This is a genomic window from Tessaracoccus terricola (assembly GCF_054776555.1).
On the sequence record NZ_BAAHBS010000004.1, the window covers coordinates 511,135 to 567,791 of the forward strand.

General features: G+C 68.5%; 52 protein-coding genes (2 of these 52 only partly in view). 18 read left to right on the plus strand and 34 right to left on the minus strand.

Translation table 11 applies throughout. From position 1 onward, the window contains the following. From pstB to ACYU7G_RS08165, 8 genes are all read right to left on the minus strand, one after another. Positions 1-109: the beginning of a phosphate ABC transporter ATP-binding protein PstB gene (pstB, locus tag ACYU7G_RS08130; RefSeq protein ID WP_461106600.1), read on the minus strand. It extends 671 nt beyond the left edge of the window; 109 of the gene's 780 nt are visible here — the first part of the coding sequence; the start codon lies at positions 107-109; its stop codon lies off the left edge, out of view. Positions 110-138: 29 nt separating this feature from the next. Next, complete coding sequence (pstA, locus tag ACYU7G_RS08135) at positions 139-1,206, minus strand: phosphate ABC transporter permease PstA (RefSeq protein WP_461106602.1); 1,068 nt, start codon at positions 1,204-1,206, stop codon at positions 139-141. Continuing rightward, on the minus strand, positions 1,206-2,183 hold the full coding sequence (pstC, locus tag ACYU7G_RS08140) for a phosphate ABC transporter permease subunit PstC (RefSeq protein WP_461106604.1): 978 nt from the start codon (positions 2,181-2,183) through the stop codon (positions 1,206-1,208). The genes pstA and pstC overlap by 1 nt, the downstream gene beginning before the upstream one ends. Positions 2,184-2,287: 104 nt before the next feature. Beyond that, positions 2,288-3,439 carry a phosphate ABC transporter substrate-binding protein PstS gene (gene pstS, locus ACYU7G_RS08145; RefSeq protein ID WP_461106606.1) on the minus strand — a complete coding sequence of 384 codons (1,152 nt, stop codon included), beginning with the start codon at positions 3,437-3,439 and terminating at the stop codon, positions 2,288-2,290. Positions 3,440-3,633: 194 nt separating this feature from the next. Next, on the minus strand, positions 3,634-4,506 hold the full coding sequence (locus ACYU7G_RS08150; protein WP_461106608.1) for an NUDIX hydrolase: 873 nt from the start codon (positions 4,504-4,506) through the stop codon (positions 3,634-3,636). Positions 4,507-4,510: 4 nt separating this feature from the next. Next, entirely contained in the window at positions 4,511-6,589 is a 2,079-nt protein-coding gene (locus ACYU7G_RS08155; RefSeq protein ID WP_461106610.1) for an RNA degradosome polyphosphate kinase, read from the minus strand. A gap of 1 nt (position 6,590) precedes the next feature. After that, entirely contained in the window at positions 6,591-7,460 is an 870-nt protein-coding gene (gene mshD, locus ACYU7G_RS08160; RefSeq protein WP_461106612.1) for a mycothiol synthase, read from the minus strand. Next, the gene (locus ACYU7G_RS08165) at positions 7,423-8,109 is read right to left on the minus strand and encodes a response regulator transcription factor (RefSeq protein WP_461106614.1); all 687 of its coding nucleotides are present in this window, start codon (positions 8,107-8,109) and stop codon (positions 7,423-7,425) included. Before ACYU7G_RS08165 ends, mshD begins: the two co-directional genes overlap by 38 nt. An 85-nt stretch (positions 8,110-8,194) precedes the next feature. Here ACYU7G_RS08165 and ACYU7G_RS08170 point away from each other — a divergent pair, with 85 nt between their 5' ends. Then, complete coding sequence (locus ACYU7G_RS08170) at positions 8,195-8,965, plus strand: discoidin domain-containing protein (protein ID WP_461106616.1); 771 nt, start codon at positions 8,195-8,197, stop codon at positions 8,963-8,965. A 133-nt stretch (positions 8,966-9,098) separates the two neighbouring features. Here the strand turns inward: ACYU7G_RS08170 and dtd are convergent, their stop codons facing one another. Continuing rightward, the gene (gene dtd / locus ACYU7G_RS08175; protein ID WP_461106618.1) at positions 9,099-9,536 is read right to left on the minus strand and encodes a D-aminoacyl-tRNA deacylase; all 438 of its coding nucleotides are present in this window, start codon (positions 9,534-9,536) and stop codon (positions 9,099-9,101) included. Positions 9,537-9,750: 214 nt separating this feature from the next. On the opposite strand from dtd, the gene ACYU7G_RS08180 reads away from it, so the two are divergent. Then, entirely contained in the window at positions 9,751-10,254 is a 504-nt protein-coding gene (locus ACYU7G_RS08180) for a heme-binding beta-barrel domain-containing protein (RefSeq protein WP_461106620.1), read from the plus strand. A 1-nt stretch (position 10,255) separates the two neighbouring features. Next, positions 10,256-11,194 carry a CAF17-like 4Fe-4S cluster assembly/insertion protein YgfZ gene (gene ygfZ, locus ACYU7G_RS08185; RefSeq protein WP_461106622.1) on the plus strand — a complete coding sequence of 313 codons (939 nt, stop codon included), beginning with the start codon at positions 10,256-10,258 and terminating at the stop codon, positions 11,192-11,194. A 2-nt stretch (positions 11,195-11,196) separates the two neighbouring features. On the opposite strand, the gene ACYU7G_RS08190 is transcribed toward ygfZ, so the two are convergent. Together ACYU7G_RS08190 and tpx are read right to left on the minus strand one after the other, a co-directional pair. Then, a complete protein-coding gene (locus ACYU7G_RS08190) occupies positions 11,197-12,165 on the minus strand; it encodes an N-acetylglucosamine kinase (protein ID WP_461106624.1) in 969 nt (322 codons plus the stop codon). A gap of 75 nt (positions 12,166-12,240) precedes the next feature. Then, positions 12,241-12,738 (minus strand): thiol peroxidase, encoded by a 498-nt coding sequence (tpx, locus tag ACYU7G_RS08195; protein WP_461106626.1) that lies wholly within the window; start codon positions 12,736-12,738, stop codon positions 12,241-12,243. Between the two features lie 91 nt (positions 12,739-12,829). Between tpx and ppk2 the strand changes: the two genes are divergently transcribed. Further along, positions 12,830-13,762, plus strand: a complete 933-nt coding sequence (gene ppk2, locus ACYU7G_RS08200) for a polyphosphate kinase 2 (RefSeq protein WP_461106628.1) — start codon at positions 12,830-12,832, stop codon at positions 13,760-13,762. Positions 13,763-13,768: 6 nt separating this feature from the next. Here the strand turns inward: ppk2 and ACYU7G_RS08205 are convergent, their stop codons facing one another. Beyond that, entirely contained in the window at positions 13,769-14,410 is a 642-nt protein-coding gene (locus tag ACYU7G_RS08205) for a SatD family protein (RefSeq protein WP_461106630.1), read from the minus strand. A gap of 116 nt (positions 14,411-14,526) precedes the next feature. Here ACYU7G_RS08205 and ACYU7G_RS08210 point away from each other — a divergent pair, with 116 nt between their 5' ends. Beyond that, positions 14,527-14,922, plus strand: coding sequence for a hypothetical protein (locus ACYU7G_RS08210; RefSeq protein WP_461106632.1), 396 nt, complete (start codon positions 14,527-14,529; stop codon positions 14,920-14,922). Next, positions 14,919-15,488 carry an HD domain-containing protein gene (locus tag ACYU7G_RS08215; RefSeq protein WP_461106634.1) on the plus strand — a complete coding sequence of 190 codons (570 nt, stop codon included), beginning with the start codon at positions 14,919-14,921 and terminating at the stop codon, positions 15,486-15,488. The genes ACYU7G_RS08210 and ACYU7G_RS08215 overlap by 4 nt, the downstream gene beginning before the upstream one ends. Positions 15,489-15,518: 30 nt before the next feature. Here the strand turns inward: ACYU7G_RS08215 and ACYU7G_RS08220 are convergent, their stop codons facing one another. Further along, the gene (locus ACYU7G_RS08220) at positions 15,519-16,688 is read right to left on the minus strand and encodes a Gfo/Idh/MocA family protein (protein WP_461106636.1); all 1,170 of its coding nucleotides are present in this window, start codon (positions 16,686-16,688) and stop codon (positions 15,519-15,521) included. Positions 16,689-16,871: 183 nt separating this feature from the next. On the opposite strand from ACYU7G_RS08220, the gene ACYU7G_RS08225 reads away from it, so the two are divergent. The 6 genes from ACYU7G_RS08225 to ACYU7G_RS08250 all read left to right on the plus strand — a co-directional run bounded on the left by ACYU7G_RS08225 (position 16,872) and on the right by ACYU7G_RS08250 (position 23,347). Continuing rightward, a complete protein-coding gene (locus tag ACYU7G_RS08225; RefSeq protein ID WP_461106638.1) occupies positions 16,872-17,807 on the plus strand; it encodes a carbohydrate ABC transporter permease in 936 nt (311 codons plus the stop codon). Then, positions 17,800-18,729 (plus strand): carbohydrate ABC transporter permease, encoded by a 930-nt coding sequence (locus ACYU7G_RS08230; RefSeq protein WP_461106640.1) that lies wholly within the window; start codon positions 17,800-17,802, stop codon positions 18,727-18,729. Before ACYU7G_RS08225 ends, ACYU7G_RS08230 begins: the two co-directional genes overlap by 8 nt. A gap of 104 nt (positions 18,730-18,833) precedes the next feature. Continuing rightward, the gene (locus ACYU7G_RS08235; RefSeq protein WP_461106642.1) at positions 18,834-20,213 is read left to right on the plus strand and encodes an ABC transporter substrate-binding protein; all 1,380 of its coding nucleotides are present in this window, start codon (positions 18,834-18,836) and stop codon (positions 20,211-20,213) included. 94 nt (positions 20,214-20,307) lie between these two features. Next, the gene (gene uxaC, locus ACYU7G_RS08240; protein WP_461106644.1) at positions 20,308-21,726 is read left to right on the plus strand and encodes a glucuronate isomerase; all 1,419 of its coding nucleotides are present in this window, start codon (positions 20,308-20,310) and stop codon (positions 21,724-21,726) included. An 89-nt stretch (positions 21,727-21,815) separates the two neighbouring features. Further along, positions 21,816-22,814 carry a LacI family DNA-binding transcriptional regulator gene (locus ACYU7G_RS08245; protein ID WP_461106645.1) on the plus strand — a complete coding sequence of 333 codons (999 nt, stop codon included), beginning with the start codon at positions 21,816-21,818 and terminating at the stop codon, positions 22,812-22,814. Between the two features lie 17 nt (positions 22,815-22,831). Next, complete coding sequence (locus ACYU7G_RS08250; protein ID WP_461106647.1) at positions 22,832-23,347, plus strand: mycothiol transferase; 516 nt, start codon at positions 22,832-22,834, stop codon at positions 23,345-23,347. On the opposite strand, the gene ACYU7G_RS08255 is transcribed toward ACYU7G_RS08250, so the two are convergent. The 7 genes from ACYU7G_RS08255 to ACYU7G_RS08285 form a co-directional block, all read right to left on the minus strand. Further along, positions 23,341-23,769 carry a hypothetical protein gene (locus tag ACYU7G_RS08255; protein ID WP_461106649.1) on the minus strand — a complete coding sequence of 143 codons (429 nt, stop codon included), beginning with the start codon at positions 23,767-23,769 and terminating at the stop codon, positions 23,341-23,343. The genes ACYU7G_RS08250 and ACYU7G_RS08255 overlap by 7 nt on opposite strands. A 37-nt stretch (positions 23,770-23,806) precedes the next feature. Continuing rightward, positions 23,807-24,373 (minus strand): cysteine hydrolase family protein, encoded by a 567-nt coding sequence (locus ACYU7G_RS08260; protein ID WP_461106651.1) that lies wholly within the window; start codon positions 24,371-24,373, stop codon positions 23,807-23,809. Next, positions 24,370-25,824 (minus strand): purine-cytosine permease family protein, encoded by a 1,455-nt coding sequence (locus ACYU7G_RS08265; protein ID WP_461106653.1) that lies wholly within the window; start codon positions 25,822-25,824, stop codon positions 24,370-24,372. Before ACYU7G_RS08265 ends, ACYU7G_RS08260 begins: the two co-directional genes overlap by 4 nt. Positions 25,825-25,855: 31 nt before the next feature. Beyond that, positions 25,856-27,715 carry a translational GTPase TypA gene (typA, locus tag ACYU7G_RS08270; RefSeq protein WP_461106655.1) on the minus strand — a complete coding sequence of 620 codons (1,860 nt, stop codon included), beginning with the start codon at positions 27,713-27,715 and terminating at the stop codon, positions 25,856-25,858. 77 nt (positions 27,716-27,792) lie between these two features. Then, on the minus strand, positions 27,793-29,115 hold the full coding sequence (locus ACYU7G_RS08275; protein ID WP_461106657.1) for an endonuclease/exonuclease/phosphatase family protein: 1,323 nt from the start codon (positions 29,113-29,115) through the stop codon (positions 27,793-27,795). 108 nt (positions 29,116-29,223) lie between these two features. Further along, positions 29,224-29,673, minus strand: coding sequence for a DUF3151 domain-containing protein (locus ACYU7G_RS08280; RefSeq protein ID WP_461106659.1), 450 nt, complete (start codon positions 29,671-29,673; stop codon positions 29,224-29,226). Between the two features lie 211 nt (positions 29,674-29,884). Beyond that, positions 29,885-31,354, minus strand: coding sequence for a sugar transferase (locus ACYU7G_RS08285; protein ID WP_461106661.1), 1,470 nt, complete (start codon positions 31,352-31,354; stop codon positions 29,885-29,887). Between the two features lie 145 nt (positions 31,355-31,499). Between ACYU7G_RS08285 and ACYU7G_RS08290 the strand changes: the two genes are divergently transcribed. The 3 genes from ACYU7G_RS08290 to ACYU7G_RS08300 all read left to right on the plus strand — a co-directional run bounded on the left by ACYU7G_RS08290 (position 31,500) and on the right by ACYU7G_RS08300 (position 35,865). Further along, positions 31,500-32,837, plus strand: coding sequence for a glycosyltransferase family 4 protein (locus tag ACYU7G_RS08290; RefSeq protein ID WP_461106663.1), 1,338 nt, complete (start codon positions 31,500-31,502; stop codon positions 32,835-32,837). Next, complete coding sequence (locus tag ACYU7G_RS08295; RefSeq protein WP_461106665.1) at positions 32,834-33,517, plus strand: polysaccharide deacetylase family protein; 684 nt, start codon at positions 32,834-32,836, stop codon at positions 33,515-33,517. Before ACYU7G_RS08290 ends, ACYU7G_RS08295 begins: the two co-directional genes overlap by 4 nt. 245 nt (positions 33,518-33,762) lie before the next feature. Beyond that, the gene (locus tag ACYU7G_RS08300; protein ID WP_461106667.1) at positions 33,763-35,865 is read left to right on the plus strand and encodes an HAD-IIIC family phosphatase; all 2,103 of its coding nucleotides are present in this window, start codon (positions 33,763-33,765) and stop codon (positions 35,863-35,865) included. On the opposite strand, the gene ACYU7G_RS08305 is transcribed toward ACYU7G_RS08300, so the two are convergent. From ACYU7G_RS08305 to ACYU7G_RS08340, 8 genes are all read right to left on the minus strand, one after another. Continuing rightward, positions 35,840-37,267, minus strand: coding sequence for an O-antigen ligase family protein (locus ACYU7G_RS08305; protein WP_461106669.1), 1,428 nt, complete (start codon positions 37,265-37,267; stop codon positions 35,840-35,842). The genes ACYU7G_RS08300 and ACYU7G_RS08305 overlap by 26 nt on opposite strands. After that, a complete protein-coding gene (locus ACYU7G_RS08310; protein ID WP_461106671.1) occupies positions 37,264-38,022 on the minus strand; it encodes a YveK family protein in 759 nt (252 codons plus the stop codon). Before ACYU7G_RS08310 ends, ACYU7G_RS08305 begins: the two co-directional genes overlap by 4 nt. A 51-nt stretch (positions 38,023-38,073) precedes the next feature. Beyond that, a complete protein-coding gene (locus ACYU7G_RS08315; RefSeq protein ID WP_461106673.1) occupies positions 38,074-40,200 on the minus strand; it encodes a polysaccharide pyruvyl transferase family protein in 2,127 nt (708 codons plus the stop codon). 30 nt (positions 40,201-40,230) lie between these two features. Beyond that, on the minus strand, positions 40,231-41,547 hold the full coding sequence (locus tag ACYU7G_RS08320; protein WP_461106675.1) for a hypothetical protein: 1,317 nt from the start codon (positions 41,545-41,547) through the stop codon (positions 40,231-40,233). Positions 41,548-41,669: 122 nt separating this feature from the next. Further along, the gene (locus ACYU7G_RS08325; RefSeq protein ID WP_461106677.1) at positions 41,670-43,256 is read right to left on the minus strand and encodes a DUF4082 domain-containing protein; all 1,587 of its coding nucleotides are present in this window, start codon (positions 43,254-43,256) and stop codon (positions 41,670-41,672) included. A 209-nt stretch (positions 43,257-43,465) separates the two neighbouring features. After that, positions 43,466-44,101, minus strand: a complete 636-nt coding sequence (locus ACYU7G_RS08330) for a CatB-related O-acetyltransferase (RefSeq protein ID WP_461106679.1) — start codon at positions 44,099-44,101, stop codon at positions 43,466-43,468. Between the two features lie 31 nt (positions 44,102-44,132). Then, positions 44,133-45,362 (minus strand): Coenzyme F420 hydrogenase/dehydrogenase, beta subunit C-terminal domain, encoded by a 1,230-nt coding sequence (locus ACYU7G_RS08335; protein ID WP_461106681.1) that lies wholly within the window; start codon positions 45,360-45,362, stop codon positions 44,133-44,135. A 3-nt stretch (positions 45,363-45,365) separates the two neighbouring features. Then, the gene (locus tag ACYU7G_RS08340; RefSeq protein WP_461106683.1) at positions 45,366-47,114 is read right to left on the minus strand and encodes a hypothetical protein; all 1,749 of its coding nucleotides are present in this window, start codon (positions 47,112-47,114) and stop codon (positions 45,366-45,368) included. A gap of 159 nt (positions 47,115-47,273) precedes the next feature. On the opposite strand from ACYU7G_RS08340, the gene ACYU7G_RS08345 reads away from it, so the two are divergent. Continuing rightward, entirely contained in the window at positions 47,274-48,260 is a 987-nt protein-coding gene (locus ACYU7G_RS08345) for a GNAT family N-acetyltransferase (RefSeq protein ID WP_461106685.1), read from the plus strand. Between the two features lie 4 nt (positions 48,261-48,264). Here ACYU7G_RS08345 and ACYU7G_RS08350 read toward each other — a convergent pair whose 3' ends face one another. Continuing rightward, entirely contained in the window at positions 48,265-49,227 is a 963-nt protein-coding gene (locus ACYU7G_RS08350; RefSeq protein ID WP_461106687.1) for a glycosyltransferase family 2 protein, read from the minus strand. A 199-nt stretch (positions 49,228-49,426) separates the two neighbouring features. On the opposite strand from ACYU7G_RS08350, the gene ACYU7G_RS08355 reads away from it, so the two are divergent. Continuing rightward, the gene (locus ACYU7G_RS08355) at positions 49,427-50,311 is read left to right on the plus strand and encodes a hypothetical protein (protein ID WP_461106689.1); all 885 of its coding nucleotides are present in this window, start codon (positions 49,427-49,429) and stop codon (positions 50,309-50,311) included. On the opposite strand, the gene ACYU7G_RS08360 is transcribed toward ACYU7G_RS08355, so the two are convergent. Genes ACYU7G_RS08360 through ACYU7G_RS08380 form a run of 5 tightly spaced genes read right to left on the minus strand, consistent with a single transcriptional unit; the run spans position 50,308 to position 55,252 of the window. Then, a complete protein-coding gene (locus tag ACYU7G_RS08360) occupies positions 50,308-51,795 on the minus strand; it encodes an oligosaccharide flippase family protein (protein WP_461106690.1) in 1,488 nt (495 codons plus the stop codon). The two genes, ACYU7G_RS08355 and ACYU7G_RS08360, sit on opposite strands and share 4 nt — an antisense overlap. Before the next feature lie 7 nt (positions 51,796-51,802). Then, on the minus strand, positions 51,803-52,792 hold the full coding sequence (gene nadE, locus ACYU7G_RS08365; protein ID WP_461106691.1) for an NAD(+) synthase: 990 nt from the start codon (positions 52,790-52,792) through the stop codon (positions 51,803-51,805). Continuing rightward, a complete protein-coding gene (gene asnB, locus ACYU7G_RS08370) occupies positions 52,789-54,786 on the minus strand; it encodes an asparagine synthase (glutamine-hydrolyzing) (RefSeq protein WP_461106693.1) in 1,998 nt (665 codons plus the stop codon). Before asnB ends, nadE begins: the two co-directional genes overlap by 4 nt. Next, positions 54,786-54,992, minus strand: a complete 207-nt coding sequence (locus ACYU7G_RS08375) for a hypothetical protein (protein WP_461106695.1) — start codon at positions 54,990-54,992, stop codon at positions 54,786-54,788. The genes asnB and ACYU7G_RS08375 overlap by 1 nt, the downstream gene beginning before the upstream one ends. After that, positions 54,989-55,252 (minus strand): acyl carrier protein, encoded by a 264-nt coding sequence (locus ACYU7G_RS08380; protein ID WP_461106697.1) that lies wholly within the window; start codon positions 55,250-55,252, stop codon positions 54,989-54,991. Before ACYU7G_RS08380 ends, ACYU7G_RS08375 begins: the two co-directional genes overlap by 4 nt. 88 nt (positions 55,253-55,340) lie before the next feature. On the opposite strand from ACYU7G_RS08380, the gene ACYU7G_RS08385 reads away from it, so the two are divergent. Continuing rightward, positions 55,341-56,657, plus strand: the 5' portion of a protein-coding gene (locus ACYU7G_RS08385) for a class I adenylate-forming enzyme family protein (protein ID WP_461106698.1). It continues 174 nt past the right edge of the window; only the first 1,317 of its 1,491 coding nucleotides appear in the window; its start codon is at positions 55,341-55,343; its stop codon lies off the right edge, out of view.

The following is a 56,657-nucleotide window of genomic DNA, read 5'->3' on the forward strand; positions in this document are numbered from 1 at the left end:
CGATGAAGGCCGTCACGGCGCGCGGCTGGATGGTCATGTTGACGCTGCGTACGGCGTGGAACTTGCCGTAGTAGATGTCCAGGTCCTGCAGTTCAATGCGCTTCGACATGGTCTGAGTGTTTCCTTCTGGCGGGTTGGTCAGCGGCCGGGCTTGGGGGCGAAACGCCACGCGAGGAGGCGTCCGATGAGGTTGAGGCCCATGACGATCAGGATGAGGGTCAGGGCGCCGGCCCAGGCACGGGCGTAGAACGGTTCCTGCGGGATGCCGGGGGTGACGTACTGGTAGTAGACGAACACCGGCAGCGTCGACATCTGCGTGTCGAACGGGTTGGTGTTCAGCGACGGGTTCAGGCCGGCGGTGACCAGCAGGGGTGCGGTCTCGCCGATGATGCGGGCGACGGCGAGCACGGCGCCGGTGATGATGCCGGCGATGGAGGTGGGCAGCACCACCCGCAGGATGGTGCGGAACTTCGGCACACCGAGGGCGTAGGAGGCCTCGCGCAGTTCGTTGGGCACGAGTCGCAGCATCTCCTCGGTGGAGCGGACCACCGTGGGGATCATCAGGATGCAAAGTGCGATCGCACCGGAGAAGCCGTTGCGGGTGCCGGGGCCGAACAGCGCCGAGAAGATGGTGTAGGCGAACAGGCCGGCGACGATGGAGGGGATGCCCGTCATGACGTCGACGAAGAACCGAATGCTGGCGGCCAGGCGGCCCTGGCCGCCGTACTCCTGCAGGAAGATCGCCGTCAGCATCCCGATCGGGACGGAGATCAGGGTGGCGATGCCGGTGACGATCAGGGTGCCGGCGACGGCGTGCGAGGCGCCGCCTCCCTCCCCGATGACGTTGCGCATCGAGTAGGTGAAGTACTGGATGTCGAAGCGTTCGAGGCCCTTGGAGACCACCTGCCACACCAGGGAGACCAGCGGCGCAAGGGCCAGCAGGAAGAAGCCGACGAAGACGTAGCGGAAGAACCGGTCCACCGCCTTGCGGCGGCCCTCCACAGCGGTGGACAGCGCGAAGATCGCCACGAGGAACAGCAGCGAGCCGATGATGACGATCGCGCCGACGGAGACGACGTCGAGGATGGCGAGCACACCGGCGGTGACGGCGTAGGCCAGCACCAGAAGGGCCAGCCACGTGAACCGGGGCAGCTGCCCGGCGGTCAGCGAGAGCTTGGACTCGCGGGAGAGCGTGGTGGTGGACATCAGTTGGCTCCCGAGAACTCGCGGCGGCGGGAGATGACCCAGCGGGCCGCCATGTTGACGACGAGGGTGATCACGAACAGCACCAGACCGGTGGCGATGAGCTGGTTGACCCCGAGCCCGTAGGCCTCGGGGAACGCCAGGGCGATGTTGGCGGCGATCGTGTTCGGGTTGTCCGAGGTGAGCAGCTTGAAGTGGATGTTGTCCCCGGGGGACAGCACCATCGCGACGGCCATCGTCTCGCCCAGCGCGCGGCCGAGGCCGAGCATGCAGGCGGAGATGATGCCGGGGGTGCCGAAGGGCAGGACGGCCTGGCGGATCATCTCCCAGCGGGTGGCGCCGAGGGCCAGGGAAGCCTCCTCGTGCAGGCGCGGGGTCTGCAGGAACACCTCGCGGCACAGGGCCGTGATGATGGGCAGCACCATGACGGCCAGCACGAGGGCGGCGGTCAGGATGGTGCGCCCGGTGCCGGAGACCGGGCCGGAGAACAGCGGGATCCAGCCGAGGTTGGCCTCCAGCCAGATGAACAGGGGACGCACCAGCGGCGCGAGGGTGTTGATGCCCCACAGGCCGAACACCACCGACGGCACGGCGGCCAGCAGGTCGATGACGTAGCCGAAGATGGTGGCCACGCGCTTGTGGGCGTAGTGCGTCAGGAACAGGGCGATGCCGATGGAGACCGGCACGGCGAACAGCATGGCCAGGGCAGCCGCCCAGACGGTGCCGAAGGCGAAGGGGAGCACGTAGGCCCAGAACTCGCCGTAGGGCAGTTCCTCCGGGTCGGCCATCAGGGCGGGGAGTGAGAGCCCCACCAGGAACACCGCGACGGCGGCGAGGATCACGAGGATCGTGATGCCGGACCCCGTGGACAGGGCCTTGAACAGGGTGTCCCCGAACCGCTTGGAGCTGTGCTTCAGCTCGTGGTTGGTGGGTTGCGGGGGAGTGCTGGTTGCCTCGGCCTGCGAGGTCGATGTCGACATGTTGCTCCTGGGAGGATCGCTGTCAGGTGCCCGGAGGGCTTTGAACGCGGCAAACCGCGCCCGCCCCTTGGGGAGCGGGCGCGGCTTTCAGCCTAGGCCAACTATCACTGGATGGCGTCGATGGCGGCCAGGACCTGGCCCCCGAGCTTCTCGGACAGCGGGGCAGAGCCCGCGCCGTCGGCAGCAACCTGCTGGCCCTCGGGGCCGGCGATGTAGCTGAGGTAGGACTTCACCAGGGCGGCCTTCTCGTCGTCCTGGTAGTCGGCGCAGGCCATGGCGTAGGCGACGAGCACGATCGGGTAGCCCGGCGCGGTGCGGTCGATGGCGATGGCGAGGTCGTGCTCTGCGCGACCCTCCTCGATCGGGGAGGCCTCGACGGCGGCGGCCGCGTCAGCAGCGGTGGGGCCGAAGAACTCGCCCTCGTTGCCCACCATGATCACGGACAGGTCGCCGGCCTGGGAGGCATCGGCGTAGCCGATGGTGCCCACGCCGTTGGTGACGGCTGCCACGACTCCGGAGGTGCCCTTGGCGGCCTCGCCACCCTCGAGCGGCCACTCGCCGTCGGCCTCGTTGGTCCACACGTCGCCGGCGGCCTTGTTGAGGTAGTCGGTGAAGTTCTCGGTGGTGCCCGAGTCGTCGGAGCGGTGGACCGCGGTGATGGCGAGGTCGGGCAGTTCGACGCCCTCGTTCAGCTCGGCGATGGCCGGGTCGTTCCAGTTGGTGACGTCACCGGCGAAGATGCCGGCCAGGACGGCCGGGGTCAGGTTCAGGTCCGTGACGCCCTCGACATTGAAGATGATCGCGATCGGGGAGATGTAGACCGGGAGGTCGAAGGCGATCGACTCGGGCGTGCACAGGGCGAAGTTGCCTGCGACGTTCTCCTCGGCCTTGAACGCGCGGTCGGAGCCGGCGAAGTCGGCGCCGCCACCCATGAAGGCCTCGCGGCCGGCGCCGGAGCCGTCGGGGGAGTACAGGACGGTCGCGCCCGGGTTCGCGGTCTGGAAGCCGGCGATCCAGTTGGTCTGGGCGACGTTCATCGACGAGGCGCCGATGCCGGTGAGGTTGCCCTCGACCTGGGCGGGGGCCTCGTCGGCCGAGCCCTCGTCGGTGGCGGTGTCTTCGGAGGTGGTCTCGTCCGCGGTGGTGGTCTCCTCAGCGGCGGTGGTCTCCGGCTCGGCGGGCTGCTCGTTGGCGGCGCAGGCGGAGAGCAGCAGGGCGGCGCTCAGGCCGAGGGCTGCGGTCAGACGCAACTTCATTTGATTCCCTTCCGGGGTTCGACGTGCTTGGTGGGCCGGTGGCCCTGGAACAGTGCGTTTCCAAGACGTGAAGTTAGGCGGGCAAAGTGACCGATCGACCCGCTTTGGGTTAACAGCAGATGAACGAACGGCGAGTTCTCGGACGGAGAACGCGGGGAGGCGGTAAATCGTTACCGATCTGTGACCGGTTCCAGTCAGGCGGTGGGCTTCAGGATGTCGGAGCGCACCACCTTGCCGTCGGGCAGCAGGTGCACCGCCAGCACCTCGCCCACCACCATCGGGCGCGGCTCCAGGCCCAACCCGGCGTACATGAACGGCAACACCGGCCGGTGCCCGCACAGGGCTGTCGGCTCCGCCAACGACGACGCCAGCTCCGCGATGTGGCGTGCCACCCGTTTCGGGTGCTTGGTGCCCTCCTCCTCGCTGAGCAGGTCCACGCCGTTGACCGGCAGGCCCATCTCCTCGCCGTAGGGGCGCAGCGTCTCCATGCAGCGCACCGACGACGAACTCTCCAGGCGGGTGACGCCGAAGATGCTGAACAGCCCCACGAGGTCCTTCGCCTGGCGCCGGCCGCGTCCGGTCAGGCGGCGCTTCTGGTCCGGGCCGGACCAGTCCTTGCGCTGCATCGCCTTGCCGTGGCGCACCAGCAGCAGCACGTTGGTGTGCGGGTGCTCGATGGCCTCGCGGATGACGCCGCGCTCGTCGTCGTAGCTGACCTTCTCGATGGCCTCCGCGGCGGGGAACCACCGGGCCTCCTCCACCTCCTGGTCCGGCGGCCGGTGGGACTCGCTCAGCACCGTCGCGCGCCAGTAGTGCGTGACCTTGGTGCCCTTGGAAACCTTGTACCGGATGCTGGGCAGCCGCAGGCCCAGCTTCACCAGCACCCCGGTCTCCTCCAGCACCTCCCGGACCGCGGTCTCGGGGAGGTACTCGTCCACCTCGCCCTTGCCCTTGGGCAGGGACCAGTCGTCGTAGCCCTTGCGGTAGATCAGCAGCACCTGCTGGCCGCCGTCGACCTCCCTGGTGACCACGGCGCCCGCGGCGACGACCTTCGGCTTCCTGCTCATCGCGTCATCGGGCCCGGCGGGACGCGGCCTGTTCGATCAGGGTCTGCTGCAGGTCCACCAGCGGGTTGCCGTCGGCGTCGCGGGTGTGGGCGGTCCAAGTGGTGTCCACCAGTTCCCAGTGCACGGTGTCCGGCGCGAAGGCCAGGTCGAAGAGTTCCTCGATGCGCTGCACGTGGTTGGGGTTGGTGAGCCCCACCACCGCCTCCACGCGGCGGTCCAGGTTGCGGTGCATCAGGTCCGCGGAGCCGATGCCGACGGTGGGGTTGCCGGCGCCGGCGAACCAGAACACCCGTGAATGCTCCAGGAACCGGCCGAGGATGGAGCGCACCCGGATGTTGTCGCTCAGCCCCGGCACGCCCGGACGGATGGTGCAGATGCCGCGCACCCACAGGTCCACCGGCACGCCCGCCTGCGACGCCCGGTAGAAGGCGTCGATGAGCTGCTCGTCGACGGCGGAGTTCACCTTGATCCGGATGCCCGCGGGGCGACCCGCGCGCTTGTTGGCGATCTCGCGCTCGATGTAGCCGAGCAGACCGGCGCGGATGCCGTGGGGTGCCACCAGCAGGCGCCGGTAGTTGGTCTCGGCGGTCATGCCGGAGAGGTGGTTGAACAGGCGCGCGACGTCGTCGGTGATGATGGGGTTGCTGGTGAGCAGGCCCATGTCCTCGTAGCCGCGGGCGGTCTTGGGGTTGTAGTTGCCGGTGCCGACGTGGGCGTAGCGGCGCAGCCCGTCGGACTCCTTGCGTACCACCAGGCACAGCTTGCAGTGCGTCTTGAGACCCACCATGCCGTAGACCACGTGCACGCCGGCCTGCTCCAGTTTGCGCGCCCAGCCGATGTTGGCCTGTTCGTCGAAGCGGGCCTTGATCTCGACGACGGCCAGCACCTGCTTGCCGGCCTCGGCCGCCTCGATCAGGGCGTCGACGATGGGGGAGTCACCCGAGGTGCGGTACAGCGTCTGCTTGATGGCCAGCACGTCCGGGTCCGCCGCGGCCTGTTCCACGAACCGTTGCACCGAGGTGGCGAACGAGTCGTAGGGGTGCTGGACCAGGACATCGCGCTTCTTCAGCGCCAGGAACATGTCAGCCGGGCTGGCGCTCTCCACCTCGGCCAGGTCCGGGTGGGTGATGGGCAGGAAGTTCGGGTAGAGGAGGTCCTCGCGGGAGCTGTCGGCCAGCGCGAACAGGCCGGTGAGGTCCAGGGGGCGGGGGAGGTGGAAGACCTCCTCGGGCTTGACGTCGAGCTCCTCCATCAGCAGGTCGAGGATCTTCTCGTCGATGTCCTCCTCCACCTCCAGGCGCACCGGCGGGCGGCCGACCTTGCGGCGCAGGAGTTCCTTCTCCAGCGCGAACAGGAGGTTCTCGGCGTCGTCCTCCTCCACCTCGATGTCCTCGTTGCGGGTGACGCGGAAGGTGGTGTAGTTCAGCACCACACGGCCGGTGAACAGCTGCCCCAGGTGCCTGCCGATGACCTCCTCGAGGGGCACGAACCGGCCCTCGGCGAGCTTGATGAAGCGCTCCAGGATGGCGGGCACCTTCACACGGGCGAACTGCTGTGCGCCGGTGGTGGGGTGCTTGAGCAGCACGGCCATGTTGATGCTCAGGCCGGAGATGTAGGGGAACGGGTGCGACGGGTCCACCGCCAGCGGGGTCAGCACCGGGAAGATGCGCTCCGCGAACAGCGTCCGCATGCGGTCCTTCTCGGCGGCGGTGAGCTCGGCCCAGGTCAGGATCTCGATGCCCTCGGCCCGCAGCTCGGGCCGGATCTCGTCCTGGAACACCCGGGACTGCTCGGCCACCAGCTCGCCGGTGCGGCGCAGGATGGAGGAGTGCAGCTCGCCAGGCATCTGCCCGGTGACGGTGCGCACGGCCACGCCGGCGTCGATGCGGCGCTTCAACCCCGCCACCCGAACCATGAAGAACTCGTCCAGGTTGCTGGAGAAGATGGCGCAGAACTTGGCCCGCTCGATGAGCGGCACCCGGGGGCTGTCCTTGGCGAGGTCGAGCACCCGGTTGTTGAACTCGAGCCAGTCGAGCTCCCTGTCTGCGTAGCGATCGGCGGGGAGGTTGGGGGAAGACTCCATGTCAGGCGTCCTTGCGTGCGTAGCTGGTGTCCAGGTTGATCTGGTTGAAGTTAGCCGAATTGTAGAGGCGCACCACGCGCTCCTGGTCCGCCTCCACGTAGAGGACCACCTGCGTGCAGCCGATCTCCTCGAGGTGCGCGAGACCCTGCTCCAGCAGTACCCGGCCGAGGCCGCGGCCGCCATGGTCCGGGTGCACGGCCAGCACGTAGACCTCGCCCACCTCGGCGTCGTGGCGCTTGGTCCAGTGGAATCCGGCCACCCCTGTGCTGCTGCGCGCGACGAACAGGCCGTCGGCGGAGAACCAGTCCTGACGGGTCAGTCCGCGGAACTCCTCGAGGGTGAGCTTGCCCTGTTCGGGGTGGTGCGCGAAGGCGGCGGCGTTCACGGCCACCACGGCCGCGGCGTCGTCGTCGGTGAAGGTGTCGATGGTGTAGCCGTCCGGCGCTTCGGAGACCGGTTCGTCACCGAGGGTGCGGCCAAGCTTGAGCAGGCCCCGCACGGCGGTCAGGCCCAGGTGGTCGGCGATGGCGACGGCGCCCGGGAGCGTCCCGAAGGCCCAGGCGGTGTGGCCGGGGTGGGCGTCGAGCGCGGCGGTGAGCAGCCCGGTGCCGATGCCGCGGCGACGGTGCGAGGGGTGCACGCCGGCGACGATGGTGTCCTCCCGGGGGTCGGCCACCGCGAACCCGGCCAGTGCGCCGTCCACGTGGGCCAGGTGGAAGTCCCCGGGCCGCTCGCCGGAGACCACCAGGGAGGCGGACTCGTTGAGCGGTGAGGTGCCGTCCGCGGCGGCGAGTTCGTCCGCGAGCGCGAGGAGCGCCCGACGGTCCGCAGCCTCAGGCTGTTGGGTCCTGTGAAGCGCGGTCCTGGTCATTGCGTCCCTCTCTGACACTGGTGAATCTGTAGCCGACGTTCCTGACAGTACCGATGTAGGCGTCGTACTGGCCCAGCTTTGCCCGCAGGCGACGCACGTGCACGTCCACGGTGCGGGTGCCGCCGAAGTAGTCGTAGCCCCAGACCTGGCTCAGCAGGACCTCGCGGGTGAGGACGCGGCCCGGGTGCTGCATCAGGTAGCGCAGGAGTTCGAACTCGGTGTAGGTCAGGTCCAGCGGCTCGCCGGAGAGGGTGGCGTGGTAGGCGGCCTCGTCGATGCGGATGGGGCCGGCCACCAGCACCTTGGAGGCGGCCGCGGACTTCAGCAGCAGCCGGATGCGGGCATCGAGCTCGGAGGGCTCGGAGTCCACGAGCAGGAAGTCGCTGAAGCCCCAGTCGCGGCCGATCAGGGCCAGGCCGTTCATCGGGACCAGCAGCAGGATCGGTTCCTCCTCGCGGGCCGAGTGGAGGGTGCTCGTGATGGCGCGCGCCCAGGCCAGGTCTTCACTCCCGTCCACCAGGACGACGTCGGAGCTGTCGATGTGGGCCAGGGCGGCCTCGGAATCGGCGGCGAGGATGGTGGTGTGGCTCAGCAGGGCCAGCATGTCCGCTGCTGCGGGGCGCTGGGAGACGATTAGGACTGTGCTCAACTGTGTCTCCCTCCGTGTCGACCGAGCACATCCTAGTGGAAAGTGGCGCTCCGGTTCGGGAGGTGTCTGCCGTAGCATGGCCCCCATGTCCAAACGCCTTCCCGATGAGTTCTTCCGGGAACAGGCGTCCCCCGAGTCCCCGGACGTCGGAACCGTGGAGCCCGAGGCCCATGCGCCCGAGGCGGATGGGCGCGAAGTCAAACAAAAGCCCTTCGGGTGGGGAGTGCCGCCGCGGATGGTGGTCGCGGGCGTCCTCGGCGCGCTGCTCCTCGGGTTCGGGATCGGTCGGCTCCTGGTGCTGGGCAGCACCCCCCGCCCCGAACTGACCCCGTCGGAGTCGCCCAGTGTGTCCCAGAGCTCCACGCCGTCGCCCACTACGTCGGTGGGTGCCACCCTCGTCCCCTACGACGGCCCGGTCAGCAACGTCACGGTGCTCGACGCCGAGGGGACCTGCCTGCAGGGCCCGACGCGCGACGAGCCCGCCAACCTGATCGACTCCAACCCCTCCACCTTCTGGCGCTGCCTCGGTTCCGGAGTGGGGGAGGAGATCACCTTCACCCTCAACCCCGAGGACCCCATCGTCGGTGTCAGGGTGGTCAACGGCAACACCATCTGGACCGACAGGTACCTGGCCGAGCGTCGCATCCTCGCCATCCGCTGGACCTTCTCCGACGGCTCCTGGGTGGAGCAGGGCCTCGCGGGCAACGATCGCCTGCCGCAGGAGGTGCGATTCCCGCCCGTGGCCGGCGCCCAGTGGGTGCGGATGACCATCCTCGACGCCACCGTCGTCGGCGCCACCGACGAGCAGAGCGACGCCGTGTCCATCAGCTCGCTGAACTTCCTGACCACCGCCTGAGTGGCGGCCCTCCGAGGGGCGGGAGAGCTACCGCTGGCGCTCGACGCTACCGCTGGCCGTCGACGCTACCGCTGTGGCGTTAGCGTTGAGCGGTACGGGTAGCACCGAGCAGCAGCGGTAGCGTCGAGCAGCCTCAGCCGCGCTCGGCCGTGTCCATCCAGATGGTGACCGGCCCGTCGTTGACCGAGGCCACCTCCATGTGCGCGCCGAAGCGGCCGCGGTGCACCACGGTTCCGAGCGACTCGAGCTCAGTGCACAGGAATTCGACGAGCGGCTCGGCCTCGTCGGCGGGCGCGGCCCGGCTCCACGACGGCACGCCACCCTTCTTCGTCGACGCGTACAGCGTGAACTGGCTTACCACCAGCACCGGTGCCCCGGTCTGCGCGACGGAGCGGGCGTCGTCGAGGATGCGCAGCTTGCTGATCCGGGAGGCGAGCCACCGCACCCGCTCGGGGTCCTCGTCGCGGGCCACGCCGGCCAGCACCAGCAGGCCCGGCCGGGGCAGTTCGGAGACCACCTGCCCATCCACCGTGACGGAGGCACTGGAAACCCGGGTGATGAGAGCGCGCATGGCCAACATCTACCAGCACCCGCCCCGACGGCGCCTCCCTGGCATGCGCGTGGCCGGGACCGCGCCGCTGGTTTCCGGCGGCTTGTAGACTCGTGCCCCGTGGGCATCGTGAGCGTCTGGATCCTGATCGCGTGCTGCGGCGTGCTCGCTCTCGCCGCGCTCGTCAGGGTGGGATTCACGGTGGCTGCCGCGGTATCTACATGGAGGCACAAGGATGCAGATTGAGATCGAGGTCCCGGAGGGCCTGAACCCGAAGCTGACCGCCCTCGGCTGGCTGGTCGGACGCTGGGAGGGCACCGGGAACGGCACCGACCACAACGGGGAGTCATTCACCTTCGAGCAGCGCATCGACTTCAGCCACAACGGCGGCGACTACCTCCTGGGGTCCTCCCAGACCTTCCTGCTGGGCGAGGACGGCAAGCCGACCGCGCCCCTGGACATGGAGACCTCCTTCTGGCGCCCGGCGGCCGACGCCACCGTCGAGGTGGTCACGGCCAACTCCAACGGCTGGACGCAGGTCCTCGTCGGCAAGATCCAGGTCACCCGAATCGACCTGCAGACCGACGCCGTCGTGCGCGCCTCGGGTGCGGAGGTCAGCCACTCCGCCGAACAGCGCCTCTACGGAAAGGTGGAGGGGGACCTGATGTACGCCATCGACCGCGCCACCAACGAGCACGAACTGCGCCCCCACATGTGGGCCAGGTTGTCGAGGCGCTGACATGGGCGTCCTGATCGACTCCGGCGTGGACGCCGGACTGGTCCAGCACTACGGCAACCCCGTCGCCGAGGCCCGCGCCATGGCCGGCGGCAAGGGCGCGGTGGCGCTCGGCAACCGTGACATCATCCAGGTCTCGGGCCCGGACCGGCTCGAGTACCTGCACAACATCACCACCCAGCACCTGTCCCAGTTGCAGCCCGGCGAGGCCACCACGATGCTGCTGCTGTCACCCACCGGCCACATCGAGCACGTGCTCCACGCCGTCGACGACGGTGAGCGCCTCCTCGGCTGGACCGAACCCGGCCGGGGCCCCGCGCTGGCGGAGTTCCTGGACAAGATGCGCTTCATGATGCGCGTCGAGGTGGAGCAGCGCACGGACCTCGAGCTGGCCTGGTACGGCCACCAGGTCCCGGCGCCCGAGGGAGCCGTGGTGCGGGACAGCGAACTCGGCGGCTCAGAGGTGTTCCTGCCTGCCGGCACCGAGCTGCCCGCCGACGCCGTGCCCGTCGGCATCTGGCCCTACGAGGCCGCCCGGATCGCCGCCGGCGTCCCGCGCATCTTCGTTGACACCGACCACAAGACCATCCCCAACGAGATCGGCCTGCTGGGCACCCACCTGGACAAGGGCTGCTACCGCGGCCAGGAGACCGTCGCGCGCGTCCACACCCTGGGACGGCCGCCTCGTCGGCTGGTGCAGCTGCACCTCGACGGCTCGCTGGTGGAACTGCCCGGGAGCGGTGCCGAGTTGAAGCTCGACGACCGCGCGGTGGGGTTCGTCGGCTCCAGCGCCCGCCACCACGAACTCGGGCCCATCGCCCTCGGGCTGGTCAAGCGGAACGTCGCCGTGGACGCCACCCTCGACGCCGACGGCATCCCTGCGGCCCAAGAGGTGCTGGTGGACCCGGAGGTGGGCCTCCACGTCCGGCCCGTCCTGCGCTGAGGTCAGCCGCGCACCTGCTCCAGTGACGCCGCGATCCGGCCCCTGGTGGACTCGTCCGCCGGGGCGCCCAGCATCGTCACAGCCAGGTACGCCGAGCCGATCACACCGTCGGTGACCCGCAGGGCGGCATCGCCGAGTTCGGCGAACACCCGCTGCGCGACGGGGCTGTCGGCTCCCATCACACCGCCACCCACCACCACGGGACCCTCGCCGGAGCCCGGGAGGGCCGCCACCGCCTTCAGGATCCGGTTCGCGGCCTCGTCGCAGACCTGGCGGGCGACGGCGTCGCCACGGTTGGCCTCCTCGAGCGCCAGCGGGGCGAGCCGGGCCAGCTGCACCGGGGGCTGGGCGTAGGCCCAGTCGATCAGGCCGGAGAGGGCCGGCTCCCGGCCGGGGACGTCGGCGTGGACGCTGCCGGCCACCTGCGCCACCCGGGCAGTCAGGGAGGTGGCGGGGCCGCGCTGGTCCAGGTGCCGGGCCGCGGCGCGTGCCACCTGGTGGCCGATCCAGAACCCGGCACCGCCGTCGCCGAGCAGCCAGCCGAGGCCGTCGCGGACCGCACCCACCCTGCCGTCGCTGATGCGCGCGGCCGTGGTGCCGGTGCCGACGATCAGCACGGACCCGGTGGGGGCGGCGGTGGCGGAGAAGTAGGCGCTGAGCATGTCCGGCTCCAGCCGGACGAGCCCCTCGAGGCCGTGCTCGGACAGCGCGAGGTGGAGCTCGGGGAACTCGCCGCCGGTGGAGAGCATGCCCGCCGCCGTGATCACGAACAGGTCCGGCCATACGTCGGTCTGGTGCACCGCGGCCCGGCAGGCCTCGACGATGTTGGCGGCCGCAGCGTCGCCGCCGACTGCCCGTGGGTTCCCGGGGCCGCCGTGGGCTTCTGCGAGACAGTTGCCGGACTCGTCCACGACGACGGCCCGGCTGGTGGTCCCTCCGGCATCGACTGCGATGGCGTGGCGTTGCGACATGCTCCTCAGTCTCGCATCCCGGGCACGGAAAAAGGGGCCGGACCCGCGGTCCGGCCCCTTCCTGCGTGGTGTCGGTCAGGCCAGCGCGGCCAGGGCAGCCTCGTAGTCGGGCTCCTGCTTGATCTCGGGAACCTGCTCGGTGTGGACCACCTTGCCGGACTCGTCGATGACGACGACGGAGCGGGACAGCAGCCCCTCGAGGCCGCCGTTGACCATCGTGACGCCGTAGTCCTCGCCGAGCGTGGTGCGGAAGTCGGAGGCCACCACGACGTTCTCGATGCCCTCGGCGCCGCAGAAGCGGGCCTGCGCGAACGGCAGGTCCCGCGAGACGCAAACGACGGTGGTGTCCTCCAGGCCCGCGGCCTTCTCGTTGAAGGTGCGCACGCTGGTGGCGCAGATGCCGGTGTCGAGGCTCGGGAAGATGTTCAGCACCAGCTTGCGCCCGGAGAACTCCGAGCTCTTCACAGGGGCCAGGTCGGGGCCGACCAGCTCGAAGGCCGGTGCGGCCGAGCCGATCTCGGGAAGGGAACCATGGGTGTCGACGGGGTTTCCCCCAAGGGTGATCTGTGTCATGGTCACGATCTTTGCCGATGGGACCAAATCCGCGCATCCCGTAGCGGGGGTTGGTCACCTGATGTTCACGCAGGGCTGACAGAGTTGACCCATGAACCAGAACCTGCGCGAGTTCATCGACAACATCCGGGACGAGGGGTACTCGGTGGGCGACGTCCACGGCGAGGACCAGTACCTGATCGACCCGCTCGGCCAGGCCGTCGAGACCTGGCGGGACAAGTACCCCTACGACGAGCTGCTCAGCCGGGAGGAGTACGAGGAGGAGAAGCGCGCCCTGCAGATCGAACTGCTGAAGTTCCAGTACTCCGCGCAGGACCAGGGCACCAAGCACATCATCATCTTCGAGGGCCGCGACGCCGCGGGCAAGGGTGGCGCCATCAAGCGCTTCACCGAGCACCTGGACCCGAGGTGGGCGCGGGTGGTGGCGCTGGCCCGGCCGACGGAGCGGGAGCGGGGACAGTGGTACTTCCAGCGCTACGTGCAGCACCTACCCACTGACGGCGAGATGGTCCTGTTCGACCGCTCCTGGTACAACCGGGCGGGCGTGGAGCGGGTGATGGGGTTCTGCTCGGACCACGAGTACGAGGTCTTCATCAGGCAGGCGCCGCTGTTCGAGGAGATGCTCATCGAGGCGGACATCACGGTGACCAAGCTGTGGTTCTCGGTGACGCAGCGCGAGCAGCGCACCCGGTTCGCCATCCGTCAGATCGACCCGGTCCGACGCTGGAAGCTGTCCCCGATGGACCTCGAGTCCCTGGACCGGTGGGAGACCTACACCGACGCGAAGGTGGCGATGCTGAAGGAGACCGACACCGAGATCGCACCGTGGTACCGGATCAAGTCCAACGACAAGAAGCGAGCCCGCCTGAACGCGATGCGACTGTTCCTGGACACCCATGACTACGAGGACAAGGACGCTTCCGTCATCAAGGCCACCGACCCGCTGATCGTGCAGCGGGGGCGCCGGTCCCGCGCCGTCGGTGGGTCGACTGCGGCCGAGGAGCAGTCGGAACGCGACGACTGAGGGCCGTCAGGGGAGTTCGCCGAGCGCGGCGACGGCGTCGGCCAGGACGCGCAGGTGGTTGTTCTTGACGCGCTGGGAGTTGGCCGAGGCGCTGATGCCCTCGCGCTCGGCGACGGCCGCGTTGTCCAGGCCATCCACCAAGCCCTGCAGGCTGCGTCGGGTGCCGGGCCGCAGCCCCGCGGCAGCGACCTCCGCGAGCCGCAGCAGCGCGTCGGCCGACGGCGTGGCCACGGTCCGTTCGTCGCGCACGGCGGTGCGGGCGGCGCCGTATCCGACGTCGTCGGCGAGGTCCTCCACCCAGCCGATGGCCTCGCGGGCCAACCACCAGGCGCTGCCGTCCTGGATGCCCCGCTCCGCGTCGACGACGCGCACCTCGCCGCCCCCGAGGCCGAAGCGCAGGTCGGCCACCTCGAACAGTTCGGTGCGCAGCCGCCAACTGGCGCGGAACGCCTCCCCGAGGGTGGGGTAGATGCCCTGGAGTTCGTCGCCCACGGTCACCCTGAGTGGGTCCAGCGCCGCAACGGCCTCGTTGGTCGCGTCGATGGCGGCCAGCACTGCGGCATGGGTGCGGGCGCGGTCACCCTGTCTCGAGTCCACGAGGTCGGCCAGCAGCGCGACGCAGTTAGAGTATTCCTTCATCTTGGGCATATGTAGATACTACCTTAATCAGGCGCGGATTAAGGTTTGGTGGTGGTGCTGGGTGGTGTCAGAGTGGCGTGGAAGAATCAGTTCGTAGGTCGGAACTCGATCCCAGAGGAGTGAACGTGCTTGATCTCGTGCTGAAGGCGCTGGTCATCGTGGCGTGCTTCGCACTCGCCGTTCCGGCCGGGACCCCGGCCGTCAGGATCCTCCTCCGGCGCGTCGAGCGTCGGCAACAGGCCCAGGAGGCGGGCGTCCCCGGCCTGCTGCTGGCGGAGAAGGAACTCGCCGGCGGCTACTGGATAGGCCTCCTGGAGCGCGCGGCCCTGTTCGCCTGCGTGCTCGCGGGGTTCCCGGCCGGCATCGCCGTCGTCCTGGGCGTGAAGAGCATCGGTCGCTACCCGGAGTTGCGCACCCCTACGGGCCGCAAGGGCGAGCTGTTCATCATCGGGACGTTCGCGAGCATGCTGTGGGCCGCTGCGTTCGCCGGCCTCGCCTACGGGGTGGTCCGGCTGTGGTGAGCAACCTGCTTCCTGCGAGCGTCGTCGAGGAACTCCTGGAGCGGTGGGCGGAGCCGCACCGCCACTACCACTCCACCAGCCACCTCCGTTCCGGGCTGGAGGCGCTCGAGCAACTCGGGGGCGGGCCCACCGAGCGGGTGGCGTTCTGGTTCCACGACGCCGTCCACTCCAACTCCACGCCGGCGGACGAGACCGCCTCGGCCGAACTGGCCGCCGCCCTCCTGGCGGGCCACCTGCCCGCCGCCGAGATCGCCGAGGTGCAGCGCCTCATCATGCTCACCACGCACCACCAGCCGGATGCCTCGGACCTGCCCGGCAGCCGTCTGTGCGACGCGGACCTCAGCGGCATGGGCTCCCGGTGGGAGGACTACCTGGACAACATCACCGGCATCCGCGCCGAACTGCCGCAGTTCGACGAGGAGCAGTGGCGCCACGGCCGCGCCCGGTTCCTGGAGCGATTCCTGGACCACGAATGGCTGTTCCACACCGCACGGGGGCAGAATCTGTGGGAGCACAGGGCGCGAACCAACATGGAGCGGGAGCTGGAACTGCTGCGGGGCACCTGAAAGCGCGTTCTCCGGGCATCGGGCCCGAAGTCAGCGGGTCCAGGGTGCCCCCAGTTCGCCGAAGGACCGCAGTTGCGCGGCCACCTGCTCGCACCACTGCTCCACCTCGTGCACCACCGGGTGCAGGCCCGCGGCGTCGTCGCGCCACTCGACGTGCTCGTCGCTGATGGCGATGGGGTCCGGTGCGGTGCGCACGGCCTCCAGGACCCGCATGAACGCACCCGAGTCCTCGAGCGAGCTGAGCAGCGGCATCTGCGGGTCGGTGACGTGGTCCAGCAGGTTGCCCAGCAGCGAGGTGGTGGTGCACGCGATGGTGCGCGTGCCGGCCGGCGTGGCCACCTCCACCACGTCGTCCTTGTAGTAGTGGGTGACCGAGCCCTGCGAGCCGTGCACGATGATGCGCGGCGAGGTCTGCTCGCTCGCGCACAGCGTCAGGCCGGCCGCGATCCGGGTGCCGCGGCTGGTGGTGACCACCACCGACGAGGTGTCGTCGGCCTCGATGTCATGGGCCCGGAAGAGGTCCAGGGCGACGTCGGTGACGTCCTGTGAGCGGCGGGACCCGTCGATCCGAAGTGCGGTCGCAATGGCGTGTGACAAGGGGTTGGTCACCACACCGTCCACGACGGGCATGCCGCGGAAGGTGCGTCTGCCGGCCCATGGGGCGCGTGCGTAGTAGGAGGTTGGGCGCACCCAGGTGCCCACGATCCCCACCCCGGTGACCTCGCCGATCTCACCGGCGGCAACCACGTCCTCGATCTCGGCGTAGGCAGAGGACCCGAGGCTCTGGAAGCCCACCTGGCACGCGCGGCCGCTGCGCCGCACCTCCGCCAGCAACTCGTCGAACTCTGCCAGCGACACCGTCGGCGGCTTCTCCAGCAGGACGTGGCTGCCCGCGCGCAGGGCCGTCGCGGCCAGCTCGCGGTGCGTGTGCAGGGGAGTGGAGACGATCACCACGTCCGGGACGACGGCACCGAGGAGCTCCGGCAGTGACTGGTACTGCGGCGTGTCGCCGACCAGTTCGGCGGATCTCCCGTCGGGAGCCGACGGGTCGGCGACTGCGACGAGCAGGCATCGCTCGTTGTGGATGAGGGGTTGCAGGGCCTCCAGGTGCTGCAGGCCGAACCCGTTCACCCCGACGAGGGCGATGGTCTTGGGAGCTGGGGCTGGCGAAGCGTTTCGCCGGGTGCTAGTGTCACTCATGTTGAAAGCGGTTTCCCGAAAACTGTCAGTTCGTGCACAACGGATGGACAGCCGTCAGCGTAGCAGTCGGAGAAAGCGCTAACAGCAGAGTCGCAACAAGCTTGGGAACCGTCGAAGAAGATCACCCGAGGGAGAAAACCTTGAGTCAGCCATCCACCCAGCCGACGTCGGAAGGGGGACGCCATGTCCGTGCTCAGTGAACTGGGCAACATCCGCAAGTCGAAGTCGCTCGACCGCGGACCCTCGCAGCGCCACGACGGCAAGTGGGCCCTGTTCTTCCTCGGGCCCTGGTTCATCGGCCTCGCCCTGATCGTCGCCGGCCCGCTGCTGGCCTCGCTCTACCTGTCCCTGACGGACTACGACCTGCTCTCCAACGCCAACTTCATCGGCATCGAGAACTACATCGACATGTTCTCAGACAGGCGCCTGCGAAAGTCGCTGGTGGTGACCTTCACCTACGTGATCGTCTCCGTCCCGTTGCAGCTGATGGCGGCCCTGGGGCTGGCGCTGCTCCTGGACCGTGGACTGCGGGGACTGGCGATCTACCGCTCTGCCTTCTACCTGCCCTCGCTGCTAGGCTCCTCGGTGGCCATCGCCATCCTGTGGCGCCAGATCTTCGGCGCCGAGGGCCTGGTCAACCAGTTGCTGGCAATCTTCGGGATCGACGGCCCCGGCTGGATCTCGCACCCGGACTACGCGCTGGGCACCCTGATGATCCTGAACGTGTGGACCTTCGGGTCCCCGATGGTGATCTTCCTGGCCGGCCTGCGCCAGATCCCCACCATGTACTACGAGGCCGCCTCCCTCGACGGGGCCGGCAAGCTGCAGCAGTTCTTCACCATCACGCTGCCGCTGCTGTCACCGATCATCTTCTTCAACCTCGTGCTGCAGGTGATCAACGCCTTCCAGACGTTCACGCAGTCCTACATCGTCTCCAACGGCACCGGTGGCCCCGTCGACTCGACGCTGTTCTACACGCTCTACCTCTACCAGGAGGGCTTCGGGAACCTGAACATGGGCTACGCCTCCGCCATGGCCTGGCTGCTGCTGGTGATCATCGCCGGCATGACCGCCGCCAACTTCCTCCTGTCCAAGTACTGGGTTTTCTACAATGACTGATCTCAAGCCCCCCACGGACCCGGCCGCGCTCGAGCCGCTGTTCACCGAGCCGGAGACCGCCGCCACGGCCGCGCGTCGCCGTCGCTCCCGCGCCTGGGGGCGCGTCCGCAGCGTCCTCAAGCACATCGGCCTCATCCTCGCCGCCTTCGTGATGCTCTACCCGCTGCTGTGGATGGTGGCGAGCTCCATCAAGCCGGACGCGCTGATCTTCCGCGAGCCCTGGCTGATCCCCTCCGAGGTCAGCCTGGAGAACTACACCAAGGGCTGGAACGCTCTGCTCCACCCGTTCAGCCACTACCTGATGAACTCGTTCCTGGTGGTGCTGGGGGCGGTGCTCGGCAACCTGGTGTCCTGCACGCTGGCCGCCTACGCCTTCGCCCGGCTGAAGTTCAAGCTGCGCAACCTGTGGTTCGCCATCATGCTGATGTCGATCATGCTGCCGATCCACGTGATCATCGTGCCGCAGTACATCCTGTTCTCCGAGCTGGGCTGGATCAACACCTTCGCCCCGCTCATCGTGCCCAAGCTGTTGGCCACGGACGCGTTCTTCGTGTTCCTGCTCGTGCAGTTCTTCCGGGGCGTGCCCCGCGAGCTGGACGAGGCCGCCACCATCGACGGCGCCAACCACCTGCGGATCTTCTTCCAGGTGATGCTCCCGCTGGCCACGCCGGCGCTCGCCACCACCGCCATCTTCACGTTCATCTGGACCTGGAACGACTTCTTCAGCCAGTTGATCTTCCTCACCAAGCCGGACATGTACACGGTGCCCATCGCACTGCGTTCGTTCCTGGACTCCACCGGCCAGAGCTCGTGGGGTGCGATGTTCGCGATGTCGATCGTCTCGCTCATCCCGCTGTTCCTGGTCTTCCTGTTCGGTCAGCGCTACCTCGTGCGAGGTATCGCCACCACCGGACTCAAGTGAGAACCCTGCCCACCCTGAGATCCCTGTCCCTACGACCGAAAGCCTCGTGCCCGTCACGGGTCGAGCCGGCACCCAGCCGAGAAACCAGAGATGAAGGAAGCGAAATGACCAGCAAGACACCTTGGTTGCGGATGGCAGCGTTGCTCGCCGCATCCACCCTGGCGCTCACGGCCTGCGGCCAGGCGGACAACCTCGCCGACGACGACGAGACCGCCGCCCAGCAGACCACTCCCGCCACCGAGACCGACCCTGCCGACACCGAGACCGCTGCCGAGGGCGAGGGGGAGGGCGCCGGGGCGACCATCCGATTCGCATGGTGGGGCTCGGACTCGCGCCACCAGATGAACCAGCAGCTGATCGACGCCTTCGAGGCGGAGCACCCCAACATCACCGTGGTGCCCGACTACACCGACTGGGGCGGCTACTGGGACAAGCTCGCCACTCAGACAGCGGCGGGTGACACCCCCGACGTGATGATGCAGGAGGAGCGCTACCTGCGCGAGTACGCGGATCGCGGCATCCTCGCCAACCTGAACGAGTTCGACGTCGACACCTCCAAGATCGACCCCTCGATCCTGGGCAGCGGCGAGTTCAGCGACGGCCTGTGGGGCATCGCCACCGGCGTGAACGTCCGCGTCATGATGGCCGACCCGGAGGTCTTCGAGGCCGCGGGGGTCGAGATGCCCGACGACAAGACCTGGACGTGGGACGACTACGTCGACATCATGGGCCAGATCTCCGCCAACACCGACGACGGCGTCTACGGCGCGCAGGACTTCGGCATCTCCGAGTCCGTGGAACTGACCGTCTGGGCCCGCCAGCACGGCCAGGACCTTTGGGACGCCTCCGGTGAGGTCGGGTTCGACCCCGAGACCATGGCCGCGCGCTGGCAGGTGACGCTGGACCTCATCGAGGCCGGCGGTGCACCCGAGGTCAGTCAGGGCCTCGAGATCAACGCCGCCGGCCCCGAGCAGTCGCTCGTGGCCACCGCTCGCGGTGCCATCTCGCCGTTCTGGAGCAACCAGCTGGGTGCCATCGCCGGTGCGGCTGGCAAGGACCTGCAGATGCTCCGCTACCCCGGTGAGACCCAGTTCGAGCGCCAGGGCCTGTTCCTGAAGCCCGCCATGGCCCTGTCCATGTCCGCCACCTCGGAGTACCCGGAGGAGGCGGCCCTGTTCCTGGACTGGATGCTCAACAGCCCCGAGGCCGGCGAGATCATCCTGTCCGACCGCGGCCTGCCCGCCAACCTCGACGTCCGTGCGCACATCATGGACCAGTTGAGCGAGGCCGACCAGCAGGCGGCCGAGTTCGTCGAGGACGTCTCCGCCGACATCCTCGACTCGGCCAACACCCCGCCCCGTGGCGCCGGTGAGGTCAACAGCCTCCTCCAGCGCATCAACGAGGAGGTCCTGTTCGGCCAGATCACGCCGCAGGAGGGTGCGGAGCGATTCATCGAAGAGGCCTCCGCCATCACCGGCGACTGACCTCCCGCAGTGGCGGGCCGGGAGCCGCCCGGCTCCCGGCCCGCCCACCGCACCCGAAACGTCGAACCACACCTCCGAGCCATCGAAGGAACCCATGACCATCTCCGTACACCCGGACCGCCTCCTGCCCGGCGACCCGGCGCTGCGTGACATCGCGCGCGAGCTCTACCGGGCGGTCGTCGACCTCCCGATCATCTCCCCGCACGGCCATGTGCCCCCGCAGTGGTTCGCCGACGACGTGGGCTTCGACAACCCCACCTCGCTGCTCCTGACCCCGGACCACTACATCAACCGCGTGCTGCACTCCCACGGCGTCCCGCTCGAGCACCTGGGAGTGGGCCGCGACGACTTCACCGCCGACGACGCCCGCGCCGCCTTCCGCACCTTCTGCAAGCACTGGAAGGAGTTCCGCGGCACGCCCATGAAGTACTGGTTCGAGGAGCAGCTCGCGGGCGTGTTCGAGCTGGACCTGGAACCCAGCGAGGCCAATGCCGACGAACTCTACGACCGCATCGACGCGCTGCTGGCCACTGACGCCTTCCGGGCCCGCGCCCTGCACGACCGCTTCGGCATCGAGTTCATCGCCACCACCGACGACCCCTGTGACGACCTCTCCCACCACCGCCGGATCGCGGCGGACCCGGACTGGGACGGCACCGTCGTCCCGACGTTCCGCCCCGACAAGTACCTCGAGGTGGTGCGCCCCGAGTGGAACAGCGACGTCGACCGGCTGGGGGAGTGCGCCGGGACCGCGGTGGACACCTACGCCGGCTGGGTGGCCGCCATGGAGGCCCGCCGCGCCTTCTTCAAGGACAACGGGGCCGTTTCCACGGACCACGCCCACCTCGACGCGGGCACCGTCAACCTTTCCGCCGACGAGGCGGAGTCCCTGTACTCCAGGGCCCGCTGGGGCAACATCAGCACGCAGGAGGCCGAACGCCTGCGGCGCGGGTTCCTGTTCGAGCAGGCCCGCATGGCCTCCGAGGACGGCCTGGTGATGACGCTGCACCCCGGCGCGTGGCGCAACCACCACACCGAGACCCATCGGCGTTTCGGCCCCGACGTCGGCGCCGACTTCCCGTACCGCACCGAGTACGTGGCCGCCCTCCAGCCGCTGCTGGACGCGTTCGGGACCAACCCCAACTTCAAGCTCGTGCTGTTCACCATGGACGAGACCACCTTCTCCCGCGAGATCGGGCCGATGGCCAGCTTCTACCCGAGCGTCTGGGCGGGTGCGCCGTGGTGGTTCCTCGACACCCCCGACGGCGTCACCCGCTTCCGTGGGGCGGTCACGGAGTCCTGCGGGTTCGGCAAGACCTCCGGGATGATCGACGACACCCGCGCCCTGCTCTCCATCCCGGCACGCCACGACATGGCCCGGCGGCTGGACTCCGGCTACCTGGCCCGGCTCGTGGCCGAACACCGGCTCACGATGGACGAGGCCATGGACACCGCGCACGACCTGGTGGTGCGCCAACCACGACGGGCGTTCAACCTTTCCGATGGCGACTGAAAGCGCTTACGCCTCGGTGTAGCCTGCGTCGCAGCATCAGCAACCATTCATTGCAACCAATCGAAGACTGACAACGGATAGGCGGGGAGATGTCCCGACGTGGTGCGGCGACCAACGCCGAGGTGGCCCGGCAGGCCGGGGTGTCCCCGGCGACGGTTTCGCGGGTCATGAACGGGCGCTTCAGCGGGGCGCCGGAGGTGGCCGAGCGGGTGCAGCGGGTGGCCGGGGAACTGGGCTACTCGCCCAACCACCTGGCGCGCTCGCTGGCGTTGGGCCAGACGGGATCCGTGGCGTTCCTGGTGCCGGACCTCGGCAACCCCGCCTTCCAGCAGGTGCTCACCGGTCTCAGCAGGGCCGCTGCCGTCGACGGCCATCGCGTCCTGATCGCGGACTCCGCCGAGTCCTCGGAGGACGAGCCGCTGCTGGCCGCCGACACCCGTCGCCGCTGCGACGCGCTCGTGCTGTGCGCGCCGCGCATGCCGGAGGAGCGGCTGGCCGCCGTCCTGAAGCAAGTGCAGCCGGTGGTGCTGGTGAACCGCACCGCACCGGAGGTGCCGGTCCCGTCGATCTCCATCGACTACGCCAAGGGCATCCTGAACATCGCCGAGCACCTGTACCGCCTGGGCCACCGGCGCTTCGCCTACCTGGCAGGCGTCGCCGGCAGCATGTCCAACCAGCGCCGACTGCAGGGACTCGACACCTTCGAGACCCGGCACCCGGACGTGACCGTCAAGAGATTGGTCGGTGGCGTGACCGCGCAGTCCGGCAGCGAGGCCGCCGACGCCGTGATCGAGGCCGACGTCACCGCCGCCCTGGCGTTCAACGACCTGGTGGCCGTCGGTCTGATCCAACGGGTGCAGGAACTGGGGCTGAAGGTGCCCGACGACCTCTCGGTCACCGGCTTCGACGACATCCCCTTCGCCGCCTACAACTCACCCTCGCTCACCACCGCGTCGGTGCCGTACGAACTGGTGGGGGAGGAGGCCTGGCGCCGCCTGTACGCCGTGATGAACGGCGAGGAGCCCGCCCCGGACGTCCTGCACCAGCCACGCCTCCAGGTCAGGGACTCCACGCGCGCCCTGTCCTGAGTGGCACGATGGGGAGCATGCACCAGGCAGACCTGCTCACCGACGCCGCCCGCCGCCCCGTCGACTCCGCCAAGGCCGTCCTGGCCGACATCTCCGCCGAGACGCTGCACGCCATGCCCGGCGGCAGCAACTCCATCGCCTGGCTGGTGTGGCACGCGGCCCGGCAGCAGGACGCCCAGATCTCCCACCTCAGCGGGGAGGCGCAGGTGTGGGAGGCCGGTTGGGAGGAACGCCTCGGCGTCGCCCGTGGCGCCGACGACATCGGGTTCGGTGACACGCCAGAGGAGGTGGCCGCCCTGCGAATCGCCGAGCCCTCCGAACTGCTGGCCTACCTGGAGGCCGTGGTGGACGCCGTGGTCGAATACGTCACACCCCTCGACGCGGCAGCCCTCGGAGAGGTGGTGGACCACAACTGGGACCCGCCCGTCACTCGAGGCGTCCGCGTCATCAGCACCATCGACGACGCCGTCGCCCACGTGGCGCAGGCGGCCTACGCCCGCGGCGTGGTGGAGGGCTGGCGGGTCGGCTACTGATCCTTCGGGCGTCGCCTGAGTGCGGCGAATGGGTTCTGGCCGCGACGCACCCCCCGCAGGCCTGCCCAGCCGCTGGTGACGAAGGCCAGCCCGGCGAACACCCAGAAGATGGGCCCGGCGCCCGGTCCGGACTCGAACAGCAGCAGGATCCCCATCACCATCCGGCTGGCGCCGAGTCCGATGAGAGCGAACTGGGTGGTGCTGAGCCAGTGGTTGGGCCGCACCCACGAGCGGACCACCAGGGCGAGCAGGACCACCATCAGCAAGAGGTCACCCCACATCTGGGCGGGCGTCATGCTCGGATCACTGGTCACCCCGAACAGGAGCAGGGTGAGGAAGACCACTCCCAGCGGAGCCCCGATGGTGATGATCCACCGGACGACCCGGAACACCTTCGGGGGAGGGGACAACGACTCGCTCATGCCCACATCATCCCGAACCCACGGGTCAGCGCGCTGCTCACGCTAGGGAGGCGAGCACGACCGCGGTGTCGGCCAGTGTGAGCTGCGGCGGGTACAGGCCCATCACGTGGAGGGCGGCGTCGTGGTTCTCCGCGGTGGAGCCTGCGCACGCGTCGGTGGCGACGGTGACGCGCGCCCCGGCGTCGGCCGCGGCCAGGGCGGTGGACAGGACGCAGCAGTCGGTGGAGACCCCGGCCAGCACCACGTGCGCGCCCACCCCGAGGAACGCCTCGAGCTGGGCCCACTTGCCGAAGGTGGGGGCATCCAGGAGCGGGTGCGGGCTGAGGGCGCGGGCCTCGGGGACGAGGTCGAACAGGGCGTCGTCCGGTGGCTGGTCCGCGAACGGCCAGGCCTCGAAGTAGTCGCCCCAGGAGGTGGCGCGGTCCGCCGTCGGCAGCCAGCGCGTCACCAGCACCCGGTCCTCGAAGGCCGCGGCGAGGGCGGCGATGTTGGCCATGGCGTCGGCGAAGAAGGGGGAGCCCCAGTCGGAGTCGGGGGAGGCGAAGATGGCCTGCGGGTCGATCACCACCAGCCAGCGCTGGTCCCGGGCCGGGCCGGTGGTCACTCGGCCTCCTGCCTGCGGATCAGGCCGGCGCGGGCGAACCACGCCACCAGGAATGACAGCACCAGGGAGAAGAACACGCCCAGGTTGGCGTAGGCCCAGTCACCCTCGCGGCCACCGACGAGGAACAGCAGGTACCCCTGCCAATTGTTCCAGGGTGCCTCCGCCGCGAACTGGTTGATGACCAGGCCCCAGCCGATGACCGACGCCACCACCATCGTCATGATGGAGGTCCAGTCCCACGCGCCGTAGCGGCCGGAGGAGTCGAACAGTGCCTGTTCGTCATAGTCCTTGCGGCGGCGCAGGATGTCCGCGATCAGGATGCCGGCCCACGAGGCGAGCGGGACACCGAGGGTGATCAGGAAGCTCTGGAACGGTCCCAGGAAGTCCGTGGCGAAGAACACCACCCAGATGGTGCCGATGGTGAGGATGAGGCCGTCGATGGCGGCGGCGGTGGGGCGCGGGATCCTGATGCCGAGGCTCAGCAGCGTCAGGCCGGAGGAGTAGATGCCAAGCACGGCGCCGGAGACCAGCGCGAGCACCGCGGTGACCAGGAACGGCACCAGCACCCAGACCGGGAGCAGCGTCGCGAGGGCACCGATCGGGTCCGCGGCGACGGCGTCGAACAGGGCCGGGTCGGACCCGGCGAGCAGCGTGCCGAAGATCACCAGCACCACGGGAGCCAGGGAGCCGCCGATGGTGTTCCAGGCGACGATGGCGCCGTCGGAGGCCGTGCGCTTCTGGTAGCGGGACCAGTCGGCGGCGATGTTGATCCAGCCGAGACCGAAGCCGGTCATCACCATCACCAGCGCGCCGATGACCTGGCCGAGGGTGCCGTCCGGCACCGCCAGCACGGCGGCGAAGTCGATGTGCGGGATGGTCAGCACCACGTACAGGATGGTGACGGCGCCGGTGAGCCAGGTCAGCAGCGACTGCAGCTTCATGATGGTGTGGTAGCCCAGCACGGAGGCCGCCACGATCAGCGCCGCGACGATCACGGTGGCGATCACGCGCAGGGCCACGCTGTCGCCGTCGCCGCCGAGCTGGGTGATCACCGTGGCGGTGGCCAGCACCGCCATGATGGCGAGGAACGTTTCCCAGCCGATCGACGTCAGCCACGACACCACGCCCGGCACCTTCTGGCCCTGCACCCCGAAGGCGGCCCGGGACAGCACCATCGTCGGGGCGGAGCCGCGCTTGCCCGCGATGGCGATCAGCCCGCACAGGAAGAACGAGATGACGATGCCGACGACGGAGACGAGGCTCGCCTGCCAGAACGAGATCCCGAACCCGAGCACCCACGATCCGTAGGACATCCCGAACACCGACACGTTGGCCGCGAACCACGGCCAGAACAGGTCCCGGGGCTTCGCGGTGCGCTGCGACTCCGGGATGATCTCGATGCCGGCGCGTTCGATCAGGCCCGGCGCAACTTCATTGGTCTCCACTGACATTCCCCCATCTTGGCACCATGGGGGGCGGTTGTCAGTGCTTGGACGCTCGCTTCGCCTTGGCCCGGTCCGTCTGGGACAGGATCACCTTGCGGATGCGCACGATCTCCGGGGTCACCTCGAGGCACTCATCGCCGGCGCAGAACTCCAGGGCCTGCTCCATGGACAGGTTCTTGGCCGGGATCAGCCGCTCCAGCTCGTCGCCCGTGGCGGAGCGGACGTTGGTGAGCTTCTTCTCCTTGGTGGGGTTGACGTCCATGTCCTCGGCGCGCGGGTTCTCGCCGACGATCATGCCCTCGTACACCTCGGCGCCGGGGCCGACGAACATGGTGCCGCGCTCCTGCAGGTTGAACAGCGCGAACGACGTGACCGTGCCCATGCGGTCGGCGACGAGGGAGCCGGTGGGGCGGGTGCGGAAGTCACCGGCCCACGGGGCGTAGCCCTCCGAGACGTGGTTCATGATGCCGGTGCCGCGGGTCTCGGTGAGGAACTCGGTGCGGAACCCGATCAGGCCGCGGGCGGGGACGATGAACTCCAGGCGGACCCAGCCGGTGCCGTGGTTGACCATCTGCTCCATGCGGCCGCGGCGCAGACCCATCAGCTGGGTGACGGTGCCGACGAACTCCTCGGGGATGTCGATGGTGAGGCGCTCGATGGGCTCGTGAACCTTGCCGTCGATGACCTGGGTGACCACCTGCGGCTTGCCGACGGTGAGCTCGAAGCTCTCGCGACGCATCATCTCCACCAGGATGGCCAGCTGCAGCTCGCCGCGGCCCTGCACCTCCCAGGTGTCGGGACGATCGGTCGGGTTCACGCGGATGGACACGTTGCCGATCAGTTCCTGGTCCAGACGGGCCTTCAGGAGCCGGGCCGTGAGGTTCTTGCCGGACTTGCCCGCCAACGGGGAGGTGTTGATGCCGATGGTCATGGAGATCGACGGCTGGTCCACGTGGATCAGCGGCAGCGGCTTCGGGTTCTCGGGGTCCGAGAGGGTCTCGCCGATGGTGATGTCCGGGATGCCGGCGATGGCGACGATGTCGCCCGGGCCCGCGCTCTCGGCGGGCACCCGGTCCAGCGCCTCGGTGCGCAGCAACTCGGTGAGCTTCACCGTCTGGATGGTGCCGTCCTGCTTGCACCACGCCACCTGCTGGCCGCGGTGCAGCTCACCGGCGACGATGCGCAGCAGGGCCAGGCGGCCCAGGTAGGGGGAGGCGTCGAGGTTGGTGACGTGCGCCTGCAGGATGCCGCCCTCCTCGTAGCTCGGTGCCGGGATGGTGGACATGATCGTGTCGAACAGCGGCATCAGGTTCTCCGAGTCCGGCATCTCGCCGTCGGCGGGCTGCGTCAGGGAGGCACGGCCGGCCTTGGCGGAGGCGAACACGATGGGGAAGTCCAGCGCGTCGCCGGCGTCGTCGTCGAGGAGGTCCATGAACAGGTCGTAGGTGGCCTCGACGACGTGGTCGATGCGGGCGTCGGGGCGGTCCACCTTGTTGATCACGACGATCAGGGGCATCTTCTTGGCCAAGGCCTTGCGCAGCACGAAGCGGGTCTGGGGGAGCGGGCCCTCGGAGGAGTCCACCAGCAGGATGACGCCGTCGACCATCTCCAGGCCGCGCTCCACCTCACCGCCGAAGTCGGCGTGGCCCGGGGTGTCGATGATGTTGATCGTCACTGCGTCGCCGTCGGGGCGGATGTGCTTCACGGCGGTGTTCTTCGCGAGGATGGTGATGCCCTTCTCGCGCTCCAGGTCCATGGAGTCCATGACCCGGTTGTTGACGTCCGAGCCCTCCCTGAAGGCGCCTGACTGCCAGAGCATCGCGTCGACCATCGTGGTCTTCCCGTGGTCGACGTGGGCGACGATTGCGACGTTGCGCAGGTCGTTGCGAATGGGCATGGGGGAACTCCTCGGATTGGACAACGGGTGGAGTTTACGGCAATACCGCCCCCAGCCCCGCATCGAAGCCCAGGCGGTCAGACCCCCGTGCTGGGCAGCCCCGGTCCACTGGGCCGCTGCGACGCCGTCGGGGAGGGCGAGGGAGTCGGGTCGGGCGACGGCGTCGGGGTGGGTGTCGGCTCCGGGTCGTCACCGGTGACGGTGGCGTGCACCCACACCAGCCGGTGGTCGGAGGTGGGGAACGGGTAGGTGCCGGTCAGGCGTGCGTGCGGGTCGTCGGAGGTGGGCCAGAACACGCCCGCGTCCCGCACGGTCATGGTGGGCGCGCTGAGGAGGACGTAGTCCACGCGTAGGTTGCCGGGGGCCGGGTCGTCGGCGAAGTCTGCGGTGTCGAGACTCGGGTCGGAGAGGTGGTCCGCGTTCGCGCCGCCCTGCGCGGCTGCCTCGACGGCACCCTCGGAGGTGGGCAGCGGGTCCAGCACCAGGGGTGCCTCGAGCAGTTGCTGGATGGCGCCCGGCTCGGAGTCGCCGTCGTTGGGGTCCGAGTTGTAGTCGCCCAGGATGACGAAGCTCGTCCCTGCAGCCAGGCCCCCGGTGGTGCCGGCGTCGTCGTAGAGGTAGTCGGCGGTGTCGGAGACGTAGTCGGCCCACATCCGGATCTCGTCGTGGTTGCGCAGCTTGTTGCGGCGCTCGGGGCCGTCGAACGACGGCGGCGTCGGGTGGGCGGCCAGGACGTGGACCACCTCACCGTTCACGTCGACGGGGATGTCCGCGTGGGTCTTCGAGGACAGCCGCACCACCTCGAGCTCCTCGGCCGAGAACCAGTCGGCGGGGGCGTCGGTGGCGGGATCGTCGGGCAGCAGGGCACCCGGCATGTCAGCCCACAGGAAGTTCTGGAACGTCCGGATCTCGGAGGCGAGGATCGGGTACTTGGAGTAGACCACCATGCCGTACTGGCCGGGGAACATCCCGAACCCGAACGCGTCGTCCGGGCCGCCGACGGTGCCGTCGTTGTTGAGGTCGTGGCCGCTGGGCACCCCGGTGTTCACGGGGCCGGACCACGAGTACGGGTAGTCCACAGCCGGCGCACCGTTCTGGGACACCCTCAGGTAGTTGTCGCTGAACAGCCGGGCCGCCTCGCCGTCGGCGTCGTGGTCGAACTCGTTGACCAGGACGATGTCGGCCTCGGCGCGCTGGATGGTTTCGGCCGCGTTGCGGGCCTGCTGGTTGTCGCTGGTGGCCAGGTCGGCCAGGAGCTGTCCCTCGGTATCCCGGTTCAAGCTGGCGTTGAAGGTGGCGACGGTGAGGTCTGTGGTTTCGGCCTGCGCCGCAGGCGCCGTGGCGATGGTGCCGGTCACGCACAGCGCGGCGGCGAGCAGGACGGATCGGGCTCTGGACACGGTGGGTTCCTGACTGTTCGGTGACGGTCTTGGCCCCAATCTAGGCAGCCCACGCTCCCGCCGTGCGAACTTCGGCTGAACTCCTGCTGAACGGAAAGGATCCGCCGCTCAGGCCCCGGCCTGCTCGGAGTCACCGTTGAGCACCTGGTGGGCGGTCTCGGAGGAGTCGCGCAGGAACTGTGCGCAGCGCTGCTCCTCCTCGGTCTCGCCGAGGCGGCCGGCGGCCAGGCCGAGGGCGCGGACCGCGCGCAGGAAGCCGCGATTGGGCTCGTGCTCCCACGGGATCTGCCCAGAGCCCTTCCAGCCGCTGCGGCGCAGCAGGTCCAGGCCGCGGTGGTAGCCGGTGCGGGCGTAGGCGTAGGCGGCGACGGTGGAGCCGAGGTCCTCGGAGCGCAGGCAGGTCTCCGCCAGGAGCGCCCAGCACAGGGAAGAGGCCGGGTGGCGCTTCACCACCTCCAGGAAGTGGTCGCGATCGGATCGGGTGATCTCGGCCAGCGCCGGATCCTCCGGCAGTTCCACGACGACTGCGGATGCCATCAGGTTCGGATGCGTCTCCATGCGGACCAGACTAGCCGGGTCCGGGCGGTCTGCCGGACCCGACGCCGGGGCGAGTGCGTGATTGGGCCCGGACGCCCAGAATCGGTGCCCCGAACGGCTACGTTCGTGGCACCGATCCCAGGCCGGGGGGTCATTTCGAGGACTGGTCCCGGACCGGTCGAAGTGGGTGGGTGAGGCAGACTCCCGGTGGCCTCACCACACCGATCCGGGATCAGTAGGCTCCTGCGGATCCGACGACGGCCCGGGCGGTCTTGGCCAGGATCATCAGGTCCTGCACCACCGACCAGTTGTCGACGTAGTAGAGGTCCAGCCGGACCGTGTCCTCCCACGACAGCCGCGAGCGGCCCGAGACCTGCCACAGCCCGGTCAGGCCCGGGCGGACCTGGAGGCGGCGACGGGTGTCGAAGTCGTACTGCGCCACCTCACGGGGCAGCGCGGGGCGCGGCCCCACCAGGCTCATGTCCCCGCGCAGGGCGTTCCAGAGCTGGGGCAACTCGTCGATGGAGAAGCGTCGGATGAACTTGCCCACCTTCGTGATGCGCGGGTCCTCGGCCATCTTGAACAGGACGCCGGCGCCCTCGTTCCTCGCCTGCAGCGCCGCGAGCCTCGCCTCGGCGTCGACGCACATGCTGCGGAACTTCAGGCAGTCGAACTCCTCGCCCTTGAGGCCCACCCGGCGCTGCCGGAAGATGACGGGTCCGCCGTCCTCCAGCTTCACCGCGATCGCCGTGACCGCGAGGACCGGCAGGGCGAGCAGCAGCAGGATCGCCGCGCCCGCGATGTCCGCGGCGCGCTTGACCCACCGCAACGAGTTGATGGCCCGTGGCCGGGCGACGTCCACCAGCGGTAGCCCGGCAACCGGCCTGAACTCCAGGCGCTCGGCGCTGACGTCGGCCATGGTCGGGGCCACGATCATCTGGACCTGGGAGTCCTCGAGGCGCCAGGCCAGGCGACGGAAGTCCCCGGGGCAGTCGAACGAGCCCTCGGCGAAGATGACCACCTTGATCCCGTGCTCGGCGATGATGTCGTCGACGTCGTCGATCTGCCCGAGGACGGGCAGGCCGATGGCGGTGGCCTGCAGCCTGTCACGCGTGACGGCACCCACCATCTTGTAGCCCATCCAGCGCTCGCGGCCCAGCACCATCGCGATCTCGTCGACGTGGTGGTCTGCTCCCACCACCAGCACGGGTGTCTGGAACATCTCCATGGCGTGCAGGCGGTGCATGATGCGGCGGCGCAGGTAGCGCGCCAGGCACAAGCCGACGACGCCGACCCCGATCCACACCACGAACATCGTGCGCGGGTAGGAGTAGTTGAGCAGGAAGCAGGCGACGCCGAAGCTGCCAGCGGCCCACGCGGTGGCGTTTATGGCCCGCTTGTACTCCATGGAGCCGGCGCGCAGGTCACGCAGCGAGTACGTGCCGGTGAGCGCCAGGATGGCGAGCCAGCCGAGCGTGAGCCCGACGCTGACCAGGGCCATGGAGCCGGTGTAGTGGATGAGGTCCCGCGCTGCGCCCCAGGCGATCGCGGCTCCGAAGCCGATGCCGATCATGAGCAGGTCTACGGCCAGCAACACCATTCGTTGGGTTCGGCCGGCCAGCACCCAGCGGGTGCCTCGCGCAGTGGATTTGGTGGCGCTCTGCCATGGCAGAGCATGCTCTAGCGTCCGAATGACGGTCATGATTTATCCCCCGATTGATCATGTCCTGATGTGGATCCCGCCGGCACAGCCGCGGGCTGTTTTCATAAGTGTCCCAAGTATTACGCGGAACCCGAGTTGGCGCAACCCCTCTACGAAGGTGTTTCTGGCCCATAGACTGCCACCCATGAGCCGCTCGACCGGGGGAAGCGACCCTCATGTACTCGTCATCGTCCAGAACCTTCCGATCCAGGTGGATCGCAGGGTGCTGCTGGAGTTCCACGAACTGCTGGCGCGGGGCTACCGCGTCAGCCTGATCTGTCCGAAGGGGCCGGGGGACCCGGCCCGGGAGGAGATCGACGGAGCCCGGATCTACAAGTACCGCCCGGCCCCCGAGGCCAAGGGGCTGGCCGGGTACGCTCTGGAGTTCGGCTACAGCTGGCTGCGCACCGCCTGGCTCAGCCTCGCCGCGTGGCGGGAGGGCGGCCGGTTCCACGTGATCCAGGCCTGCAACCCGCCCGACACCTACTGGCTTCTCGCACTGCTGTGGCGCCTGCGAGGGGTCAAGTTCGTGTTCGACCACCACGACCTGAACCCCGAACTGTTCCTGAGCCGCTTCGGCGAGCCGGAGGGCCGCGGCCAGCGGCTGCAGCTGAAGGGGCTCAAGTGGCTGGAGCGGATGACGTTCCGCTCCGCCCACCGGGTGATCTCCACCAACGACTCGTACCGGGCCATCGCCATCCGCCGCGGCCGCCGGGAGCCGCGCGACGTCGACGTCGTGCGCAGCGGGCCGGACACCGCCAGGATGCGGCCCATCTACCCGACGGAGCCCGTCCCGGAGGGCATCACGATGCTCGCCTACATCGGGATCATGGGCCCGCAGGACGGCGTGGACCAGGTGCTCGACCTCGTCGCCGAGCTCCGCCGTCGGGGCCGCACCGACGTCCGGGCCACCCTCATGGGGTTCGGCGACTGCCTCGAGGACTTGAAACGGCAGTGCACCGAGCAGGGCCTCGACGACGTCGTCACCTTCACCGGCCGCGTCGACAAGCGGGAGATCGCCGAGCACATGAGCCGCTCCCACATCGGGGTGTGTCCGGACCTGAAGACACCGCTCAACGACCTGTCCACCATGAACAAGAGCCTCGAGTACATGGCCTACGCGCTGCCGTCGGTCTCGTTCGACCTGACCGAGACCCGCGTCACCGGCGGCGAGGCCATCAGCTACGTCACCTCCGGAGACATCTCCGCAATGGCCGACGAGGTGGAGAAGCTGATCGACGACCCCCAGCGCCGCGCCGAGATGTCCCGGCTCGCCCGTGAGCGGGTGGTGGAACTGTTCGACTGGGCCGGCCAGGCCAAGGTGTTCGGCGACGTGTTCGACCAGGTGCTGGGCCGGCCGTCGGCAGGGGAGCGCGAAGCCGCCCCGGCGGACGCGGACAGCGACGAGTGGGGCAGGACCTACGTCCCGCTGGAGGACGAGGCCGAGTTCGAGCGCTACGTCCTGGAGCGTCGCGCCCGATGACCGGTGAGGTGGGGGAGCGGCTCGTCGTGAACTTCCATGGCATCGGGGAGCCTTGGGAGGGGGTGCCCGCCGACGAGGTGGACTTCTGGTGCCCCCGCGAGGAGTTCCCGGGAATCCTCGATGAGCTGGTGCGCGTGCGCGACGCCGGCGGGGTCGAGCTGCAGGTCACCTTCGACGACGGCAACCTCAGCGACGTCGCCGACGCACTGCCGGCGCTGGTGGAGCGGGGGCTGACGGCGACGTTCTTCGTCTGCGCCGGCCGGATCGGGAAGGCCAGGTACCTCGACGAGGACCACCTCAGGCAGCTGCGTGACTCCGGCATGGGGATCGGCAGCCACGGCTGGGACCACGTCGACCTGCGCAGGACGGACAAGGCATCCCTCGTGCAGGAGGCGGAGGAATCACGGGTACGGCTGGTGGAGGCCAGCGTCGGGCCCGTGGAGGAGTTCGCGCTGCCGTTCGGGAGCTACGACCGGCGGGTGCTGCACGCCCTGCGCGGCTACCGCGAGGTGTTCACCAGTGATCGTGGCCGGGCGCCGCTGACCGGCTGGCTCACGCCGCGGGAGTCCTACGTCCGGGGCTGGCATCCGGGCGACGTCACCCGGATGGCGCAAGCGCGCGTCTCACCCCTGGGTCGGGTGCGGACCCGGGTGAAACGCCTCCTGAAGGCGATGCGGTAAGTCTTGGTGAGGACCAAATCAGGGAAACCCTCGCAATCCTGATTGTCGCCCCCTACTCTGTTCGCCATGATGCGTTGGGGGACACATCAAATACTTCGTGCGAACCTTCCGGCAGGTACCGGACGGTCCTACGAGGACGCGGGCAGTGACGGCCGCGATGGAACCCGAGCGCTGCACCGTATCCGAATCAGACCGCCCGCCCGAGTGATCTCGGGGGCAGGTCGCGCACGCGAGGAATCCGAGTCATGCACAAGACCACAATCCGGGGCGTCCATCGCGCTCCCGAGCACCGGCTCCGCCGACGAATGGCCGACACAATCAGGAGGCGTGAAGGCTCCCTGCTGAGGTTCTGGTGGGAGCTCGGCGCAGCGGGCCCGACCCTGGGCTCACCGTCCGCCGGCCTGCGCCCCGCCGCGACCCGGCGGTACCTGCTGCCGCTGGCGCGAACGCTGGCGGGGGCGCTGCGAGGTTCGGCAGAGCACCTGGCCGTGTACCTCGACGAGCGAACGAGGTACTGCGACTCCACGCTGGAACTGCGTAGGGCACTCGGGACCGAGCTCCCACGACTCGCACGGATGCTCGCCCCGGACCGCGAGCACGAGGCGCTGAAGGTCTTGGAGGCGCTGCACGCACCCCTGCTCACCTCAGCGCCCGAGGGGCCGCGAGTGCTCTTCGTGGGTGACTGCCTCTTCGTCGAGATCAGGGCGTTCGTCAAGGCCCAGTTCAGGCAACACCATGCCGTCCCCGAGATCGAGCACGTCTTCTTCAGCGTGCGGCAGGAACTCGCGGACTTCAGCGGCGTCACGACTGAGACGATCCGGGAGTTCAAGCCAGACCTCATCGGCCTGTCGCTGTTCACCTTCGATGCCGTGCCGCTGTTCCGGGCCGGGATGCAGGACAACGCGCACCCGCTCCGAGAAGGAGACCACTCCGTCGTCCCGACACTGATCTCGACCCTCGAGTCAGAGTTGTCGGCCATCCGTGCGGAGACTGACGCCACGATCGTCGTGCACTCTCCCGGTGGCATCCCGCTGGACCGGATCCGACGGCGCCTCCCGTCGTTCTTCCCCGCCCACTCCAGGGCACAGCGCAGCTTCCTCGGGGCAGTCAGGGAAGGGGTGGCTGAGCTGGTGGCCGCCACCGCGAACGCGATCCTGCTCGACGAGCACACCCAGATGGAGGGCCGGGTCCGGGAACACGGGCGTCCCCTGTTCCATCCCCTCCAGGTCCCGGAAGGCTACTTCCACACCACGCGCCTCGGCCCGGTGCTCGCGGAGGAGTACAGCCACATCACGCGCACGGTGGAACTTCTCGGCGGCGCCAAGGCCCTGTTCGTGGACTTCGACAACACGCTGTGGTCCGGGGTGATGGCCGAGGGACCGGTCCAGCACAACCGGTCCGGCCAGCGACTCCTTCGGGAACTCAAGGACGCAGGGGTCCTGCTGGTGGCGCTGAGCAAGAACGACGAGTCCGCCATCCGTTGGGAGGAGATGGAACTCCAGCCAGAGGACTTCGTCCTCAGCAAGATCAACTGGGCACCCAAACCCGACAACGTCGCGCAGGCCATCGTCGAGCTCGATCTCGCTCCCACGGCCTTCGTCCTGCTCGACGACAACCCGGTGGAGAGGAGCCTGGTGACGGAGACGGTCGCCGGGGTGACGGCGCTCGATCCCGGTGCATCGCGGACCTGGGAGCAGCTCCGGCTCTGGCTGGAACTGCCCTCGACCAAGCGGACGGCCGAGGCGGCGAACAGGACTGCCATGTACAGGCAGGCTGCGAAACGACGGTCCGCAGTGTCCGGACAGCACGACTACCCAACGATGATGCGCAGCCTCAACCTGCGCAGCACGGTGCGACCGGCCGTGACCCGGGACCTGGAGCGGCTGCTGGAACTCGTCCAGCGAACGAACCAGTTCAACACCACCACCAGGCGCCGATCCGCGGCTGAACTGCAGGATCTCATGGCCGATGATGCCCACGGCGTGTGGGTCGCCACCCTTGCAGACAGGTTCGGTGACCTCGGGACAGTTGCCATCGGCATCTTCGAGCGGGCCGAGCGAACTGTCGAATCCTTCATCATGAGCTGCCGCGCCATGGGATTCGGTCTCGAAACCGCTCTGCTGAAGGTGATGCTCACCGAGGAGTCGCGCACGGACTCGGGACCGGTCCGAGGACTGTTCCGCCCGACCGAGCGCAACCGGCCGGCCTCCGGACTGTTCCGGGCGAGCGGCTTCGAGCCCGGAGACGATGGCCAATGGCACTTGGCGGACCCGGGGCGGTGCACTCCGGTCCCGGAGTGGTTGGCGGTCTCGGTGGAACCGGTCAGGAAGCGGGAGGGGAGACGCTGAACCTAGATGGCGATGGGCCGGCATGCCTGGGTCTGACAAGCTCGACGGGGCCCGGGTCGTTGGCTCCGCCGCGCCCCCTGGAGAGCCACCAGACGGCTCCGCCGAGGCCGATGTAGAAGAACGTCAGTCCCGCCACCTGGCGGAACCCGAGCGCATCGAAGGTGAAGTAGCTGGTCACGATGCCCAGCAGGCTCGCCGCCACGGCCAGCCCCAAGTGCTTCTGTTCAGGCGTGCCGCCGGACCGCCATGGTGTGAGAGCCAGCACGGCGCCAGTCAGGACCAGTACGCAGAACGCGAGCGTGCCCAAGTAGCCCAGTTCGAGCAGCATCATCAGCATCTGGTTGTCGATGGTCCGGAACACCATGGGGACCCATGTGAACAGTCCTTGTCCGAACAAGGGATGGAGTTCCACCATCCTGAACACCAACGGATAGTCGTCAGTCCTGCCCTGGATGCTCGGATCGTCCTCGAGGCCGGTGAACAGCGAGCGGATCGTGCCGAGCAGCCCCGGCAGAACGGCACGGCTCGCCACGGCAAGCACGGGGGCCGCCAGCAGCATGATGAGCTTGCGCTTCCACGGCCATCCCACGAACAGGATCAGGACGGCTATGCCCGCGACGACGATCGCGGACCTGGACACTGACATCAGGGCCGCGACGCCGATCAGCCCAGTGGGCACCCAGGCAGACAACTTCCTCCCAGCATGCAGGCTGCGATGCAGGGCGAATGGCAGCGTCGAGGACATCATGACCCCGAGTTCGATGGGATGGGCCGAAGTGCTCACGATGCGGTTGAGCTCCGAGCGGGACAGCGCGTTGCCGAACTCCTGCAATCCCTGGAGGCCGGGGATGCGGATGTAGGCGGCAACGTTCAGACCGGTGAAGTACTGCACGATGCCCATGGCCGCGACCACGGATGCGGCACGGACCAACCACTTGATCACCTGGTCGAGCTCTCGCCAACTCCGCATTCCCTCCGACGTCATCAAAAGGATGCCCGCCCACCCGGCAAGTGCGAGCAGACCGCGGTCCGCTGCGCTGACCAGGGTCTCCGTCACCTGGGCGACGTCGGCCTGCTCCCACAGTCGGTCGGAGCGCTGGTGGATGTCAGCCGGTTGTGCCCAGCCCCTGAGGTGGCCGGAGGCATAGCTGACGAGCACGAGTGTCACGAAGAGGCCGAATGCGCCCCGCAGGGGAGTGAATCCCCGCACCTGTCCGAGACCCGCCAGGGTGGCGCACACCCACCACAGCAGCACCGCGATCGCGAAGAGGTTGGCCGGTGTCCCCGGGGCCCCGATGGGCCCGACGATCAGTCTGGTGGGAATGCACAGCAACATCACCGCGTAGATCGATGCGAACCAGTGGGCAGGCAGGAACCCCTCGGTGCGCACGGTCTCCATCATGACGATTCGCTGGACGACCCCGCAGGCACGGCCTCGGCCCCGGTCTGCGTGGGACTTGCATCGGGTTTGGCGGCCTCGACGGCGTCTGCTCGGGGCGTGGTGGGTTCCTCGACGGGGTCCGTCCCGGCAGCGAGCTTCCTCCGGGCGCGGCGATCCTTGCGCAGCGCGAGCAGGCGATCGATCCCGAAGGCGGCGATGAGCGTCGCCAAACCTCCGGCGGCCAGGGCCGCCAGGACGGACCGGGTCCAGTCGCCGCCGAGTTGCATGGGGACGTCCTCGTTGCCGTAGACGCGAGTGTGGGCCGTCTGCAGGGGAGGAGTTCCCTCCTCCTGCTGCACCCGCAGCAGTTCGTCGTTCAGGGCGTCGATCAACCAGTCCCGGGTGCGAATGACGTTCTCCGGGTCGGGGCCCTGGACCGTCATGGTGATGATGGGAGTCTGGTTGTCCACGCCCACCTGGAAGGAGGAGTTCAGTCCCTGCGCGCCCATCTCCTGGCGGAACTCACGGCTGCTCGTGGCGCCCGTCACCAGGCGTGCCAGGACGTTCAGGCCGTTCGGCAGGTACAGGAAGGGGCTTCCGACGTTCTCGGGGCCGCGCGCATTGTTCGGCAGCAGCATCAGCATGCTGCCGCTGGCCTGGTACTGGGGCTCTGCGGTCCGGTACAGGTATCCGCACGCGCCCAACGTGAGGACGATGCCGATCAGGACGATCAGCCACCGCCTCAACAGGACCCTCAGTGCGCTTCCGAGATCCATGCGACCTTCCCCCATGAAGTGTGAACCGCTGTGCATCGAGGCTACCAGTGCTCAGGTTGCGGGAAGCACAGTGGCGAGGTGCTGTTCGAAGATCGTGATCCTCGACGCGGCCGACTCCAGGGCCGGGGCTGCCAGTCCTGACAGGCGCTCGACGTCGGACAGTTTCTCCAGTGTTGCGCCGACCGCATCATCGGTGGACAGGGTGGTCAGGTCGACGACCACCGGATAGCCGAGATTGCCGAAGAACCCAGCGAACTTGCGGCTGTAGGCCGCCGGGACGGTCGGGACACCGGAGGTGAACGACGCGATGGTGGCATGCATCCGGGACCCGACGAAGGCATCCAGATGGCAGATCCACGACTTGGCGTCGACGGGGCTCACGAATGCCGGGGCCAGCACGCAGTCCGGGTGCTGCAGCTGGAGTTCTCGCGCGGCCCGGACGTCGTCCTCGGTGTCATCCTCCCAGGGGCGCGACAGGACGTGCGGCACGAGGTGGACCTCGTGTCCGAGGTCGTGCAGTGCCTCGACGAGCCTGCCGCAGTAGCTCCGGTAGTCGGCGGCCAGCCCGAACTGGTTGTCACCGGTGTACCCGCCGGCCCACAGCAGCCCCGAGACGTTGATGCCCACCCGGGTGCGCCCGTCGCCGGGGAAACGGTGACGGGTCGGGTCATGGGGAAGGGTGACGGCGACGTCGGTGGCCAGGTGGACCGGGCGCTCGACGAGGTCCTCGAGGAAGTCCTTGGACAGGTCGTCCCGGCTGAACACCAGCGAGGCACGCTTGACGACGTGGCGGAACCACGGCTTCCCGGCCCTGCCCTTGAGCGGGCCATAGGTCTGCGGGGCCAGCACGAGTGGTGTTCTGGTGGCGAGCACGATCTGCTTGTGGAACAGCTTGCGGAGCAGCCGCTTCAGGCCGTAGATGTCGGAGAAGCTGTCGCCCCCGGTGAAGTCCAGGACGACGTCGCAGGAGGCGATCTGACGGACGGAGTCCACCATCTTCAGGGGTCGCTTGTGCCTGAAGGGGACTGCCCGGACCTGCTTGTCGACCAGGCCGAGCTCGCTTCGCATCCGCTGCAGGGACTCGTCGGAGTTGACCGAGAACAGCACCAGTTCGGCGGGGCCCGGGACCAAGCGGTCGACGATCGCCACGGCGGAGTAGGCCAGTGCTGCCAGGCCCAGGTTGGCGGTGTCGGCCTGGACGCCCAGAAAACCGATGCGTGTGGGCTCGCCGGAGGTGCTGCGGGTGGCGCCTCGCCGGCCCCAGTCCATGCTGCTGCTCGACTGCGTCCTCGCACGCAGGGCGGCGAAGGTGGTGATGGCTGCGTAGACGATTCCGGCAGGGACCAGTCGCAGATCCTTGGCCACGACGTCGCGCAGCCACGACCAGCGATCGGCGGACCGGACCCGTATCGGAAGGTCCCCGTCACGCGAGGCACTGCGCATCGCCGCCGAGCCGCGTCGGACGCGGACGAGCCGGTGCAGCAGTTCAGAGGTGCTGGCAGGGGACTCCACCACCACCGAGACCTCCGTGACCTCAGTCTTCTGCTCCGGCTCGTACAGGGAGTCCACGAAGAGGTCGTCGGCGACCATCAGCGGGAACTCGTCGAAGCGTTCGCGGCCCTCCTGTGACAGGGCGATCATGCCGCGGCCGAACAGCCCGTCGCGGAAGACGGGGAGCCGACGATGCACGCTCGCCCAGGCCCGGACGGGCCAAGGGCGCCCGGAGGTGTCGAGGACGCGGGAGGGCACGGCAGCGAGGATCCCGGGACGTTCCAAGGCCTTCACGAGTGCCTGGACCCCGCCGGGAGGGACGATGATGTCCGCGTCGAGGTAGATGCGTGGGTACGAGGTGGCGACGGCGTCGCCGGCGTTCAGGGCGACCGGTTTGCTGCCCTGCTCGACCTCGACCACCTTCACACCGGCGCGCGAGCGCGCGACCTCGGCGGTGTCATCCGTGCAGCCGTTCGGCACCACGATGATCTCGGCCCCGGAACCCCCTGCGAGCAGGGCGTCGAGTGTCGCTCCCAACACGTCTGACTCGTTGTGAGCGGCGATTACGATACTGACCACGGTTCCCCCAACCGGTCGGATCTGTTCGCCCGGAAGTCTAGTGGATGCCGGCAACAACCGCGCGGCCCGCTCCTCGTGGGGAGCGAGCCGCGCGGTTTCAGCAGTCACCGGTCGGGGGAACCGGCGACGATCAGGGGATCAGCGACCGTTGTGGCTGATCGTGGAACCGTCGTCCCAAGTGTTGCCCTGCCAGACGTTGCCCGGCCGGTTCGGGTCGAACGAACGGATCGAACCGAGGTTTCCGCACTTGCCGGACTCACCACGGGCGAACACGTTGTTGATGAAGCGGATGTTGGCCGCCTGGTGCCCGTACGGCTTGCCGCCGTCGTCGCCGGAGGAACCGCCGTAGGCGCACATCGTGGAACCGCCGCCGCCACCGCCGTGGAAGTAGTTGTTCTCGATGAGGTTGTTCTGGATCGGTGCGAAGTCGCCGTAGCCGGTCAGGCCCGCGGAGCAGCCGGTGCCGGAGCCGCGCTGGGCCTCACAGGTGATCGTGTTGTGGCGCAGGGTGGTGTACTGCTCCATGCGGATGCCGGAGAAGTGGGCGTCGCCACCCGGGTCGCCACCCTGGGCGTGCACCCAGGAGTTCTCGATGGTGCAGTTGTACTGGCAGTACATGGAACGGCGGCCGCCGGTCACCTCGACGCGATTGGCCTTGAAGTTGCCCCGGGAGATTCCGGTGCCAAGGTTGTCGCCGATGTGCACTTCGGAGTCGACGATGCTGAACGAGTAGTTGGTGCTGCGCGGGTCGCGCAGGTCGATGGTGCCGTTGATGCGGCTGTTGATGATCTGGACGTTGGCGGCCTGGATGCGCAGGGTGCCGTTGACGACCTTGTCCTTGATGACGGTGCCGTTGGTGCGGATGGTCATCGGGCCGGTGTAGGTGCTGAGGGAGACGCCCGCGGGCACGCCGGTGTTGTTCGCGTTTGGCCACTCCCCGTTGCCGGGGTTGCTGGGAGCGGGGGCTGCCGGGGGACGCCAATCGGTGTCGACGGACTTCTGCTGTCCGAAGCGCACCATGTTGTTGAAGACCCACTTGCCGGACTGCATCGTGTAGGAGCGGCAGCCGTTGCGGCCGGTCACGGCGGTGTCGCACTCGGTGCGCCACTTGCGGCCCGCGTCGTCGGTCCAACGGGTGTTGTTGGCGAGGGGGTTGTCGCCCCACCAGGAGCGGGGGACCGGGAGGTAGGTGATGTTGTTGTGGACCCACTTGCCACCAGAGATGATCTCGGTGAAACAGCGATCGATGGTCGACGAGTAGTTCTCACACCAGGTGCGCCATTCGCGCCCGTTGACCGTGTGCTCGCCGGGGGTGGTGTAGACGTCGACAGCGGCGTTCGCCGGCTGGACGGGGAACAGGGGGACGAGGGCCGCGAGGGCGGCGAGTATCGTCAGCACGATCCGTCGGGGCCGTATGGCTCCGACGGTGGGGGACGTTGCGGTGGAATTCATCATTGACCTTTGCGTTCGGGGGGAACAAGGGGGAATGAAGCTTTGGCGGGAGGTCGTCCCGCCGGGAGCGTGGCCCGGCCCGTCCGGGCCGGACCACGCTGTGTCGGGGTCGACTGGCTGGGGGCTCAGCGACCGTTGGAGCTGATCGTGGAACCGTCGTCCCAGGTGTTGCCCTGCCAGACGTTGCCCGGACGGGTCGGATCGAAGGAACGGATCGAGCCGAGGTTGCCACAGACACCGGACTCGCCGCGGGCGAACACGTTGTCGATGAAGCGGATGTTGGCAGCCAGGTGGCCGTACGGCTTGCCGCCATCGTCACCGGAGGAACCGCCGTAGGCGCACATCGTGGAACCGCCACCGCCGCCACCGTAGAAGAAGTTGTTCTCGATGAGGTTGTTCTGGACGGGGGCGAAGTCGCCGTAGCCGGTCAGGCCCGCGGAGCAGCCGGTGCCGGAGCCGCGCTGGGCCTCACAGGTGATGGTGTTGTGGACCAGCGTCGTGTTCTGCTCCATGCGGATGCCCGAGAAGTGGGCGTCGCCGCCCGGGTCGCCGCCCTGGGAGTGGACCCAGGAGTTCTCGATGGTGCAGTTGTACTGGCAGTAGGCGGAGCGACGGCCTCCCGTGATCTCGACGCGGTTGGCGTGGAAGTTGCCACGCATCAGGCCGGTTCCCAGGTTGTCACCGATGTGCACCTCGGAGTCGACGATCGAGAACGAGTAGTCGTTGTTCTTCGGGTCGCGAAGGTCGACGGCGCCGTTGACGCGGGTGTTGATGATCTGGACGTTGGACGCCTGGATGCGCAGGGTGCCGTTCACGATGGCGTTGCGGATCACCGTGTTGTCCTCGGTGATGGTCATCGGGCCGGTGTACGTGGTCAGCGAGACGCCGGCGGGGACACCGGTGTTGTCCTCATTGGGCCACTCGTCAGAACCGGGGTTGCCCGGCTCGGGGGCGGGCGTGGGCTCCTCGGTGGTCTCCGACGGCTCGGGTGCCGGTGCGGGCTCCTCGGTGGTCTCCGAGGGCTCGGGTGCCGGAGCGGGCTCCTCGGCGGTCTCCGACGGCTCGGGTGCCGGCGCGGGCTCCTGGGTCTCGGTGGGAGTGGGCTCCGGGGTGGGCGCCGGCTCCGGGGTGGGCTCGGGGGTTGGCTCCGGCGTGGGGGCGGGCTCCGGGGCGGGGGCGCCGGTCCAGGTCTCGCCGCGCTCCACGAAGACGACGTCCAGCATGTAGCTGGTGCCGCGGGCGGAGGTCTCCGGCATCACGGAGGAGTCAGAGGCGGCGAAATTGCCGCCCCACTTGCGGGCATTGAGGTCGCCGTTGCTCCAGTTGGAGGGGAAGACGTCGTCGGTGTAGGCGTACTGGCCGTCGGTGGCGAGGTAGCTGACGACGTACCAGCGGCCCTTGTTGAGCTGCACCGGCTCCGGGAGAGCGGCGGTCTGCCAGCCTGCGGAGGACGAGGCGGCGAAAGTTGTGGAGGACAGCAGGTCGCCAGTCTTGAGGTCCCAGAGCGAGGCCTCGTAGGACTTCGTCTGCTCGACGCTTCGATAGAACTGGAGGGCGGCGACGCTTCCGGTGACGTCGCTGCTGAACTTCATGCCCAGGTTCGTCGACTCGGTGCTGTCGGAGGCGGGGACTTCGGGCTCCAGCGTGTCGCTGAAGAGGCCTGCGCCGTTGGAGGTGGTCGCGTTCGCGACTGTGGTCGGGACCGTGGTCATACCGACGAGGAGGGTGAAGGACGCAGCCAGTGCGGCGGCTATGCGTCGGGTCGGGCGGGGGGAACGGGGCTCGGTGCGTATTCGGCGCACCGGTCGTATGTCTATCACGCGTAGGCTCCTTGCCTGATGGGGGAAACAACCTTAGAAACTCTAAGGTATCGCTCAGGTGGGGCCAAATCGGGGTCTCAGTGAACTGGATTCAAGTAAAACTAGTTTTCAGAATTCTCAGCTTCCAGTGGTCGATCGAACCGCCCGATCTCGGGTGCCAGGTCCTCGATGTCCCTGTCCCACCAGCGTTCTTCTAGGAGTTTCGCGATCGTTTCAGGTGAAAACCTGTACCTCACGACCCGGCCCGGATTGCCAACCACCACGGCGTACGGCGGCACGTCCTTGAACACGACCGCGCCCGCACCGATCACGGCGCCGTCGCCGATGTTGCGCACATTGGACCCGATCACGGCGTTGTGACCGAGCCAGACGTCGTTGCCGATGCTCAGCTCCGCGTAGTCGCGGACGTGGTCGGTGTAGCCGAGGTTGGAGTTGAAGAAGAAGCCGTGCATACCCTTGAACTCCGTGGGGTGGTCCAAGGTGGCGGCGAAGGCCGATCGGGCGATCGAGGAGTAGCGGCCGATGGTGGTGTTTCGCCCGAAGCTGTGGCGCACGAAGCAGCCGCCGTGGGTGTACGCGCCGATCGTGACGCCGTGGTAGCGCCGGAAGATCTCCCGGAGCGACTCCGAGTGGATCTCGCCGCCCTCCAACCTGTTGATGAGTCGGGTGGACAGGAACTTGCCCAACGTTCCCCTGCCGTACAGCCACACCAGGATCCTTGAGAACCTGCTTCGCACCGCTCTTCCTCCTTGAACCAGGGCGCCCGACTCAGTCCCGGGGTTCGGGCCCGAAGAACCCCCGGGTGACGGCACGCTTGACCGTGCCGGCGAACTCCTTCACATGATCCCGCACTCCCAACTGTGCTGCGGCGGCTCGCAACCGGAAGCCGGGAAAGCTGGGGGTGGGCAGCAGCAGGGTGCGCAGCGCGACCAGCCGGGTCAGCAGCAATCGACGTCGACGGACCAACCCCTGGGCATCGACCACCCTCTCGTGGTTGCTGGGGGTGGCCTCCAGGTAGCCGTCGCGCAGGGCGGCCTCGACGATCTCGCGCCCACGCTCCGTGCGAGCCATGATCAGGGAGATGCCGTCGGTGCCCTCGGATCGGCGGTGCCAGGCGTCCCCGCCGGTGACGTCTGCCAGTTCACCCAGCCCGTCGGGGCAGAGATGGCAACGCAGTTGGCGAGTGCCGCGGGCGAGCCTTCCCCAGGACTCGTCGTAGGTGATGGAGGCCCGGTCCTCGCCATCGGTCACGACGAAGTTGCCCGGCCAACCACGGCCCCGGTACCGCAGGCTCGTGATCTTCGAGGAGTCCTCGAACCCCAGTTCCGCTGCCAGCTTGCGGCTGCCCTCCGACGCGGGCGTGCCGGCGCAGAAGAAGCTCAGCACCAGCCCGAGGTTCCGGTCCAGGCGGGGACGTGACTTGCGGAGTTCGGCGACTGCCGCGACGTCGCAGGGCTTGCCGATGAAAACGCAGGGTCGATCGCTGTCCTCGATGACCCTGAGGGCCTCCACCGGCGACGAAGTGGTGTAGCGCGAGCTGGCGCTGCCAACCACGGACTCCCTGTCCGTGCTGATGATGGTGCGGTTGCGCCACGGCTTGTCCGGGTCCATCCCGGTGTGCACCACGAGCGCCATGTTGAGCTTCTCGAGCGCGTAGCACGCCAGCGCAGTCACGATGCCGCCCGACGAGCCGGCGAAGCGTGAATCGGGATCGCTCGCCCAGCCCTCCCAGATCCTGACTGCCGGACCCACCAGCACCTCGTTGCGGTCAGGAACGTGATCCCCCCAGCTCGGTGCGGTGACCTTGGAACCGGGGCACACCTCGGCGATCTGGTCCTTGACGAACAGTGGCAGTTGCCTGACCCCGACGGGCCTCATCCCGACGTTGGGGAAGTCCACCATCTTCACGCCGTGCTCCTCGCCGACGTAGGCGCAGGCGCCGCAGCCCGAGCAGAGACGGCGGTCGATGACCGTGTCGATCCGGTGTTGTGCAGCCATGGTTTACAGGGCCCCCTCTCTACCGGCGGCCACCAGGTTCATCAGCAGCGCCAGGTTGGCGGCCGACACCGCGGTGCTGCCGCTGCTGACTTCCTCGAGCCATGCCTCGTCGAAGACCCCGCTGGCGCGGGCCGGGTCCAGCACCGTCGGGTTGTCATGGATGTGCCGGGTGATGGCCGCCGAGACCAGGGCCGCCCCGGCCGGGGGGCGACGGGTTCCCCGTACCCGCTGGTTGACCTTGCGCACCAGTTTCTGGAACCGTGCGGCCTTCGTGCGCAGTAGGTTGAGTGGCCCGGGATGGGCGTAGACCCTGGGTGCGGGGCGGTCATCCAGCGGCAACGAGGCCAACTCGTCGTCCAGCGCCACCTGGAGACGGCCCAGGAACCGCGAACCCTGTTTGCCCGCCGGGGTGATCCGCGGAACCGTCTCGGTGAACCGGTGGTCCAGCATCGGGTTGACGAGGGTCCGCCGGAAGGCCACGGCTCCTTCGCCCAGCCCACCCCAACGCCTGATCCTGTCGAGGTAGAGCGCATCGGTGGCGCTGAACCATTCGGGTCCAGACTCCAGGAGGGTTGCGTGGATCACGTCGACCGAGACGCTGTGGGCATCACGGTACTCGGCGGCGAGGGCCGCGCCCTCGACGGCGTCGTTGGCCAGCATCCGCCACCGCGCCAACTGTTGACTGCGACTCCTGGTGATGGGCGCCGGCCGCACCGTCCCGAAGTAGAAGAAGCCCCTCGCGAGCTCGCCGCCGAGGCCGGAGAGACGCTGCCCCTGCTCGAAGGACTCCTCGGCCCAGCCGGTGATGGATCGTGCGATGGGGTCCGCCATGCAATCGTGGGACTCCGCTGTGGCGAGGACCCTGTGGAACCATTCCTCGGGAGACAGCGAGCCGATCCCGCTGATCGAATGGACGGTGTGCCGCATCCCGAAGCGTCGGGCGAGTGCCCCGGCGATCTCGGCATCCTTCGATCCCGGGGTCTCCAGTGTCATCACCTTGAGGCCACGGCGGCGTGCCGCGGGGACGGCGCTCAACACGATCCGTGAGTCCTGGCCTCCCGTCAGTTGCAGGGTGGGGTCGTGGCCCTCGTCGAGATAGGTGGAAACCATGTCCCGCAGCCCCTGTGCCGCCCTCTGCACGCCCTCGTCGAGGGGAAGGGCACCCTGCTCATCCGGTTCGGGGATCCATTCCGACCTGATGCCCGCGGCGCTCAGCTCGAGGGATTCGCGGGGAGCAAGCGCGGTGACCCCGTCGAAGATGGTGAGGCTGTCGAGTTGATAGCCCAGTTGGCTCTGAAGCCTGAGGCCCTTCGGGTCGAGTCCTCGGCCGAGCATGCGTGCCAGCAGCAGCGCGGACGTCGATGCGGCGCTCCAGCCGTCCCCCTCGCACCGAAAGACGTTGCGGAAGGCGATCTGGTCGGTGGTGAGGCGTAGTCCGTTCGGCGTGAGGCCGAGGGCGCCGAAGGGTGGCAACATGCGTCCGAGGCGCGTGAGGTCCCCGGCCGCGAGCCAGCGAGCGATCTCGGCGGGGGCAACGGTGCCCGAGGCCGACTGGTTGGTGCTGGTCAGCAGGACGGGCTCGGTCTGGGTGGGGGCGCTGCGGCCCAGACCCCAGGTGCCCACCCAGACGCCGCCCACCATCGCCGGTGGCGCGTCGCAGGAACGGGTGAGCAGCTCTTCGACGGGCCCCGGCAGTCCGCCGGCCCCCCGGACCGTGACGAGCACCAGACCGGTGCCCAGATGGTTCGACACTTTCCCTCCCCCCGGGTGTGTACGTGGCCCCTACTATAGGGAACGCGCTAGGGGGTGTCTGCATTGTCCGATCAGTCTGTCGGTTCGCAAGCCGAGGATTTCAGGTTCGGCCCGCTCGAAGAGGATGACCTGCAAGGGATCTCGGACCTGATCACGCGCATGAGCGATGACAACGGGCTCCGGCTGCGTGACAAGTCCGCCGCCTACTACCGCTGGATGTACCTGGCGAACCCGGCCGGTCCGGCCGTGGTGCACTCCGCCCGACTGGACGGCAAGGTGGTGGCCTCGTTCGCCCTGGCCCCGAAGCGGTTCCGCGTCGATGGCAGGCAGGTGGTCATCGGCAAGACGATGGACATGTTCACCGACCCCGAGCACCAGGGCAGGGGTCTGATCAAGCGTTGCACCGCGGCTGTGTTCGAGGGTGCCAAGGAAGCCGGCATGGCCGGCTGGTACGTGACGCCGTCGGTGAACTCCTATCCGATCTTCAAGGAGAAGTGGGGCTACCGGGAGGACCTCCGCATCCTGTTCCGTGCCCGCATCCTGCGCCTCGGCCCCCTGCTCGGGGCGATGCTGAAGCCCGCGGGGGTGCTGGGCCGCGTCGTGGACGGCGTGCGTGGACTGCTCCCGAGGCGCGGACTCGAACTGCCGGCCGGCTACGAGGTGGAGCAGCTCGAGCGGTTCGACCACGAGGCGGATCGGCTCTGGGGTGAGGTGGGACCCGGCTACCGGGTGGCGCTGCAACGTGATGCGTCGTACCTGAACTGGCGCTACGTCGACAACCCGGACCACTACACGCTGCTGGGCCTGCGTCACGGCGGGCTGCTGGTGGGAATCATCGTGCTGACCGAGACCGTCCGACGGGGCGTGCGCTGCGGCGAGATCGTGGACTTCGTCTGTCCCGCGCAGGACGATGACGTGTTCAAGCTGCTGGTGGCGGTGGCGATCGACCGCTCCCGCAGCGCCGGGCACGCGCTGGTGCAGGCCTGGACGCTCAAGGACACCACCCTCGACGCACGGTTCCGCGTGGCTGGGCTGGGGGTGAAGCGCACGGAGATCAAGTTCCTGACGAGTCCGGAGCTCACGGACTCAGCGTTGCGCGACGCGAACGCGTGGCTCCTGACCCAGGGTGACGGCAACGACGTGTAGCGCGTCAGTTCCAACCCGGTGTGACGACCAGGCTGCGGCGGGTCAGCAACCACACCGTGTTGATGGCGTTGCCCTTCACCTTCAGGGCTGCCTGCTCGCGCCGCCCGGGGCGTGCGAGCCAGACCGCCGACCAGCCCAGCACCGAGATGACGTTGTGCAGCAGCCGGATGCCCGTGTAGGCCAGCACCTTCCACCGGGGGTGGTGCTTGCGCCAGTACAGCAGGTCCGCCTTCTCCATGATCAGGTAGTACTTCACCGGGTAGGCCTTGGTGCTGCCGCCACCGAAGTGGACCGCCTCGGCCTCGGGCAGGTAGACGCAGTCCCAGCCGGCGTCGTTGTAGCGCTTGCCCCAGTCGGTGTCCTCGCCGTAGAAGAAGAAGTCCTCGTCCAGCGGCCCCACCTGGTCGAACGCCTCCTTGCGGACCATCAGGAAGCAGCCGGAGAGCACCTCCGCCGAGTGGGTGTGGTGGTAACTGGCCGGTGGCAGCGAGCGCCCCGGCAGGAGCCCGGTGCGCTTGAGCCACAGATGGTCCCCGAGTGCGTTGCGCAGCGTCGGGAAGCGGCGCACGTTCTGCCGGATCGCGCCCTCCTCATTGAACGTTCGCGGACCCACCATCGCCACCGACGGATTGGACTGCAGGTACTCCCAGAGGGTGTCGATCACTCCGTCGTGCGCGACGACGTCGGTGTTCACGAGGCACAGGGCCTTGCCGCGCGCGACGGCGAAGCCTCGGTTGTTGGCTTTCGCGAACCCGAGGTTGTCCTCGTTCTGGACCAGTCTCACCTCGGGGAAGCGCTCGGTCAGGGCCGCCTGGGAACCGTCGTGGGAGTCGTTGTCCACGACGATGATCTCTGTCGAGGCACGGTGTGTGGTCGCCTGCAGGGACTCGATGACGTCGAGCAGCAGTTGGCGGGTGTTCCAGTTGACGATGACGACGGAGACGTCGACTCCGGGCGAGTAGGTCACGCCTGCCAGCCTAGGGATTCCCGCGTGAACCTGCCGCCCTTTCGACATGCGGGATAGGGTTGGAGGTAATCGGGCGGCCATGATGCCGCCGAACTCGGGGGAGTGAAACATGCGCGTTGCGCGGAGTCTGGTTGTTGTCCTGTCCGTCGTCCTGCTCGGAGGCTGTGCTCCTGCATCGCTCGGACCCCATGGTCCCGAAGTGGTGGAGACCACTGCGACGGCTGGTACCGGATCCGACGGTGGGGACGCCACGGTGCCGCCTGCTGCCGACGTGGACCCGCCCGGGGCGGCGGGCCCCCCGGAAGGCGGTTGGCCGGGGCCGTCGAACACCGGTGTTCCCGAAGGGACGAACCTCACCCCTTGGACGGGCGACTGCACGATCACCGAGCCGGGGACCGTCATCGACTCGAAGCTCGTCGAGTGCAATCTCCGCATCAGGGCGGCTGACGTGGTCATCACCAGGTCCCAGATCCACGGCAGTGTGATCCTGCGCCACCTCGACGAGGACTACTCGTTCTCCATCGCTGACAGCGAGATCATCCTGGGAGAGCAGATGCTGACCGGACTCGGGAATGGGCACTACACGGCCGAGAGGGTGGAAGTCTCCGGTGGGAGCCGCTCGGCCTACTGCGCCACGGATTGCACCATCCAGCACTCGTGGGTGCACGCGCAGTCAGGGGACCCCGACGAGGAAGCGCACATGAGCGGCATCCGGATGGGGATGAACACCACTTTGCGGTTCAACACCATCATCTGTGAGGGCGCACGGGTTCCCCCCGCCGCAGGATGCTCGGCTGCGCTGACGGGATACGGGGACTTCAGTCCCATCGCGAACAACCTGATCGAAGGAAACCTGTTCCGCAGCGGGACTGCTTCGTTCTGCGCGTTCGGTGGCTCATCCCGGAACAAGCCCTACAGTGACGACGCGCGTGACGTGCGCTTCATCAACAATGTCTTCGAACGCGACGAGAACGGCAGTTGTGGCATCCACGCACCGATCGAGGCGTTCGACTCGAACGCCCCTGGCAACGTCTGGGAGGGCAATGTCTGGGACGACGGGGAGCCGCTGGCGCCCCGGAACTAGCCTTCGTCGCCCTCCGCGACGCCGCGCTCGCGATTTCCCCGTAGCGACTTGAGGTTGCGACGTTCCCGCAGCAGCAACCAGCCCCAGCACGCGCTCCCGAGCACTGCGCAGACCAGGACGTCACCCCACACGGGCAGATCGGCGAACACTACGACGGCGAGCGCGGGTGCCGAGACCGCGGCCGCGCACACGAGGCCGGCTCGAGTCGTCGCGAGGAACGACAGCACCTTGAGCCCGATGATCCGACGCAGGTTGAACAATTGGACGGTCATCGCCACAACCATGGCGACGAGCAGGGTGAGGGCAGCACCCTCGATGCCCAACAGGATCGACAACGGGTACAGCAGGAGCACCACGGCAAGTGCCCTCACCAGGGTGAACCGGCGCTGGAGTTCCGGTTTTCCGATCGCCAGGTAGACGGAGAAACTCACCATTGAGTTCATGTAGACCATGGCGAACGCACAGTACAGGGCGAACGCGGGAGCAGCCTCGCCGAAAGCGGCCCCGTAGAAGAGTACGAGCAGGGGTTCGGCAGCAACAGACATCAGCGCCATCAAGGGCAGCCCGAAGAGCCACACCAGTCTTGACAGGCTCAGCACCTGCGTTCGCATCGCCCCGAAGTCGTCCTGGAGGTGGGACAGGATCGGAACCACCAGCGGCTGCACCACCTTGCTGAAGATCCCGAGGGGGAATCCCGCCAGCGCGATTGCGAATGCGTAGAGACCGAGCTCGTGGGCGGTCACGACCTTGCCCAGGACCACGGTGTCGGCCTGCATGACGAGCATCGTGAGAATGGAGAGGCCTGCCATTCCACGGGTGAAGCGGAAGAGTTCCTGCCGTGACTCCCTGTCGAGGTGGAATCGTGGACGTATCGGGCACAGGATGAAGGAGAGGACGAAGCGGCAGAAGAACTCGAACACCGTGCCCCACAACAGGGCCCACACGTTCCCGAGGACGAACGCCAGGACGATCGTCATCGCGGTCCCGAGAAGCGCGGCTCCCTGGTTGGTCCACAGCGTGGCGCCGAACCTGAACTGACGCTGGAGCGCGAAGACGCGTGGGCTCGTCAGGCCCGTGAACACCACGGTGATGGGGGCCACCAGGAGGAGCAACTCCAGGTCCGGTTCGTTGAAGAAGTTCGCGATCGGAGAAGCAAGGAGCAGGGTCAGCACGGCAACCACGACGCCGCGAGCAACGCCGAACCACCATGCGACGTTCAAGAACTCAGGGGTGTTCCCCCGTTTGCTCTGGATGACGGCCTGCGAGACACCCACTTCCGTGATGGCGCCGAGCACTGCGATCACGGACAAGGTGAGCGCCATCAGCCCGAACTGGTCCGGGACGATCAGCCGTGCCAGAAGCATGTTGCGGCCAAGACGCGCGAGGCGCTCGACGATGGTGCCTGCGGCCAGGTACTTGCCACCCTTGAGAGCCTTCGAGCCCAGGTCCCGCGCAGCCACCGGTGCTTCCTTGTGCTGAGTCATCGCTCCTTCAGTGCTCGATCTCGGCGACGGCCTCCACGAGGACGGGCTCCTGGTGCAGGTAGCCGGTGGTGCGTCGCTTCTGCTCGATGTCGGCGTTGACCCGCCGCACCTGCTCAGTGGTCAGCCCGGTGGCCTCGGCAACCTGCTCCACCGGCACGTCGTGGTTCACCCCGTACAGGCACAGGTCCATCAGGTGGTGCGGCAGCGAGAAGTAGAACTCCTCCTGGGACTGCTCCAGCGAGTAGGTGTCCGTGGTGGAGGGCCTGGTGCGGATGGCCTCGGGCACACCGAGGTGCTCGGCCAGCGCGTAGACCTGGGTCTTGTAGAGGTGGGCGATGGGCTTCACGTCTGCCGAGCCGTCGCCGAGCTTCACGAAGAAGCCCTGGTCGTACTCCAGCCGGTTCGGTGTACCGGTGGTCACGTAGTTCAGCCGGTCCGCGTGGTAGTACTCCATCATCTTGCGCACCCGCTGCTTGAAGTTGGTGGCCGCCACGATGCCGAGGTAGGCCTCGGTGGTGAGGCGGTGGCTGCTCTGCTCGCCGTCGGGGTCCTGCACCACCACGTGGTAGACACGCAGCGTGCCGTCGTCGACGACGCTCGGCAGCACGATCTTGGACTTCCAGCCCTCCCCGTACTCGGGCACCACCTTGCGCACCGACTCGTCGTAGCGGCGGTAGCAGCCCGCGGCCTCGAGCGTGTCGGCGATCTCCTCCAGCACGGAGTCGAAGCCGAAGTGGTCGGAGATGGAACGGCTCAGCGAGATGGTCTCCGGCGACGACGCCCGCTCGGGCATGTGCAGTCCGAAGACCCGCTCCGGGCCGAGCGCGGCGACGCAGAGCGCGGCGGTGACGCTGGAGTCGATGCCGCCGGACAGCGCGATCACGGTGCCCTTGCGGCGGGCGCCGCGCAGGTAGTCGCGGATCGTCTGCGAGATCCTCTCGGTCTCCGCCGCCAGGTCCAGGGCGAGCGTGTCGGGTCCGAAGGTGGTCTGGGTCATTTGTCCTCCTGGGCTTGGGCGACGAGGTCGATTGCGTGCACCGGCTCGGGTGGGCGCTGACGTTGCGCCGCCGGTCCGGTGCCGGTGATGAACTGCTGGTGGATCAACTGGGTGGAGACCACCCCGACGATCCGCATGTTATCCGTGTTGCCGAAGGTGCGGCTGCGGTTGCGCGCCTTCGCCACGAGGCCCTCAACCTGGCGGGCGTCGAACAGGCCGCTGGCCAGCAGCGCGGACGGCGAGAGCACGTCGTCGAGCCACTCCGGGGAGGAGCCGTCGGCGAAGAAGCTCGCCGCGTCGGGCGCCCGGTACGGCTGCTTGGCGCGGTTGCGGATCTCGTCGGGGACCAGGTCCGAGAACGCGTGCCGCAGCAGGAACTTCTCCTCCAGCCCGAACAGCTTGTGCCGCGCCGGCAGCGCATTGGCGAACTCCACCACGTCGCGGTCCAGGAACGGGAAGCGGCCCTCCACGGAGTTGGCCATGAGCATCCGGTCGCCCTGGGAGGCGAGGATGTAGCCGGGCAGCAGGGTGGTCATCTCCAACCACTGCGCCCGCGTGAGCGAGTCCCAGCGGCTGCTGTCGGTGGGCAGCCGCGATGCCGGGTCGAAGCCGTCCCGGATGTCCAACTGATCCCGAACCGCCGGACTCAGCAATGTGCGGAGCGCGGCGGTCGAGTTCCAACGGGTGCGGTGTGACATCCCGGGATCCGCCGGACTGAAGTCTGCGCCGAAGAAGCTGCGGGCGAACGCGGGCGCCTTCCCCGGGTTGCGCGCCAGCCACGGGTACAGCAGTTCGGTGGCGCGGTTGCGCAACTCCGAGTCCGGGCCACGTGCCCAGAACTCCCGCACCTTCGCCTCCCGGAAGATGTCGTAGCCGCCGAGCACCTCGTCGGCGCCCTCGCCGGTCACCACCACCTTGTAGCCGGAGCCCCGCACCAGCTTCGAGAGCAGGAACAACGGCGCCGGGGCGGTTCGCAGCAGCGGCGCCTCGGCGTGCCACACCACCTCGGGGAATACCTCGGCGATGTCGGAGTGCGTGACCTCCACGTCGTGGTGGTTGGTGCCCAACTGCTGCACCATCCGCTGCTGGTGGGACCCCTCGTCGAACTCGTCGTCGGCGAACCGCAGCGAGAACGTGTCCAGGTTCGCGTCCGTGAAGTGCCTGATGGCGGCCGCGGTGACCGCGGAGTCGAGCCCGCCGGAGAGATAGGCGCCGACGGGGAAGTCGCTGCGCTCGAACCGCAGCTTCGTGGCCCGCACCAGCAGCTCGCGCAGGTGCTCCGAGTTCTCCCGCAGATCCTGGGCCGGCTCCTCGCCGCGCAGCGGGAACGCGATGGCCCAGTACGGTTCGCTGCGGAACCCGTCGGCGTCGAAGAACGCGACGTGGCCGGGCTCCAGCTGCGCGATCCCCTCGAACGGGGTGCGGGGAGCGACGGTGGACCACAGCGAGAACACCTCGCCGAGCCCCTCCGGGTCCAGGGCGCGTGGCACCGACGGGTCCGCGAACAGCGCCTTCACCTCGGAGGCGAAGGTGATCCGGTCCGGCAGGAGCCGGTAGTACAGGGGCCGCACCCCGAGCCGGTCCCGGGACAGGACCAGTTGCCGGTTGCGGCGGTCCCAGATCCCCAGCGCCCACTGCCCGTTGAAGCGCGAGAAGCAGTCCTGCCCCCACTCCTCCCAGGCGTGAACGATCACCTCGGTGTCCGAGCGCGTGCTGAACCGGTGCCCGCGCGCCACCAACTCGTCGCGCAGTTCGACGTAGTTGAAGATCTCGCCGTTGAAGCTCACCCAGACGTTGCCGTCCTCGTTGCCGATGGGTTGGGCGCCGCCGACGTAGTCGATCAGGGACAGCCGGGTGTGGCCGAGGATCGCGCCGTGGTCACGCAGGTAGCCGCTGCCGTCGGGCCCACGGTGCGTCAGGGCGCCGATCATGTCCTGCACCACGCCCAGGTCCGGTGGTTCGCCCAGCGAGACCACCCCGCAGATGCCGCACATCAGACACGCGGCTGGTGCGTCGCCGGCAACCCGCGCAGGGCAGCCGGGTCCGTGAGGACCGCCCGGCTGATCTGCTGGTCCGTCAGCCGCACGCCGAGGACGTCCTCCACCAGGAGGGCACGCCGCAGCGCGTCGAGCTCCGGGTCCTCGAGCGGGCGCAGGAACGCGCACTCGTCGAGGAGCCGGTCCACGCTGGGAGTGCTCACGCCGCGCCCTGGGCCTGCTTCGACGAGACGTAGCGGGTCAGGCCCGAGATGCTGCCCAGGTTCTCCGGCACCGTCTCGGTGTCCTCGACGCTGAACCCGAACTCCTCCTCGAGGAACTCGATCAGCTCGAGCACCCCGGTGGAATCGATGATCCCGGTCTCCAGCAGCGACTCCTCGTCGCCCGGCATCCGTGAGCTGTCCCCGAACAGGTAGCTCTCCTCGATGAAAGCCCTGAGCCTGGTGTTGACTTGCGTATCCATTTGATCGTCCCCCCGAACGGTCTTGTGATGGTCAGTGGAAGTGTACTGTCCCAGTCATGGTTTGATCCAGTGCTTTTCGGGGGTGGACATGTTCTGCGACTTTCTGCTGACTGCGGGCGATGACGACGCAGTGGCCGTGATCGACGGTGGGCAGGAGTACACCTACGGGCAGTTGCGGGGTGCCGTGGACCGGCTCGCGGCCGAGCTCGGCGCGCTCGGACTGGTGCCCGGCGCGCGCATCGGGGTGCTCGGGGTGAACTCGTTCTTCTGGGTGGCCGCCTACCTCGCGGCCTTCCGGGTGGGGGTGGTGGTGCCGCTCTCGGACAAGCTCTCGGCCGATGAACTCGCCTCGCAGGCCGACTTCGTCGAATTGGGTGCCGTGCTGGCGGACCGACGCCAGCTGCGGCGGGTGGCCGCCGCCTTCGGGGACCGCCCCGTCGTCACCGATGCCGCCCTGGCCGGGGACGACGTCGTGCCCGCCACCGACGTGCTGCCGCGGGCCTCCTCGCCGGACGACGATGCCGCGCTCATGTTCACCTCTGGGACGACGGCCCGGCCCAAGGTGGTGCGCCTGACCCACCGCAACCTCGAGGCCAACGCCCGCTCCATCATCAGCTACCTCGAGCTCGACGCCACGGAACGGATGCTCGTGGTCCTGCCGTTCCACTACGTGTTCGGCGCGTCGCTGCTGCACACCCACCTGGCCGTCGGCGCCAGCCTGGTGCTGTGCAACACCTTCACGTTCCCGGAGACGGCCATCGAGCTGATCGCCAAGCACTCCTGCACCGGGCTGGCGGGGGTGCCGTCGTCGTACCAGCTCCTGCTCAAGGCCAGCTCGTACGCCAGCCGACCGCTCCCGTCGCTGCGGAAGGTGCAGCAGGCCGGCGGCAGGCTCGCGCCCGAGCTGATCCAGCGCCTGGTCGAGGCGCAACCGCACAGTCGCGTGTTCGTGATGTACGGCCAGACCGAAGCCACCTCCCGCCTGTCCTACCTGCCGCCGGAACTGCTCGGGACCAAACTCGGCTCCATCGGACGCGGCATCCCGGGCGTCACGCTCAGCGTGGAGGACGCTGATGGCCGCCCGGTGGCTCCCGGTGAACAGGGGGAGATCATCGCGGCGGGGGAGAACATCTCGCCCGGCTACCTCGGTGACGAGGCCGCCACCGCCGAGAAGTTCGTCGGCGGCCGGATGCGCACCGGTGACCTGGCGACGGTGGACGAGGACGGCTTCATCCACATCGTCGGCCGCAGCGGGGACTTCATCAAGTCCTGGGGCTACCGCATCTCCCCGCAGCAGGTGGACGAGGCGGCGCTGCGCCACGACGGCGTGGCCGCGGCCGTCACCGTCGGCCTGCCGGACCCGGACGCGGGGGAGGCCGTCACCATCGCCGTCGCACCGGTTCCC

Bases quoted from the DNA above. Each gene is read 5' to 3' on its own strand.
- pstA (WP_461106602.1), bottom strand. From the start codon at position 1,206: ATGTCCACCACCACGCTCTCCCGCGAGTCCAAGCTCTCGCTGACCGCC.
- pstC (WP_461106604.1), bottom strand. From the start codon at position 2,183: ATGTCGACATCGACCTCGCAGGCCGAGGCAACCAGCACTCCCCCGCAA.
- pstS (WP_461106606.1), bottom strand. From the start codon at position 3,439: ATGAAGTTGCGTCTGACCGCAGCCCTCGGCCTGAGCGCCGCCCTGCTG.
- ACYU7G_RS08150 (WP_461106608.1), bottom strand. From the start codon at position 4,506: ATGAGCAGGAAGCCGAAGGTCGTCGCCGCGGGCGCCGTGGTCACCAGG.
- ACYU7G_RS08155 (WP_461106610.1), bottom strand. From the start codon at position 6,589: ATGGAGTCTTCCCCCAACCTCCCCGCCGATCGCTACGCAGACAGGGAG.
- mshD (WP_461106612.1), bottom strand. From the start codon at position 7,460: ATGACCAGGACCGCGCTTCACAGGACCCAACAGCCTGAGGCTGCGGAC.
- ACYU7G_RS08170 (WP_461106616.1), top strand. From the start codon at position 8,195: ATGTCCAAACGCCTTCCCGATGAGTTCTTCCGGGAACAGGCGTCCCCC.
- dtd (WP_461106618.1), bottom strand. From the start codon at position 9,536: ATGCGCGCTCTCATCACCCGGGTTTCCAGTGCCTCCGTCACGGTGGAT.
- ACYU7G_RS08180 (WP_461106620.1), top strand. From the start codon at position 9,751: ATGCAGATTGAGATCGAGGTCCCGGAGGGCCTGAACCCGAAGCTGACC.
- ygfZ (WP_461106622.1), top strand. From the start codon at position 10,256: ATGGGCGTCCTGATCGACTCCGGCGTGGACGCCGGACTGGTCCAGCAC.
- ACYU7G_RS08190 (WP_461106624.1), bottom strand. From the start codon at position 12,165: ATGTCGCAACGCCACGCCATCGCAGTCGATGCCGGAGGGACCACCAGC.
- tpx (WP_461106626.1), bottom strand. From the start codon at position 12,738: ATGACACAGATCACCCTTGGGGGAAACCCCGTCGACACCCATGGTTCC.
- ppk2 (WP_461106628.1), top strand. From the start codon at position 12,830: ATGAACCAGAACCTGCGCGAGTTCATCGACAACATCCGGGACGAGGGG.
- ACYU7G_RS08205 (WP_461106630.1), bottom strand. From the start codon at position 14,410: ATGCCCAAGATGAAGGAATACTCTAACTGCGTCGCGCTGCTGGCCGAC.
- ACYU7G_RS08220 (WP_461106636.1), bottom strand. From the start codon at position 16,688: ATGAGTGACACTAGCACCCGGCGAAACGCTTCGCCAGCCCCAGCTCCC.
- ACYU7G_RS08225 (WP_461106638.1), top strand. From the start codon at position 16,872: ATGTCCGTGCTCAGTGAACTGGGCAACATCCGCAAGTCGAAGTCGCTC.
- ACYU7G_RS08230 (WP_461106640.1), top strand. From the start codon at position 17,800: ATGACTGATCTCAAGCCCCCCACGGACCCGGCCGCGCTCGAGCCGCTG.
- ACYU7G_RS08235 (WP_461106642.1), top strand. From the start codon at position 18,834: ATGACCAGCAAGACACCTTGGTTGCGGATGGCAGCGTTGCTCGCCGCA.
- uxaC (WP_461106644.1), top strand. From the start codon at position 20,308: ATGACCATCTCCGTACACCCGGACCGCCTCCTGCCCGGCGACCCGGCG.
- ACYU7G_RS08245 (WP_461106645.1), top strand. From the start codon at position 21,816: ATGTCCCGACGTGGTGCGGCGACCAACGCCGAGGTGGCCCGGCAGGCC.
- ACYU7G_RS08250 (WP_461106647.1), top strand. From the start codon at position 22,832: ATGCACCAGGCAGACCTGCTCACCGACGCCGCCCGCCGCCCCGTCGAC.
- ACYU7G_RS08255 (WP_461106649.1), bottom strand. From the start codon at position 23,769: ATGAGCGAGTCGTTGTCCCCTCCCCCGAAGGTGTTCCGGGTCGTCCGG.
- ACYU7G_RS08265 (WP_461106653.1), bottom strand. From the start codon at position 25,824: ATGTCAGTGGAGACCAATGAAGTTGCGCCGGGCCTGATCGAACGCGCC.
- typA (WP_461106655.1), bottom strand. From the start codon at position 27,715: ATGCCCATTCGCAACGACCTGCGCAACGTCGCAATCGTCGCCCACGTC.
- ACYU7G_RS08280 (WP_461106659.1), bottom strand. From the start codon at position 29,673: ATGGAGACGCATCCGAACCTGATGGCATCCGCAGTCGTCGTGGAACTG.
- ACYU7G_RS08285 (WP_461106661.1), bottom strand. From the start codon at position 31,354: ATGACCGTCATTCGGACGCTAGAGCATGCTCTGCCATGGCAGAGCGCC.
- ACYU7G_RS08290 (WP_461106663.1), top strand. From the start codon at position 31,500: ATGAGCCGCTCGACCGGGGGAAGCGACCCTCATGTACTCGTCATCGTC.
- ACYU7G_RS08295 (WP_461106665.1), top strand. From the start codon at position 32,834: ATGACCGGTGAGGTGGGGGAGCGGCTCGTCGTGAACTTCCATGGCATC.
- ACYU7G_RS08300 (WP_461106667.1), top strand. From the start codon at position 33,763: ATGCACAAGACCACAATCCGGGGCGTCCATCGCGCTCCCGAGCACCGG.
- ACYU7G_RS08305 (WP_461106669.1), bottom strand. From the start codon at position 37,267: ATGATGGAGACCGTGCGCACCGAGGGGTTCCTGCCTGCCCACTGGTTC.
- ACYU7G_RS08310 (WP_461106671.1), bottom strand. From the start codon at position 38,022: ATGGATCTCGGAAGCGCACTGAGGGTCCTGTTGAGGCGGTGGCTGATC.
- ACYU7G_RS08320 (WP_461106675.1), bottom strand. From the start codon at position 41,547: ATGATGAATTCCACCGCAACGTCCCCCACCGTCGGAGCCATACGGCCC.
- ACYU7G_RS08325 (WP_461106677.1), bottom strand. From the start codon at position 43,256: ATGACCACGGTCCCGACCACAGTCGCGAACGCGACCACCTCCAACGGC.
- ACYU7G_RS08335 (WP_461106681.1), bottom strand. From the start codon at position 45,362: ATGGCTGCACAACACCGGATCGACACGGTCATCGACCGCCGTCTCTGC.
- ACYU7G_RS08345 (WP_461106685.1), top strand. From the start codon at position 47,274: ATGAGCGATGACAACGGGCTCCGGCTGCGTGACAAGTCCGCCGCCTAC.
- ACYU7G_RS08360 (WP_461106690.1), bottom strand. From the start codon at position 51,795: ATGACTCAGCACAAGGAAGCACCGGTGGCTGCGCGGGACCTGGGCTCG.
- nadE (WP_461106691.1), bottom strand. From the start codon at position 52,792: ATGACCCAGACCACCTTCGGACCCGACACGCTCGCCCTGGACCTGGCG.
- asnB (WP_461106693.1), bottom strand. From the start codon at position 54,786: ATGTGCGGCATCTGCGGGGTGGTCTCGCTGGGCGAACCACCGGACCTG.
- ACYU7G_RS08380 (WP_461106697.1), bottom strand. From the start codon at position 55,252: ATGGATACGCAAGTCAACACCAGGCTCAGGGCTTTCATCGAGGAGAGC.